Origin of the sequence: Paraburkholderia phytofirmans OLGA172, assembly GCF_001634365.1 — a bacterium.
In the GTDB taxonomy this organism is placed as follows: Bacteria; Pseudomonadota; Gammaproteobacteria; order Burkholderiales; family Burkholderiaceae; genus Paraburkholderia.
Map to the genome: position 1 here is coordinate 223,846 of NZ_CP014580.1, position 47,163 is coordinate 271,008.

The 47,163-nt window shown below is 60.9% G+C and carries 49 protein-coding genes and 4 pseudogenes (1 of these 53 only partly in view); 21 read left to right on the forward strand and 32 right to left on the reverse strand.

Annotated elements, in window-relative coordinates; translation table 11 throughout:
- From acs to AYM40_RS36720, 3 genes are all read left to right on the forward strand, one after another.
- Positions 1-1,353 carry the 3' portion of an acetate--CoA ligase gene (gene acs, locus AYM40_RS36710; protein ID WP_082855556.1) on the forward strand. Its footprint begins 624 nt before the window's first position, so the window shows 1,353 of its 1,977 coding nt (coding positions 625-1,977); the start codon falls outside the window, past its left edge; its stop codon occupies positions 1,351-1,353.
- Positions 1,354-1,476: 123 nt separating this feature from the next.
- The gene (locus tag AYM40_RS36715) at positions 1,477-2,082 is read left to right on the forward strand and encodes an acetate uptake transporter (RefSeq protein ID WP_063501125.1); all 606 of its coding nucleotides are present in this window, start codon (positions 1,477-1,479) and stop codon (positions 2,080-2,082) included.
- A 49-nt stretch (positions 2,083-2,131) separates the two neighbouring features.
- Positions 2,132-2,875, forward strand: a complete 744-nt coding sequence (locus AYM40_RS36720; protein WP_063501066.1) for a YoaK family protein — start codon at positions 2,132-2,134, stop codon at positions 2,873-2,875.
- Between the two features lie 194 nt (positions 2,876-3,069).
- On the opposite strand, the gene AYM40_RS36725 is transcribed toward AYM40_RS36720, so the two are convergent.
- Positions 3,070-3,651: a hemerythrin domain-containing protein gene (locus tag AYM40_RS36725; RefSeq protein ID WP_063501067.1), complete on the reverse strand. Its 582-nt coding sequence runs from the start codon at positions 3,649-3,651 to the stop codon at positions 3,070-3,072.
- Positions 3,652-3,886: 235 nt separating this feature from the next.
- On the opposite strand from AYM40_RS36725, the gene AYM40_RS36730 reads away from it, so the two are divergent.
- The gene (locus AYM40_RS36730; RefSeq protein ID WP_063494418.1) at positions 3,887-4,879 is read left to right on the forward strand and encodes an IS5 family transposase; all 993 of its coding nucleotides are present in this window, start codon (positions 3,887-3,889) and stop codon (positions 4,877-4,879) included.
- A gap of 145 nt (positions 4,880-5,024) precedes the next feature.
- On the opposite strand, the gene AYM40_RS36735 is transcribed toward AYM40_RS36730, so the two are convergent.
- The 5 genes from AYM40_RS36735 to AYM40_RS36755 all read right to left on the reverse strand — a co-directional run bounded on the left by AYM40_RS36735 (position 5,025) and on the right by AYM40_RS36755 (position 8,828).
- The gene (locus AYM40_RS36735; RefSeq protein WP_063501068.1) at positions 5,025-5,690 is read right to left on the reverse strand and encodes an HAD family hydrolase; all 666 of its coding nucleotides are present in this window, start codon (positions 5,688-5,690) and stop codon (positions 5,025-5,027) included.
- A complete protein-coding gene (locus AYM40_RS36740) occupies positions 5,687-6,859 on the reverse strand; it encodes a YncE family protein (protein ID WP_063501069.1) in 1,173 nt (390 codons plus the stop codon). Before AYM40_RS36740 ends, AYM40_RS36735 begins: the two co-directional genes overlap by 4 nt.
- Before the next feature lie 61 nt (positions 6,860-6,920).
- A complete protein-coding gene (locus tag AYM40_RS36745; RefSeq protein ID WP_063501070.1) occupies positions 6,921-7,736 on the reverse strand; it encodes a creatininase family protein in 816 nt (271 codons plus the stop codon).
- Positions 7,737-7,994: 258 nt separating this feature from the next.
- Entirely contained in the window at positions 7,995-8,453 is a 459-nt protein-coding gene (locus AYM40_RS36750; protein ID WP_063501071.1) for a universal stress protein, read from the reverse strand.
- A gap of 60 nt (positions 8,454-8,513) precedes the next feature.
- Positions 8,514-8,828 carry a hypothetical protein gene (locus tag AYM40_RS36755; RefSeq protein WP_335341244.1) on the reverse strand — a complete coding sequence of 105 codons (315 nt, stop codon included), beginning with the start codon at positions 8,826-8,828 and terminating at the stop codon, positions 8,514-8,516.
- An 833-nt stretch (positions 8,829-9,661) separates the two neighbouring features.
- Between AYM40_RS36755 and AYM40_RS36760 the strand changes: the two genes are divergently transcribed.
- Both AYM40_RS36760 and AYM40_RS43980 read left to right on the forward strand, forming a co-directional pair.
- On the forward strand, positions 9,662-11,194 hold the full coding sequence (locus AYM40_RS36760; protein WP_181448480.1) for a sensor domain-containing diguanylate cyclase: 1,533 nt from the start codon (positions 9,662-9,664) through the stop codon (positions 11,192-11,194).
- A gap of 890 nt (positions 11,195-12,084) precedes the next feature.
- Positions 12,085-12,258 (forward strand): H-NS family nucleoid-associated regulatory protein, encoded by a 174-nt coding sequence (locus tag AYM40_RS43980; protein WP_420488535.1) that lies wholly within the window; start codon positions 12,085-12,087, stop codon positions 12,256-12,258.
- Between the two features lie 48 nt (positions 12,259-12,306).
- On the opposite strand, the pseudogene AYM40_RS39715 reads toward AYM40_RS43980, so the two are convergent.
- Together AYM40_RS39715 and AYM40_RS36765 are read right to left on the reverse strand one after the other, a co-directional pair.
- Positions 12,307-12,738 (reverse strand): annotated as a pseudogene (locus tag AYM40_RS39715) (hypothetical protein); the annotation flags it as partial.
- A gap of 175 nt (positions 12,739-12,913) precedes the next feature.
- Entirely contained in the window at positions 12,914-13,330 is a 417-nt protein-coding gene (locus AYM40_RS36765) for a TniB family NTP-binding protein (protein ID WP_236721143.1), read from the reverse strand.
- 20 nt (positions 13,331-13,350) lie between these two features.
- Between AYM40_RS36765 and AYM40_RS36770 the strand changes: the two genes are divergently transcribed.
- The 3 genes from AYM40_RS36770 (at position 13,351) to AYM40_RS36780 (ending at position 14,901) form a co-directional block, all read left to right on the forward strand.
- Positions 13,351-13,932 (forward strand): hemerythrin domain-containing protein, encoded by a 582-nt coding sequence (locus AYM40_RS36770; RefSeq protein ID WP_082855559.1) that lies wholly within the window; start codon positions 13,351-13,353, stop codon positions 13,930-13,932.
- Between the two features lie 124 nt (positions 13,933-14,056).
- Positions 14,057-14,404: a hypothetical protein gene (locus tag AYM40_RS36775; protein WP_063501075.1), complete on the forward strand. Its 348-nt coding sequence runs from the start codon at positions 14,057-14,059 to the stop codon at positions 14,402-14,404.
- A gap of 236 nt (positions 14,405-14,640) precedes the next feature.
- Positions 14,641-14,901: a hypothetical protein gene (locus AYM40_RS36780; RefSeq protein ID WP_063501076.1), complete on the forward strand. Its 261-nt coding sequence runs from the start codon at positions 14,641-14,643 to the stop codon at positions 14,899-14,901.
- Between the two features lie 184 nt (positions 14,902-15,085).
- On the opposite strand, the pseudogene AYM40_RS43140 reads toward AYM40_RS36780, so the two are convergent.
- Positions 15,086-15,253, reverse strand: a pseudogene (locus AYM40_RS43140) (transposase); the annotation flags it as partial.
- Between the two features lie 3 nt (positions 15,254-15,256).
- On the opposite strand from AYM40_RS43140, the pseudogene AYM40_RS39720 reads away from it, so the two are divergent.
- Positions 15,257-15,502, forward strand: a pseudogene (locus AYM40_RS39720) (response regulator transcription factor); the annotation flags it as partial.
- Positions 15,503-15,757: 255 nt separating this feature from the next.
- On the opposite strand, the gene AYM40_RS39725 reads toward AYM40_RS39720, so the two are convergent.
- The 10 genes from AYM40_RS39725 to AYM40_RS36825 form a co-directional block, all read right to left on the reverse strand.
- Positions 15,758-15,955 carry a hypothetical protein gene (locus AYM40_RS39725; RefSeq protein ID WP_082855561.1) on the reverse strand — a complete coding sequence of 66 codons (198 nt, stop codon included), beginning with the start codon at positions 15,953-15,955 and terminating at the stop codon, positions 15,758-15,760.
- Between the two features lie 265 nt (positions 15,956-16,220).
- A complete protein-coding gene (locus AYM40_RS43985) occupies positions 16,221-16,475 on the reverse strand; it encodes a helix-turn-helix domain-containing protein (protein WP_082855562.1) in 255 nt (84 codons plus the stop codon).
- A complete protein-coding gene (locus AYM40_RS36790) occupies positions 16,435-16,749 on the reverse strand; it encodes a hydrogenase/urease maturation nickel metallochaperone HypA (protein ID WP_063501078.1) in 315 nt (104 codons plus the stop codon). The genes AYM40_RS43985 and AYM40_RS36790 overlap by 41 nt, the downstream gene beginning before the upstream one ends.
- Positions 16,742-17,260 carry a hydrogenase maturation protease gene (locus AYM40_RS36795; protein WP_063501079.1) on the reverse strand — a complete coding sequence of 173 codons (519 nt, stop codon included), beginning with the start codon at positions 17,258-17,260 and terminating at the stop codon, positions 16,742-16,744. The genes AYM40_RS36790 and AYM40_RS36795 overlap by 8 nt, the downstream gene beginning before the upstream one ends.
- Positions 17,257-18,546: a Ni/Fe hydrogenase subunit alpha gene (locus AYM40_RS36800; RefSeq protein ID WP_063501080.1), complete on the reverse strand. Its 1,290-nt coding sequence runs from the start codon at positions 18,544-18,546 to the stop codon at positions 17,257-17,259. Before AYM40_RS36800 ends, AYM40_RS36795 begins: the two co-directional genes overlap by 4 nt.
- Positions 18,521-19,327: an oxidoreductase gene (locus AYM40_RS36805; protein ID WP_063501081.1), complete on the reverse strand. Its 807-nt coding sequence runs from the start codon at positions 19,325-19,327 to the stop codon at positions 18,521-18,523. The genes AYM40_RS36800 and AYM40_RS36805 overlap by 26 nt, the downstream gene beginning before the upstream one ends.
- Position 19,328: 1 nt before the next feature.
- Positions 19,329-20,168 carry an FAD/NAD(P)-binding protein gene (locus tag AYM40_RS36810; RefSeq protein WP_148662453.1) on the reverse strand — a complete coding sequence of 280 codons (840 nt, stop codon included), beginning with the start codon at positions 20,166-20,168 and terminating at the stop codon, positions 19,329-19,331.
- Position 20,169: 1 nt separating this feature from the next.
- Entirely contained in the window at positions 20,170-20,628 is a 459-nt protein-coding gene (locus AYM40_RS36815; protein WP_063501083.1) for a cyclic nucleotide-binding domain-containing protein, read from the reverse strand.
- On the reverse strand, positions 20,615-21,778 hold the full coding sequence (locus tag AYM40_RS36820; protein ID WP_063501084.1) for a 4Fe-4S dicluster domain-containing protein: 1,164 nt from the start codon (positions 21,776-21,778) through the stop codon (positions 20,615-20,617). The genes AYM40_RS36815 and AYM40_RS36820 overlap by 14 nt, the downstream gene beginning before the upstream one ends.
- Positions 21,779-22,432: 654 nt before the next feature.
- Entirely contained in the window at positions 22,433-23,347 is a 915-nt protein-coding gene (locus AYM40_RS36825) for a slipin family protein (RefSeq protein ID WP_063501085.1), read from the reverse strand.
- 806 nt (positions 23,348-24,153) lie between these two features.
- Here AYM40_RS36825 and AYM40_RS36830 point away from each other — a divergent pair.
- Complete coding sequence (locus AYM40_RS36830; protein WP_082855563.1) at positions 24,154-25,179, forward strand: universal stress protein; 1,026 nt, start codon at positions 24,154-24,156, stop codon at positions 25,177-25,179.
- A gap of 280 nt (positions 25,180-25,459) precedes the next feature.
- On the opposite strand, the gene AYM40_RS41695 is transcribed toward AYM40_RS36830, so the two are convergent.
- On the reverse strand, positions 25,460-25,627 hold the full coding sequence (locus AYM40_RS41695) for a hypothetical protein (RefSeq protein WP_158515390.1): 168 nt from the start codon (positions 25,625-25,627) through the stop codon (positions 25,460-25,462).
- Between the two features lie 74 nt (positions 25,628-25,701).
- Here AYM40_RS41695 and AYM40_RS36835 point away from each other — a divergent pair.
- Positions 25,702-26,424 (forward strand): annotated as a pseudogene (locus AYM40_RS36835) (IS6 family transposase).
- A gap of 202 nt (positions 26,425-26,626) precedes the next feature.
- On the opposite strand, the gene AYM40_RS36840 reads toward AYM40_RS36835, so the two are convergent.
- Positions 26,627-27,748, reverse strand: a complete 1,122-nt coding sequence (locus AYM40_RS36840) for a winged helix-turn-helix domain-containing protein (protein WP_063501087.1) — start codon at positions 27,746-27,748, stop codon at positions 26,627-26,629.
- Positions 27,749-28,166: 418 nt separating this feature from the next.
- Here AYM40_RS36840 and AYM40_RS36845 point away from each other — a divergent pair, with 418 nt between their 5' ends.
- The 6 genes from AYM40_RS36845 (at position 28,167) to AYM40_RS36870 (ending at position 34,549) form a co-directional block, all read left to right on the forward strand.
- Complete coding sequence (locus AYM40_RS36845; protein ID WP_063501088.1) at positions 28,167-28,781, forward strand: c-type cytochrome; 615 nt, start codon at positions 28,167-28,169, stop codon at positions 28,779-28,781.
- Positions 28,782-28,962: 181 nt separating this feature from the next.
- The gene (locus tag AYM40_RS36850; protein WP_063501089.1) at positions 28,963-30,477 is read left to right on the forward strand and encodes an ArsR/SmtB family transcription factor; all 1,515 of its coding nucleotides are present in this window, start codon (positions 28,963-28,965) and stop codon (positions 30,475-30,477) included.
- 417 nt (positions 30,478-30,894) lie between these two features.
- Complete coding sequence (locus AYM40_RS36855; protein ID WP_236721144.1) at positions 30,895-31,980, forward strand: cytochrome C; 1,086 nt, start codon at positions 30,895-30,897, stop codon at positions 31,978-31,980.
- Between the two features lie 426 nt (positions 31,981-32,406).
- Positions 32,407-32,682, forward strand: a complete 276-nt coding sequence (locus tag AYM40_RS36860) for a hypothetical protein (RefSeq protein ID WP_236721145.1) — start codon at positions 32,407-32,409, stop codon at positions 32,680-32,682.
- Between the two features lie 505 nt (positions 32,683-33,187).
- Positions 33,188-33,772: a hemerythrin domain-containing protein gene (locus AYM40_RS36865; protein WP_063501091.1), complete on the forward strand. Its 585-nt coding sequence runs from the start codon at positions 33,188-33,190 to the stop codon at positions 33,770-33,772.
- Between the two features lie 420 nt (positions 33,773-34,192).
- Positions 34,193-34,549 (forward strand): STAS/SEC14 domain-containing protein, encoded by a 357-nt coding sequence (locus AYM40_RS36870; RefSeq protein ID WP_063501092.1) that lies wholly within the window; start codon positions 34,193-34,195, stop codon positions 34,547-34,549.
- A gap of 100 nt (positions 34,550-34,649) precedes the next feature.
- Here the strand turns inward: AYM40_RS36870 and AYM40_RS41110 are convergent, their stop codons facing one another.
- Positions 34,650-34,859 carry a hypothetical protein gene (locus AYM40_RS41110; RefSeq protein WP_148662454.1) on the reverse strand — a complete coding sequence of 70 codons (210 nt, stop codon included), beginning with the start codon at positions 34,857-34,859 and terminating at the stop codon, positions 34,650-34,652.
- Between the two features lie 64 nt (positions 34,860-34,923).
- Positions 34,924-35,190, reverse strand: a complete 267-nt coding sequence (locus AYM40_RS43145) for a hypothetical protein (RefSeq protein ID WP_236721157.1) — start codon at positions 35,188-35,190, stop codon at positions 34,924-34,926.
- Between AYM40_RS43145 and AYM40_RS36875 the strand changes: the two genes are divergently transcribed.
- A complete protein-coding gene (locus AYM40_RS36875; protein ID WP_236721156.1) occupies positions 35,095-35,736 on the forward strand; it encodes an IS6 family transposase in 642 nt (213 codons plus the stop codon). The genes AYM40_RS43145 and AYM40_RS36875 overlap by 96 nt on opposite strands.
- An 18-nt stretch (positions 35,737-35,754) precedes the next feature.
- Here AYM40_RS36875 and AYM40_RS36880 read toward each other — a convergent pair whose 3' ends face one another.
- The 9 genes from AYM40_RS36880 to AYM40_RS36920 form a co-directional block, all read right to left on the reverse strand.
- On the reverse strand, positions 35,755-36,375 hold the full coding sequence (locus AYM40_RS36880; RefSeq protein ID WP_063501093.1) for a hypothetical protein: 621 nt from the start codon (positions 36,373-36,375) through the stop codon (positions 35,755-35,757).
- 163 nt (positions 36,376-36,538) lie between these two features.
- Entirely contained in the window at positions 36,539-37,513 is a 975-nt protein-coding gene (locus tag AYM40_RS36885) for an AAA family ATPase (protein WP_063501094.1), read from the reverse strand.
- A gap of 48 nt (positions 37,514-37,561) precedes the next feature.
- A complete protein-coding gene (locus AYM40_RS36890) occupies positions 37,562-37,882 on the reverse strand; it encodes a helix-turn-helix domain-containing protein (RefSeq protein WP_063501127.1) in 321 nt (106 codons plus the stop codon).
- A gap of 907 nt (positions 37,883-38,789) precedes the next feature.
- Positions 38,790-39,188 carry a response regulator gene (locus AYM40_RS36895; RefSeq protein ID WP_063501095.1) on the reverse strand — a complete coding sequence of 133 codons (399 nt, stop codon included), beginning with the start codon at positions 39,186-39,188 and terminating at the stop codon, positions 38,790-38,792.
- Between the two features lie 429 nt (positions 39,189-39,617).
- The gene (locus AYM40_RS36900; protein WP_063501096.1) at positions 39,618-39,935 is read right to left on the reverse strand and encodes a hypothetical protein; all 318 of its coding nucleotides are present in this window, start codon (positions 39,933-39,935) and stop codon (positions 39,618-39,620) included.
- A gap of 211 nt (positions 39,936-40,146) precedes the next feature.
- Entirely contained in the window at positions 40,147-42,060 is a 1,914-nt protein-coding gene (locus AYM40_RS36905) for a site-specific integrase (RefSeq protein WP_063501097.1), read from the reverse strand.
- A 3-nt stretch (positions 42,061-42,063) separates the two neighbouring features.
- Positions 42,064-43,257 carry a helix-turn-helix domain-containing protein gene (locus tag AYM40_RS39735; RefSeq protein ID WP_158515391.1) on the reverse strand — a complete coding sequence of 398 codons (1,194 nt, stop codon included), beginning with the start codon at positions 43,255-43,257 and terminating at the stop codon, positions 42,064-42,066.
- 193 nt (positions 43,258-43,450) lie between these two features.
- Entirely contained in the window at positions 43,451-43,771 is a 321-nt protein-coding gene (locus AYM40_RS36915) for a hypothetical protein (RefSeq protein WP_063501098.1), read from the reverse strand.
- A 117-nt stretch (positions 43,772-43,888) separates the two neighbouring features.
- The gene (locus tag AYM40_RS36920) at positions 43,889-44,251 is read right to left on the reverse strand and encodes a hypothetical protein (RefSeq protein ID WP_148662455.1); all 363 of its coding nucleotides are present in this window, start codon (positions 44,249-44,251) and stop codon (positions 43,889-43,891) included.
- 1,408 nt (positions 44,252-45,659) lie between these two features.
- Between AYM40_RS36920 and AYM40_RS36925 the strand changes: the two genes are divergently transcribed.
- Positions 45,660-45,917 carry a hypothetical protein gene (locus AYM40_RS36925; RefSeq protein ID WP_063501100.1) on the forward strand — a complete coding sequence of 86 codons (258 nt, stop codon included), beginning with the start codon at positions 45,660-45,662 and terminating at the stop codon, positions 45,915-45,917.
- A gap of 599 nt (positions 45,918-46,516) precedes the next feature.
- Positions 46,517-46,891, forward strand: a complete 375-nt coding sequence (locus tag AYM40_RS41115; protein WP_148662456.1) for a hypothetical protein — start codon at positions 46,517-46,519, stop codon at positions 46,889-46,891.
- The last annotated feature ends 272 nt before the right edge of the window (positions 46,892-47,163 follow it).

The following is a 47,163-nucleotide window of genomic DNA, read 5'->3' on the forward strand; positions in this document are numbered from 1 at the left end:
GCCCTTGCGATGGGCGGCGCCGAAGCCGTCAAAACGGTCGTCATCTATCGGCGTACCGGCGGCCGGATCCCCTGGATCGCCGGACGCGACACGTGGCTGCACGAGCTCGAACGAAACCAGCCTGATACCTGCGAGCCGGAATGGGTCGGCGCCGAACATCCGCTATTCGTGCTGTACACATCAGGGTCAACTGGCGCGCCTAAAGGCGTTCAGCACAGCACCGGTGGTTATCTGCTGTGGGCCGGCTTGACGATGAAATGGACCTTCGACATCAAGCCGGCCGATGTCTTCTGGTGTACCGCCGATATCGGCTGGATCACCGGTCACACGTATATCTGTTATGGCCCGACCGCAGTAGGTGCAACCCAGGTCATCTTTGAAGGCGTGCCCACCTATCCGAATGCAGGCCGCTTCTGGGACATGATTCAGCGCCATCAGGTCAGCATCTTCTACACCGCACCCACGGCCATCCGGTCTCTCATCAAGAGCGCCGACGCTGACACTACGGTGCATCCTGACAGCTTCGACCTGAGCAGCTTGCGCATTCTCGGCACGGTCGGCGAGCCGATCAACCCAAGCGCATGGAACTGGTACGCCGAACATGTCGGCGGTGGCCGCTGTCCGGTGCTCGACACGTTCTGGCAGACCGAGACAGGCGGCCACATGATCTCGCCGCTGCCCGGCGCTACCCCGCTCGTACCGGGATCGTGCACGCTGCCGCTGCCGGGCATCGATGCGGCGATCGTCGACGAAACCGGCCATGAAGTCGCCAACGGACAAGGCGGCGTGCTTGTCATCCGCAAGCCGTGGCCGTCGATGATCCGCACGATCTGGGGCAATCCTGAGCGCTTTCGCAACGGCTACTACCCCGACGAACTCGGCGGCAAGCTGTACCTCGCCGGCGACGGCGCGATTCGCGACCGGGACACAGGCTACTTTACGATCACCGGTCGTATCGACGACGTGCTGAACGTCTCCGGCCACCGCATGGGCACGATGGAAATCGAGTCGGCGCTGGCGGCCAATCCGCTCGTCGCCGAGGCTGCGGTTGCCGGGCGTCCGGATGAAACGTTCGGCGAAGCCATCGTCGCCTTCATCGTTCTGAAGACGGCACGGCCCACCGGTGCTGAGGCAAAACGCGTAGCGGACGAGTTGCGCGCCTGGGTCGGCAAGGAAATCGGTCCAATCGCGAAACCGAAAGACATCCGTTTCGGCGACGCAATGCCCAAGACCCGCTCCGGCAAGGTCGTGCGCCGCTTGTTGCGTTCAGTTGCAAAAGGCGAAGCGATTTCACAAGACACGTCGACCGTCGAGAATCCCGCCGTGATTTCCCAGTTCGCCGATTCGATCTGAACAGTTCGGCGGTCCGGCGCTCAGACGTTCAAACGTTCGATCGTGTTGTGGCCGATGCGCGGCGCCCGTCTTAAGGACAGCCGCGCAATCGACCTCTACTTCTGTTTGCATGAGGAATTCATCATGAATATCAAAGCCCCTAATCCCGCTTCACTCGGCCTCGCCGGTTTTGCCTTGACGACCTGGTTGCTCAGCATGATCAACGCCGGCTGGTTCAGCGGCGATTCGATGGGCATGGTGCTCGCCGTCGCTTTCGCTTATGGCGGCACCGCGCAGATGCTCGCCGGACTCATGGAAATACCGCGCGGCAATGGTTTCGGCGCGACAGCCTTTCTGAGCTATGGCGCCTTCTGGTGGTCGTTCGCCCTCTTCGTGCTGTTCCTGCACGGCACCGTGCCCGCAGCGTTCGTCGGCTGGTATCTGTTCCTGTGGGGCATGTTCACGCTTTATATGTGGGTCGCGACATGGCATGCGCCGCGCGCATTGCAACTGGTGTTTCTGTCTCTGTGGATCACTTTCTTCGTGCTGGCTGCGAGCGAATGGACCGGCCTCGTGTGGGTGCACCACGCCGGCGGTTACCTCGGTCTGCTGACGGCGCTGCTGGCTTTCTACCTGTCGGCGGCTGAGATCATCAACGAAACGCATGGGCACACAGTGCTGCCGGTGGGAACCGTCGTTCAGAAGATCGACGTGACCGTAACGGTCACCGAGGGACTCCGCGGCGCTTGAAAGCAGGCGGCGGCCACTGCACCGCCGCTCACACTGATAAAATCTCGGCATGCCGATCAACTATCTTCGAGGATTCACGAAACCTGAGCGCAGTGACGCGGCGAATCTGCGCTTGGGTCGATCGCTAGCTTTCGTCGCCGGCGCGGCCAACGCCGGCGGCTTCCTCGCTGTGGGGCAGTACACATCACACATGTCGGGCATTGTGTCGTCGCTCGCCGACAACCTCGCGCTCGGCGAAATCAACGCGATCGTTACGGGATTGAGTTCTTTGTTGTCGTTCCTTTTCGGGGCCGCCACGTCCGCAATCATGATCAACTGGGGGCGTCGCCAGCAATTGCACAGTCTGTATGCAATGCCGTTGATGCTCGAGGCTACGCTGCTCCTCTGCTTTGGCCTGCTTGGAACAAATCTCGAGACCCATCGCGTCCTTTTCGTACCGGCGACCGTCTGTCTTCTGTGCTATGTGATGGGTCTGCAGAACGCCATGATCACAAAGATCTCAAAGGCGGAGATCCGCACGACGCACGTCACCGGTCTTGTGACGGATATCGGCATCGAACTCGGCAAGTTCTTTTACTGGAATGTTGGAGCAATGGATGGGAGTACCGTCCGCGCAGATCGCGAGAAACTGCGCATCCTCGGATCGCTCCTATTGTCGTTCCTCGCAGGTGGCCTGACAGGCGCCGTAGGCTTCAAGCACTTTGGGTTCATCTCGACCATTCCCCTTGCTGTCGTACTTCTTACTCTCGCCGCTGTTCCGGTCCTCGACGATATGCTCGCGCAGCGCCGGTAGAGTACTTTTCGCAATGCCCCCTGTTTCGCGCTGCTCGACCGCTGGTCACGTCACGCCGCGGGATTGGGTGACGGGATACGTCGAACAGAAACGTTACCCCTTCCTTGATTGGAACTGAACGGCATCGAATTCATATTGCGCCTAATGGAGGTGCAATTAACGTGGACTGGCTGCGTATCGAGCGCTGCGAACCGCTAGTTATTCGCGTCCGGAATGGCCTTGACGATCATCGAGAATAGCTTGCCAAGATCCTCTTCGAGCTTGACTCCATCGAACGGATCACGGTTGACCCCAAACACCGCGTCAATCTCGGCCCAGTCATCCGTCGTCAGCAAACGTCTCGCAGCAGGCAGAATCACTTCCTCCTCCAGACTCCGGTGTCTCAGGCAGAACTCTGCGTATTCCTGCACCAGGGCGCGCAGCGCAGCAAATGCGGACTCGCCCTTCAGTTCATACCGGGTCAGCGCGTGCTCCAGATCTCGCACCCGCGCGTCACCTTCAGCGTGCTGGGCCTCCAGTTCGTCAAGTACATCGTCAAATTCATCTGTCCGGGCCCGCAACCGAGCAAACAGGTAACGATCCTCCTTCCGATGATGCACCTGCTCCGGATACTCCCGGATGTAGTAAAGCATCGCCCGAAACACCATGAGACCCGGAGCCTTCGACCCAGTTTCCAGCAGGCGGGTAAAACGCAGCATGCCTTCAATAATCGCAGACAACTGCCGGTGCTCATTAAGGATGACTAGTATGGCACTGCGAGGTCCCAGCGGCTGCATATCAAACTCTCCGACCTTCGAAATACACTGACGATTTGATTGCCTGCCACGCATTGACGGCGAGCACCGACGAGAACGTCCTCACTTTCACTTCACTGTGGACGTCCGGCAACGCCTGCGCGTTGATTGAGATCAACCGGCACACTAGGGAAACGCTGATTTATTCAACTCGGCGGTCATCGATGACGTAGCCGAGGACGTTGTAGAAAGAAGTTCAAGGAGCAGACCCACGACGATGAAGCGGCAGATCGGTTTTGCGGAAGCGGAAAGTGCGGGCAAGAAGCGCGTGACCAAGCGTCAACGCTTTCTGGCCGAGATGGAGAAGGTCGTCCCTTGGTCGCGACTGTTGTCGGTCATTGAGCCGCACTATCCGAAGGGCGAGCGAGGCCGGCCGCCGATTGGCCCGGAGCGGATGCTGCGAATCTACTTCCTGCAGCAGTGGTACGGGTTGTCGGACGAAGGTCTGGAAGACGCGCTGTACGACAGCATTGCGATGCGAGCCTTCGCCGGCATTGATCTGGCGGTCGAGAACGTGCCGGATGCGACCACACTGTTGAAGTTTCGGCGTCTGCTGATCGAGCATGAGCTTACGCGGAAGTTGTTCGACGAGATCGGCATCTCGCTGTGTGAGCGTGGGCTGATGATGAAAGAAGGCACGCTGGTCGACGCGACGATCATCGAAGCGCCGCCGTCGACCAAGAACGCCGCAAAGAGCCGCGACCCGGAGATGCATCAGACGAAGAAGGGAAACGAATGGCACTTCGGTATGAAGGCGCACGTTGGTGTCGACGCCGATTCGGGGCTGGTGCATAGCGTGGTGGGCACGGCGGCCAACGTGTCGGATGTGTCGCAGGCCCATGCCCTGCTGCACGGGCATGAGGAGGAAGCGTTTGGCGATGCGGGCTACATCGGCGTGGACAAACGCGACGAGATGAAGGGCAAACCGGTGAAATGGCGCGTGGCGGCCAAGCGCGGCAAGATCAAGGCGATGCAGGAAGGTCCGCTGAAGGACCTGGTGATCGCGGTCGAGCGAACCAAGGCGCAGATCCGCGCGCGGGTCGAGCATCCGTTTCATGTCGTGAAGAACCTGTTCCGTCATCGCAAGGTTCGCTACAAGGGGCTGGCCAAGAACACGGCACAGCTGTTCAGCCTGTTCGCGCTGGCGAATCTGGTGATCGCGAAAAATCAGCTGCTGTCGGCTCATGGGAGCAATCCGTCATGTGTCTGAAAAACGGGAGAAGTGAGGCTTGTTCCCGAGCTAATTTCACCGAAATCGATGCTCATTCACTTCGTCATCCAGAAAATTCCACGCCATCTCGCCTACGACCTGGGCGATTGGTCTATTGATCAGTGTTTCCCTAGAAGTGCGACGTCTATGCATCGATGGAAGGCATTTCGCCGTGGCCGCGTAGCCACGCATGATTGGCGAGCGCGAGCATTTCCGTGTCGCCTCGACTATCACCATACGCATAGAGCACACGCGGTTGACCGTCGACGAACCAGTGTTGCAGTCGTCGCACTTTTTCTGGTCCCCAACAATTCGGCGAAGCCAGGCGGCCGTAAAAGCGGCCGTCACGAAATTCGAGTTCGGTCGCAAGGACCGCGTCGAATCCCGCGCTCGTAGCCCAGGCCTTCAGGTAGAGCGCGGGCGACGCGCTGACCAGTACCAGTAGGTGACCACGACGCTTATGTTCTCCGATCCGCGCGGCCATTTCCGGTCGAACAAGCGCCGGCAATCTTTGAGCTGCGTATCGCTGCGCCGCGTCCTCCAGTTCACACCGGGTAGCGGCACCGATCGTCTCGGCAAGAAAATGCGCTTTCGCGGTGCCCCGGTCGCACGCGCCAATCAACATGCCAGCCAGCCATGGAGCCGCACGAATCGCGCCATAGATCAACCTTCGACTACCGACTGCGTAACGCACAAAATCGGGCAGGCTGTCCGAGGCGGTGATGGTACCGTCGAAATCGAAGGCGGCAACAACCTGATCGCGCCGCGTTGTTCGATAGAGGGCGCAGTCCGGTTTCCAGTCACTTGTCAACGCATATTCCCCGTGTGGCCGAGTGAATAACGCCCGGGCTGCGGCCAGACGGTGAGCCCATGCGGTTCCGCGCCAACCGGAATGGATTTGACGGAGCCGGTTGTCGTATCGATCGCGTAGACAACGTCATCGAAGCGACCGGATAGCCAAAGCATCTTGCCATCCGCGCTGACATTTCCCATGTCGGGACTGCCGCCACCCGGAATCGGCCAGTTCGCGACGACCTTGCGCGTTGCGAAGTCGATCACCGACACGCTGCCCTTGCCATGTTTCGGTCCGTGCACGAGATTGGAGCCGCGATTGGACACATAGAGCCGGGTCCCGTCGCGGCTCGGGTACAGGCCGTGCGTACCGACGCCGGTCTTGATGAAGCCGATCTTGGTGAAGCTGTCGCCGTCGACCACGTAGACGCCGTCGGCCATCATGTCGGCGACATAGAACACCTTGCCGTCCGGCGAGATGCGGATGTCCTGTGGCATGCCCTTCCTGTCGAGTTCGAGATAGCCCACGACCTTGCGGTTGACGAGATCGATCTTGGCCAGCTTGCCGCCGAATTCACAGGTGAAGAGCGCATACTTGCCGTCGATCGAGAAATCTGCGTGATTGATGCCTTTGCACTGGGGCGCTTCGAGACTCGATTTCAGCGCCATCGTGTGCGCATCCCGAAAGTCCAGTCGCGCGTGAGCTTCGGCCACCACGATCGCCTCTTTGCCGTCCGGTGTGAAGTACATGTTGTAGGGATCGTCGACCATGATCTGCTTGCCGGGTTTGCCGGTCTTCGGATCGATCGGGGTCATGCTGCCGTCGGGGCGGCCTTCGGCGTTGTTTGCCACCCACACCGTCTGCAGATCCCATGCAGGGACGACGTGCTGCGGACTGAAGCCGACGTGAAACCTGTCGACCACCTTCAGCGTGACCGGATCGATCACGTAGACGTCGTTCGAACGCAGGTTCGGCACGTAGACGCGCGGCAACGCGCCGGCGACCGCGGGGCTAAGATGGCCGGCGCCCGCTTCGCTGTACAGGTTATCGGGATTCACCACTGGCGGCATGCCGGCCACCGTGGTGACAGCCGACGCGGCCGATGCAGCGCCGGCGGCGCAGAAACCGGCCAGCGCGATGGCGACGGCCGTTGCAACGTGCGAAAAGCGGGGGAAACACAATTGCATGGTGAATTCCGTTATCGAGTGAATGGCTGATCGGGGCGGAAGCGGGCGTCGTCCGAATGCTTCAACGGCTTGCGGTCTCTTTTTTGATGGCATCGATGGTCCGCGAAACGATCGCGTCAATACCCAGTTGACCGAGTTCGACGCTCGAGTGGCGCGGGTCGCCGCCATAGACGCCGTCGGCCGGTCCCAGTTTAGGGCCGGTTCGCAGATGCTCGAGCCGCACCATCTGCGGTGCCACCGCCAGCAGCAGCGAGGTATCCGCGAGTCCCGCATGCGTGCCGATTTCGGCATCGCTGACACCGTGCTGCCGCAGGATCTGCGCGTAGCCGTCCGAACTGGTGCCGTAGTACTCAGGCGGCACGAATGCGCGGGCGTTCGTGCCGGCCCAGCTCTTGTTGAGCTGGGCTACGACGTGTCTGACATCGTTCTGGTAGCCGCCGTGGTCGCCGAGAAAGACGACGTTGGTAAAGCCGTGAACCTTGAAACTGTTCGCGGCAGATTCCAGCGTCTTTTCGAACACGTCGTCCGGCACGGTGATCGTGCCGGGAAAGCGCATGTGCGAAGTCGGTGGAGCGTAGCCACCCTCCGGGACATAGGCGATGACCGGCGCGACGATCGCATTGGCCAAGCCCTCGGCGATCCGCTGCGACAGCACCCTGACGCGTGCATTGTGTTTGCCGAGTGCGACGTCAGGGCCGCTTTGCTCGGTCCCGCCAATAGGGATGATGATGGTGGTCTTGCCCGTCTGAATCTGGTCACGCAGTTCGGTCCAGGTCAGGTCCTCAAGGAATACTGTTTTCGGGGTTTGAGCAAAAACAGTCTGCGTAGCGATGAGCAAAATGACGGATGCGAAAGCTCGTCTTGGTGGAAAGCGCATGGAGGGGGCCTCGTGGGAAGTGCGTACCTCGTTAACGACTATCTGAATAGTACCGAACTGCCGCTTCGATCTCGAACGGCGTCATCCGGCGAGCAACATTGAGCATCTGCTCGCCGATATCATTGCGACGCGTCCCCGACGCGGAGGCCTGCAGTTGCGTCCGGATGTAGACGGCAGACTGCCACACCGACGATTCGGTATTCCGCGCGAATCATGGCTTCCTCTGCAAGCGCCTGCCCGGCAGCAATGCTACGTCGCTCAGGTTGCAACGTCCGCATCACGAACCAGCAGCACCGGGCAGGTCGAGAATCGAAGAAAGCGCTCAGCGACGCTACCTAGCGTCATGCGTTGCATCCCGCGACGCCCATGGGTACCCATCACGACAAGGTCCACGTCGTGCCCCTGTACGTAACGCAGCAAGCAGCTAGCGACGTTTTCGCTGATGTTATCCGTCTCGGCGATATCGACCTTGCACGCAACGTTGCTCTCAGTCGCCTCCTTATGCGCATCCGCCAATATTCGATCGCCTTCGGCTCGAAGCGCCTCGACCATCGCAAACTGGTCGTAATTGGCCGAATAGGCAAACATCGCGAAACGGTCGAGCACATATACCGCCGTCATCGTTCCGTCAGCCAGCTTCGTCATGCGGATAGCTTCCTTGAGCGCACCCTTCGACGCGTTGCTGCCATCCAGTGCCACCAGGATATCTTTGTACATGGCCACACTCCCTCCTAAGCTGGTTACGAATGCCCCCCGCTCGGCAGGTCTCACGACGGATCAACGGCGCGGTCGGCGCAAGGCCTGTTCGAGCCGTCGCTCTGCCGCGTCGAATGCTGCCCGGAGCGCTATGCCCAGGTTCTCATTGAGGCAGTGCTCAACCGCAATCAGGTCATCTGTGCGGGTGATCAGATCGAGGCGCGCGTCATAGAGAAGGCTAGCTGGCTTGCCATGAAACAGACCGTTGCGTATCGCCTCGACGGTCAGGTGGCAACCGGCAAGGTATTCCCTGAACCGTTCTAGGCGCACTAACTGCATGCCAGCCTCAGCTTCGATGGGCGCAGATCCAGCAAAACCGAGATACGTAATCTGCATGCCGACTCCCATCGGTCACCTCCGCAAGAATGCCGCGCGTCGAGCGACGACTCCGACCTCGTCGGGAACTACGCGAGACCGCGCCCCACCCAGGCTGACGGCAATCATAAACTCATCATCTGCGCTTTCCTCGCGCGCGAATTGACTTGTATCAATGGTGTACACGCCATCTGCCGCATCCGCGATGCCTCACGTTTCGCGGATACGGCAGTGCATTTCGCTCGCATTGATTCAAATCAAGCCACTTAGGCGTATCGGGATGAATATGCGTAATCTCGCATCGCCTGAGCGGCTGCGGTTGGCCGGGTAAATCCACCGCCCCGCCACGGCGCAACGACAAAGGTGATGACACTCCGCCGGCGCGCGAATACCGCTAACCTAGCGTAGGATTTGCTTAATGTTGTACCAGTACGACCCCGCCGAAGCGATCGGGGCTAACCAGCAGGAGGAGACAATGCGCGAGATGTCAGACACGCCGTAACGCCCATGACGGCTCGTGGGGCCGGCTGGCTCACGCCGTCGATTCAGAAATCCCGCGAACGCTCCGAAACTCTCGGCTTGAGCGCCGCGACGGGGCCGGACTATGACGTGCTGCTCCTGCACTTCATACCCTTTTCATGCCGTTGACTTACATCAACGGTGCGGGCCGTCCGGCGTCTATAGTCACCTCAGATACGGATGAAGAACCGGTTAAAGGGAGAGGTCCTCAGTTCAATGCGCTCTAACGAATAGGCGGCATAGAATGCCCGGGACGGGCACTGCTTCCTCCGCAAACACAGGGAGCAGCCGTCACGCGAAGCGGCCTGGCAGAAAATTTCAGATGCGGTCATATCATGCCCGGCAAGACATTCATTCTCGATTCGATTCTTGCGACACCGGGGGCACACAACGGCGACGTCACGGGCGCCGTTCGTACGTCACTGCTGTCGACGTTATTTGAAAACGTATGGCCGCTCGTCATGTCGGGGGGCGCCAGCGGTTTCATTGCGCTCGTAGCCGTCATCCGCCTGCATCAAACGTGGGCCGAGCTATGGCTCGCGACGGATATTGGCCTCCTGGTAACACGGGTCGGGATCGCGCGTGCTTACATCGTGCGCAGCCGTACGGATGCGGTTCACCCTGGCCCATGGGCCGTCCGATACGTGCCGGCTTCGCTACTGGCCTGCCTGCTGTTCGGCCTCGGTACGATGGGCTGCATCATGTCCCATGACAGCGAACTGGCGTCGCTCGCCGTGATGGTGACGGCCGGCATTCTAGGCGGAATAGCTTCAAGAAATGCGGCCTTGCCCCGGTTGGCGATCGCGCAGATTTGCCTGGGGGCGATTCCCATTGGACTGGGCGGCCTGCTCGCGTCCCGTAGCGCAATGTGGATTCTGGTGCCACCGCTTTGCCTGTACGTCGTGGCGATGACTTCGGTGGTCAGGCGCCACTATGCGATGCTTGTTGCCCTGATGACAGCCGAACAGAGGCACGCTGAACTCGGGGCCCAATTCGATGCGGTGTTAACCTATATGCCGCACGGGCTGTGCACCATCGACAGCGCCGCGAAGGTAATCATTGCCAATCGCCGAACCGCAGCGCTTTTCGGCGCCCCTGTCGAGATGCCGAAGCTCAATGTCCCTCTCCCTGAGTTTTTTGGTCAGTTAGGGCTCTCGAAGTATGGCGAAACGCTCCGGAAGCAGCTTGTCGAGCGGTGTACGACATGGCTGTTGGAGAAACACGGTCCGCTTGACCTGAATCTCAATGATGGCCGCCAGCTCGAGATGACTCGCAATCCGGTGCCTGACGGCAGCGCTGTGATCATCATCGAAGACGTGACGCAGCGTAGGAACACCGAGGCCAGAATTCTTCAATGGGCCCGTCACGACGTGCTGACAGGTCTGCCGAACCGACGCTACCTGCGCGAACAACTGGAGTGGAAACTTTCCCGGTGCGCGGACGATCACGATCCGGCATTGGCGGTGATGTATCTCGATCTGGACAGCTTCAAACAGGTGAATGACGGCTTTGGCCACGCGGCGGGCGACGAAGTACTGAAAATGGTGGGGGAGCGCTTGCGACGGACGCTGCGACAAGGGGAGCTGGTGGCACGGCTCGGCGGCGACGAATTCGCCATTGTCCTTGAGACCTCAACCATGTCCTCCACCGCCGGACTTGCGCAGCGCATTATCCAGCAGCTATCCGAACCCTATGCGCTATCAGGAGGCGCGACGGTGAAAATTGGCGTGAGCATTGGCATTGCCTTCGCAACAGAACACGAGCCCCTTGAACTGTTGAAGAAGCGGGCTGATGCGGCCTTGTACGACGCAAAGAAAGCGGGCAAAGGAGTATTTCGTTTTTGGGCCATGGACGCAGTCGCGAAGTAGAGCAGTGCCGCTAGCAAGTCTGATCTCGGCACACGGAAGCATGCCGCGGACGAACGTAATGGTCGCGCGATTGAAGTTGCCTTATTTGGATGTGGGTCAAAGCCAGTGCTCGCGGTCACGATACGTACCTACCATTGTTGGTTTTCTTTCACTCGTCGTCGCGCTCTTCGCCTCTTTCACATTATTGGAATCGTCCGGCCCAATTTTCTCAGTGCCGCAACCACGGCAACGCCGGCGCAGGCTGCTTGGCGGCGCTATCGCACTGAGAATAGGTATCTGGACGATTCACTTTGTGGGCGTGACGGCGCAGCTCACAAAGAGACGTCCACACATCGCAGGTGACGCGGGGACGGCCGGAAACACACACCAGGAACCGCCCTCATGCCTGAAGAATACGATCGTCAATGGCCCGGTCGAGGTGCAACCTTCCAGTCGCACATAGCGGCCGTGCGTTGCGAACACCCGACCAATCTGCGTCACGCGCGCTGGCATGGAAAGCGTAGGCGCAAGCCATTTATCCACGAGAGATCGTAGGGAAACGCAGTTGCTGTTCATGACGTGCTCCTGAAGTCCGGTTGGACTGCGACGGAAAGTCGCTCCACGGGTCCATGAATTTATTATTGGACAGACGCCCCCGAAGTTAAATCAGAGCAGCCCGAGAATGACGTAGCCGAACGTCATGCTCTGTAGGCATTCGCCTACAGAGCGCCTGCCGCGTGGCGCGTGTAACTCAAACAACCTCAAGGGGCGTACCACCCTGAGCGCTTTCGATGTGGCGGGCTATCTGGACACGAAGAATAGCTGCACCTTTCATCTTGACGTGACGGACAGGAGTCGTCGCAGAGCTTCGCGCGCTGGTGCGAGTGTACGGGATCAAGCCGAGCAAACTGGTGGGACTCAAGCGCGGCAGGTCGCCGGCTCCGCCCAGATACTGCCACCCGGAAACCGTGCAGACGTGGACCGGTCGGGGGCCGCGCCCGCGATGGCATGAGGGAAAGGACTCAAAGGAGTTCCTGATCGTTCGCCCCAAGCCTCAGCGAAGCGATGCTGTTGGAGATCGTTAAATTTGCTAGCAGTGTCCATTGAAGCGCTAATGGTGTCCGTTAATTCTGCTAGCGCAGCCGGCCGGTGGCCTGGCACAAGCATCTCTCTCGGTAACGGCTGATTGCTCGATGCGCGGCATCGAAGTTATTTGATAACCGGAACACCGACGCCGGCACCGTTTCCAGGGGCCTGTGGTATAGGCGACAGAATTCGGCTGTCGGATCAAGCCACTCACGTTTCCAGCGTGGAGCCGACACGTCCGCGTCATTCAGCACCAGACATCTGAAGCAGTACGGCATGTAGGGACGGTCCGTGAGCCTGGCCGGTGGCATCTGTATGTGGCTCAACCTGCTGTCATCAAGACGCGCGAGCGTCGCGAATCGCCATAGTGCCGATTGCGAAATCGCCGGGAAAAGTATCCATCCCGCTGTTCCCAATACAGGCGTATCTTCCGAAACGCTGAGTTTCCATAGTGTCCCAACGCTGATCTGATAACGCGTCGCAACCCTGCCTAGCCAGCTTCCGAAAGCTTCTTCATAGAATGGCCTCGGGGCGACCGGCCACGGGCCGCGTTACTGCGTGATTCGGCAGACATGCTCAAGGTGTGTCATGTCGATCAGTTCGTCGCCGTTGCGAATCGCCAGCTCCGCAGCGTTGTTCAGCATCGTAGATATTTCACCGGTTAATCCCCCGCCCGCGCTCAAGACAAACTGCACGATCGCGCGCCAGCACGGGATCTCGAATGGCGTACAACGGGTGGTCGTCTGGGTATGAGGCTTGACCGGGATTCGTAAATATCTGAAGCTTCGGATATTTGCTTTTATCCCGGTCATACCTCGGTATCGGTTTGAAACGCCAATACTGCATCGCGTGTGCTCCGACCAGAGCCATGCTGATCTCCAGATCATTGGCGAGGAGCTTGAGAAGATTCAGGGACCCACGCCGCTCGCGATAGCTGTTGATCTCCATCAAAGCAGTGGCGTAAACGCCCTTTGATGTCGAGTGGCGCATGACTAGCATTAAGGTATCGGCGCAGCGTCTTGCCCGTGCCGTTGGTGTGAAGCAGCAAATCGACTCGCCAATGCCGTTCATAATCTGCTGCGGAGTTTGATATACAGTCTCTGGGACCGCGTAGTGCCATAGCCGTCATCCTTCATGAACACCAGCAGATGTCGACCGTGGTAGAGGGCATGCGGCGCTTCGTGGGTCTGCTGGCAGCAGGTGCGCCCGCTCCGGGCCTCATGGTGTTACGGGCGATGCTCTTTTACATCCGCGAGTACCCTCAGCAGGTGCACCATCCTAAAGAGGATCGTTACCTGTTCACGCCGCTGCGGGATCGGACGGATGAATTTGACCACGTCCTCACGGAACTGGAGTTCCAGCATGCACAAGGTGACGTGCGGTTGAGGAATATCGAGCACGCGCTGACCCGGTATGAATTGAAGAGGGCGCCCGCACTTCGGGAACTTCGAGCCATGGTGGATGCGTATGCCGAGTTCTATGCAGACCATCGGTGTATGGAAGAGACCTTGATTTTGCCAGCCGCCAGACGTCTGCTGACGGAGGAAAACTGGGTGGAAATCGACGCCGCCTTTGGAGCGAATCGCGATCCGTTCGATGGGGTAAAACTTGAAGACGATCTTGGAAAATTATTCTCGATGATCGTCAAAACGATCCCTGAGACGGAAAGTTAGCAGTTCGGCTGTGCGTTGCGATCGGCGGCCGGTCAAGTGATGCAACTGCGGATCAGCAGGATCCGTGGCAGCGTCATTGAACAAAGCGTTTTTTTGAGCACCAAACGCCAGCGCGGGAGGGGATATGCAAGCTGCTCGTCACTTTTACCTGGAACTGCGGCACGCAAGTGTGCCGACCTATGTTGCCAGTTACGTCTTCCCGATCCTGTTGCTGGCGTATGAGATGCATCGGGTGGGCAGGTGGATATTCGATTACGGCATGAACTTCGCGAACTTCAGGTTCATGGGTTACGAGTTTCTGCTGATGCTGGTGTTCGTTGCGCTCCAGGTCGTGTTTGAAGGCCTTTTCCTGATTGGAGCGTGGATGAGCCGGGATCACGATTTCGGACATCGGGTCGCAAATCTCCTCGCGGGTCTCGGCTGTTCGCTAGTCGTCATCGGTTTCGACCTGGCTTTGCAGTACGCGCTGTAGCGTGTGGTCTGCAGAGCCGAACCGGTAGGCTTGTCGGGCACCCGACTGGCGCCGTAGTCGACTCGCGGTTTCGCATAACGGCCAATGCGAAAGGACCTATGCCTCAGCGTCGCCGGAACCCTGATGTCGTATTCTGGATGTCCGCTTCCTGACGGTGCCAGGACAAATTCTCGGTTTCGAAGAGTTTCAGTAAATCGCTCATACTTAGGTTTCCGGGTTAGGCGAAGGAGGGGATCATGTCCGACTACGTCCGTATGTATCGGGGGTTCAAGATTAGCGTTTCGTGCGTGGAACTCTCGCGGGAAAGATATGCGATTGAGTGGGCCGTTACTCCGGATACCAATGAGACGCGCGATCAGATGAAGTATGAGCGAATTCACATTGACACACGCGAGGAACGCAGCGGTCACCAGGAGGAAGTACTTGGCCACGCCCTTGGATTGGCTGAGAGCTTTATCGACGGCGTAATTTCTCGCGGCCATGACGGCAACCGATGACGGCGTGTTGGCGAGCCGTATTCAAAAACATGTCCCAAGGTTCTCGCGTCGAACGGCCGATACCGGGATCACGATTTCGAACATCGGGTTGCGAATCTCCTCGCAGGACGCGGCTGTTCGCTGGTCGTCACCAGTCAACTGGTTCCCCATGCGCCGGCCTATTCGTGATGCGAGCCATTGGCCTCAGTGCGATCAAAACCGCCTGCGAACGGATTGTCCCTGACCCGCATACCTTCTCATAGCGCGCGTCGACGATCAGGCACGGATACGACTCCTCCAGCGGCCGGTGCGCGAACTTCCCCAGCGTTACGTCCAGTCTCTCATTGATCGCGGAACTCGCCGAGGCCGAGAACTGGCTCAGCACGTTGGCGAGGAAAAGGGGGCGCTGCCGCATCAGCGGCTGTCTAAGCGCGAGTTTGATGTATTCATGCGCCTGGCATCCGGTCAGTCGGTAGCAGCCATCGCCGAAGCACTCGGGGTAAGTCCTAAGACGGTCAGCACCCAACGAACGCAAATTCTCGAGAAGATGGAGCTTCCTCACGAAGCAGCGCTGGTCAAATACGCGCTGCTTCACGAACTGGTCGAGGACGACGATATCTGACCGGCAGCACGTTCGCTCTCGCTTCCCCCGCCGCCAACGGACCCGCGCCCCAGTTGGGGCGTCTACCAGTTTCGCACAATCGACCCATGAGGCCGGAAATTAGCAGGTCCGGTAGGACGCCAGTTGCGCGAGACAGTTGATGCACCATCGCCACCTGTGCGCTGCCAGCGGCAGCTTTGACCCATAAGCGAAGATCGGGGTTTTGGCGTCCTGCGGAGTAGCATGCAAAGCTCTGCCGCGGCCCGGCAAAGGAGGCTACCGCGTCTGCGTTACCGCTCGGAGAACAAAATCACCTCGAGCGTTCAGCCGTGCATGCTGACGCTCGCTTTCCTGCCGCTCAAGCGTTATCAGCTGCTGCTTCTGCAAGACGTCCAGTTCGATACGATCGAGATGCAGTGACTCGTTCCCGTTTTTGATAAGCATCAGCGTGGCGAATTCGTGTGGGCTGAGCATGATTCATCTCCGTGGTCGTTCGATTGTCGCAGCAGGCATTCAACATGACGAATAGCCGGTCCGTGCTGGTGGCATGGGGGAACATCGGTGACATCGGCGGTATGGTGGGTGACACGTCCCCGGGACCCGACTGCGTCCATCGCGTCCCTGGAGCGGCAAACCGTCAGGCTAGCGGGGACGACCGTGGGACCATTTGATCCACATCATGTCACCGGTAATGCCAGAAGCCGGTCTTGCTGGTCGCCGCCACGGTTGCACAGGGTGTTCAATCGTCGTCATCCTGGATAAGTTCGTGGAGTACGGTGTAATGCACGAGAGCGTCGTCGGGCAATTGCATCTTCTCACGTGTGTTCGCCCGATGCGTGCTAATCGTCGTTACCGTTACGCCGAGAGTCTGTGCGATCTCCGACAAAGATTGCCCGCATGCGATGCGGAGAAATACATGGAATTCATGGCTGGTCAGGCGCTGGCGGGGGAAATTATGTGTGGCTTCGTCGAACCCCGGCGCTGGGTGTTTCACCCGCCCCGTCCGGGACGGAGAGCTCGATGCCCGTCATCATCACGTCCTGTGGATATGGATGGCGGAGATCCTGCGACACCTCGATACGCAGCGCGGCGCCCTCGGACAACGTGCCGCACGCTTCGTCGGCGAAATGCTCGCGGAAATTTTCCGACGAAAACTGGCTCAGCGCACCACGCCAGACCTCGACCCCGCTGACCCGCACGGCACCGTTCTCCTGCGCGGACATCTCCACCCGAAGCACCAGGTTTCGCACGATGCCTGTTTCACGCATGAGCTTCGATCTCCGTAACGGTCTGCCTGAGCCGCTCCACCTCGGCCACCACGCACCCGGCCACTTCAGCGGCAGCGGACGCAACTTCCGGCGTTATCGGCGCGCCCCGGTCGAAACAGGCGCCTTCAATCGCATAGACGACCATCTCGCGTGGCGCAAGCCGGAGCGCGCGGGCGAGTTCGATCGCCGCGGCAACGCCGAACGCATGGCTCGACGCAAACGACGTCTCCCGCACCAACTGATCCGAGGCGAGGTCGATCCGGTGGATGCAGCCCGGCATCGCCACGGGCGCGGCTGCATCCACGCACACCAGCGCGTCGAAACCGGCCCAGTCCTCGATCAGCGCCAGCGCATCGCCGCTGCGCACGACGAGCGATACATCGGCCGGCAACCGTCCGGCGACGCTGCGCACGACAAGCGCGCCGACGCCGTCATCGCCTCGATCGGGGTTCCCCATGCCCACGACCAGCATCTTGCGTGGCGCGCCGCACGGATTGAGGGTCCGGGTCATGTCCGGTGCACCGAGAGTTTGAGGAAGTGAGCGGAACACGAGATGCAGGGATCGTAATTGCGGATACTCCGTTCGCATCGATCCCGCAGCACGTCGTCAGGTTGATCCAGCGCGGCTGTCGCGACAGCCATCAGGTCAGCCTCGATACTCGGCTGGTTCTGCGAGGTCGGCGGCACGATGCGCGCCTCCACGATCGCCCCGTCTGTATCGAGGCGATATCGATGCCAGCAGATCCCGCGGGGCGCCTCGGTACAGCCGAAGCCCGTGCCCGCGCGCGGCTCGACCGGCACGGCAGCGACCTCCGGCGCCTCATAGGCCGCGATCAGTCTCAGCGCCTCGTCGCACGCGTAGACCAGTTCGAGCGACCGCACGACGATGCTCCGGAACGGATTCCTGCAGACCGGGCCAAGCCCGGCTTCACGGGCCAGTGCCTGCACGGGCTGGGGAAAACGATCGAAATTGACGGCGTAGCGGGCGAGCGGCCCGACCAGATACGCGCCGCGCTGCTTCACCACAGCATGCAGTGCAGTCGAGTGGGCAACGTGCCGCTCCTCGAATTCGGTGTCAAAGTCAGCTATGTCGATATCGATGCCGCGGGTGGAGACGAGCCGCCCATCGTTGAATGGATATTCGTCCGCGTGCCGCAACGCCACGAACTCGTAGTCACGCTCGAATTCCGGAAAGTCGAAGCCCGCCACCCAACGGACCAGATCCACTGCATGGTCGCGGGCACGCTGGAGGCTTTCGGCGACCGGCGCGAGTTCGTCGCGGCCCGGTACACGGTAGAAGCCACCCACCTTCACGTTGACGGGATGAATCTCGCGTCCGCCCAGCAGCCGCATCAATTCGTTGCCGGCTTTCTTCAAGGCAAGGCCCCGGCGGACCGCGTCGCCGTGCTCGCGAGCCATCTGGATCGCGTCCGGGAAACCCAGGAAGTCTGGTGCATGCAGCATCACGACGTGCAGTGCATGGCTCCCGATCCATTCGCCGCAGTAGATCAGCCGGCGCAGCGCACGCAGCTGTCCGTCGACCTTGATGCCAAAGGCGTTCTCGAGCGTATGGGCCGCACTCATCTGATAGGCGACCGGGCAGATCCCGCAGATGCGCGCCACAATGTCGGGCGTTTCTGCGAAACCCCGCCCGCGCAGCAATGCTTCGAACAGGCGCGGCGGCTCGAAGATATTGAGCTGCGCCGAGGTCACCTGCCCGTCCTTGAGATGCAGATCAAGCGCGCTCTCCCCCTCGACGCGGGTGAGATAGTCAACCCGGATCGTCTTCGTCGCCATGAGCCTCGCTCTCCTTCAGAAACTCGGGTGCCGTCGCATTGAAGGTGCGTAACGCGTGCCGGATATCCAGCGGTCTCGCGCCGAGCGCCTGCCATTCGCGTGTCAACGCACCCATATTCGGCGTCTCCATCGGGCCATAGCAACCGTAGCAGCCACGCCGGAAAGCCGGGCAGATCGCGCCGCACCCGGCATGCGTCACCGGCCCGAGACACGGCGTGCCCTGCACCATTACGCACACCGTGCCGCGCTGCTTGCACTCCACGCAGACACTGTGACTCGCGATCGCCGGCTTGCGGCCGGCGAGAAATGCCGAGATGACCTCGATGAGCTGCATCTTGTTGATCGGGCAGCCACGCAACTCGTAGTCGACCGGCACGTGTGCGGAGATCGGTGTCGAGGTAGCAAGCGTCGTGATGTATTCCGGTGACGCGTAGACTGCGGCCACGAACTCGCGTACGTCCGCAAAATTGCGCAACGCCTGGATCCCACCGGCTGTCGCACAGGCGCCGATCGTGACGAGATGTTTCGACTGGCGCCGCACCGCCTGAATGCGCTCGGCGTCGTGCGGTGTGGTGATCGATCCTTCAACCAGCGAGAGATCGTACGGGCCGGCCCCGATAGCGCTGGACGCTTCCGGGAAGCTGGCGATCTCGATGGCATCGGCAAGCGCGAGGAGTTCGTCCTCGCAATCCAGCAAGGAGAGCTGGCATCCGTCGCAGGATGCGAACTTCCAGACCGCGAGCCGCGGCCGCTTGCGCTGGTTCGTTGCAGGTGCGCCCATCTCAGATCTCCGGAACCGCGAAGATGCCAGCGATTGTATCGAAGCGCATCACCGGCCCATCCTTGCAGATGAATGCAGGGCCGAGCTGACAGTGGCCACACAGGCCGACCGCGCATTTCATGTTGCGCTCCATCGACAGGTAGATACGCTCGGGCGAAACGCCGGCATCGCGCAGCGCATTGATTGTGAAGCGCATCATGAGCTCGGGTCCGCAGACCAGCGCGACGGTCTCGCGCGGATCGAAGGCCGCACGCGCAACCAGCGCCGGCACGACACCGACGTGGCCATGCCAGCCCGCGTCCGCGTGATCGACGGTCACCTCGATCTGGACATCCATCCGCTGTCGCCACCGTTCCAGTTCTTGGCGGTAAAGCAGGTCCTTCGGATTGCGGCTTCCGACCAGAATGACGACACGCCCATAATGGCTCCGGTTGGCCAGCACGTCATAGATTGCCGGGCGCAGCGGCGCGAGGCCGAGGCCGCCGGCTACGATGACGATGTCCGAACCCTCGGCAGCGACGACCGGCCAACCCGTTCCAAACGGGCCGCGCAGCCCGATCGTCGCGCCCGCTTCCAGCCTCGCGAGCGCCGCGCTGACAGCGCCGACGTTGCGAACAGTATGCACGAAAGAGCGCTCATCGCTCCGGTCGCCGCTCATGCTGATCGCCGCTTCGCCAACACCGAACACGTAGAGCATGTTGAACTGCCCCGGCTCAAAAGCAGGTCGTTCCCCGGCGAGTGGTACAAACTCCAGCGTTGTCGTGTCGGCGAGCTCGCGGCGCGCCCGGGCGACGCGATAGACCTGTGGGACGAACGGATCAGGGGCCCGGGCGGCAGCCATCTCAGCGTTTCCCGTAGACATCGAGCAGTTGCAGCCTCGTTGCGTCCAGCCGTTTCACGAAGATCGGCAGAAAGCGCTTCATCAACGCATAGCCCAGATCGTGATCGGCCTCACACTTGTCGCGTAGGCACCGGGCGTCCATGCCGATCGCACGCGTGAGCTCGACGGCCCTGGCATCGAAATTCCAGCGATAAGGCGGAACCAGCCACGATGCTCCCACGATCTCGCCGGCGCCGAGGGTCGCGACCACGATGGGCGCCTGCCCGGGCGCGACGATTTCGAGCGCGACCTTGCCGTGACGAATCAGGAAGAACTCATTCGCGGGCTCGCCTTCCCTGAACAGATAATGCCCCGCATCGAAGCGGTGGTTTCTGGCACAGCCGGAGATCAACCGGCTATGCGCAGAATCGAAACCCGCAAAGAAGGGGTGTTCGCCCAGAATATGCTCAAGCCCCTCCATGTTCATTCTCCTTTGCCGCGGTATGCGTCGCGCGAATCGCGGCGGCTTCCTCCGTGATGTCGATACCGACCGGACACCAGGTGATACAGCGGCCGCACCCGACACAGCCGGATGTTCCAAACTGGTCGATCCAGCTCGCGAGCTTGTGGGTCATCCATTGCCGGTAACGCGAGCGGGCTGTCTTCCGGATGCTGCCGCCATGGATGTAGGAGAAGTCCATGGTGAAACAGGAGTCCCACTTGCGAACGCGCCCGGCGGACCGTCCGGCCAGATCGCTGTGATCCTCGACCGTCGTACAGAAGCAGGTCGGGCAGACCATCGTGCAGTTGCCGCAACTCAGGCACCGTTCGGCCACCTCGTCCCAGCGCGAATGGTTCGGATTGCCTTGCAGCAACTGCTTGATTCCGTCCGTTTCCAGAGTGCGTCCCATCTGGGTCGCCGTGTGTGCGACGACCGCGTCAGCAGCCGCACGGTGCGCGTCCGACGCCGGTCGATGAGGAATCTGCGCCAGAACCTCCGCACCGTTGGTGGTGCCGACCTCGACCAGGAATTCATGGGCGTTTTCGTCAAGCAGTTCCGTTAGCGCCAGATCAAAGCCGGACTCCGCCTTCGGCCCCGTCTGCATCGAAACGCAGAAGCAGGTTCCACCGGCCTGTGCACAATTCACCGCAACAATGAACGCATCCTGACGACGAATGCTGTAAACCGGATCCGGGTAAGGCCCCTCGCAAAAGACCCGGTCCTGGATCGCGATGGCATGGATCTCACAAGAGCGCACACCAATGAACGCGAACTTCGGCGAGGGTTCGTCCGCTGTGGTGATCGCTAGCCCATCTGCTCCGGTTCGCGCTTCCCAGAGCGTCTGGACCGGTGGATGCAAGAAGCGCTTCCACGAATGCGGACCGACGGCGAAACCAAACAGCGCAGCATCATCGCGTCGCGCGAGGCTATAACGCCCCGCCTCCTGACGATCGGTCCACCCTACAGGCAAATCCGGTACGCTCGAGATCCTGTCGTACACGATAGCGCCGTCCCGCACCGTTGGCCCCATCACCTGATACCGGCTGGCGACAAGAACATCGATGAGAGACTGGAGGGCCTCACGGGTAATGACCGCCTTGTCGCCCTTCGACACTGGATGCTCTACCATCGCAGCTCCTTCGAAACTGGACCGTAACCGTGCCCATTGTCTGACTTTAGCAAAGGCCAGAGCGCGTCAGGTGTAACGGTACGCGCAGTCACCCCTTCATCGGCATCATCGTTTCCCCATGCTCTTGAACCCTGGTTCGTGGCGCATCGGGGTGAAGCACTCGCAGCAACAAGATGTTCGGGGCGGTCCTGTTCCACGAAAGTATAAGTTCCCACTGAGGGCAGTGTTACAACAGATTGTTGTGCGCCAATGCCGACATTCTCAGCCGATCTGGGAGTTATCGAATGACGCCTCGTAGGGGCACCATATCCTGCCGCGCAGCCAGAAAACCAGCGACGAACGAGGTGCGCCAGGCATTCCGGACAATCCCCTGGGTAACACGCCCGACGCGATCCTCAAGAAACCCGTAAGGCCAACTGGTACGCAGTGCCACCGACATCGAGTGAAGCCACGACCCTGGCCACGCGTGGGGCCGATCTTCAACGGATAGTCTTCTGCAAGGGCGCAACGCAGCCTCGATCCGGGCAAGGACGTTTCACCAGATCAACCAGAGCGAGTTAGCAGTCTGAATAAAACTACGGCTCCATCAGGGTTTGCCCTATCACTACTTGACCCCGACCAGGCCACTTCGATCGCGTTCTCGCCGGATGAGGTTCAGGGCGACGTTCCTTCTTTTCCCTGACCTGCGTGTTCCTTACCTAACCCCATAGTCAGCGCGGTGAGTCCGGCCAGGCCGCCGAGCTGCATGGTTTCCACCGCTGAACTCGGGACAATCACAATCGTGGAGTTTTCCTTCAACCCCTCGTACAACATGTTCATCGCCCTGAGATGCAACGCAACGGGATTCTCGACATAGCTCTTCGCCGCATCCGCAAATTTTTCCGCTACCTGTCTCTCCGAATCCCCGAGAATGACGCGCGCCTGACGTTCTCTCTCCGCCTGAGCCTGCATCGACATCGCATCCTCAAGAGCCGATGGAATAAGAACGTCCTTGATCTCCACCGAAATGACATTGATGCCCCATGGCTCGGTGCGTAGATCGATGATCTTCTGAAGTTCGTTACTGATTTTGTCCCTGCCCTCAAGCATGTCGGAAAGCATCGTCTTGCCGATAACGTCACGCAAGGCCGTTTGGGACGCCCAGCCGATGGCGCTGTTATAGTCGGCGACGTCTAGCGCCGCCTTCTTCGGGTCCAGCACTTTCCAGAACAGGACTGCATCGACATCGACCGGCACTGTATCTTTCGTGAGCGTCTTTTCTGCCTTGAAGGAACTGGTAATCACGCGAGTGTCGATCAAATAGGGCACGGTTTCGACAATCGGGATAATGAAAAACAATCCGGGCCCCTTCAGCGCGCGAAAGCGCCCCAACCGCAAAACCACCGCCCTGTCCCACTGATCCGCGATCCTGATCGAGGCAGAAGCGACGAAAGCAACAACGAACGCGACGACAGCCAACGACAGGCTTTCACCATAAGCGCCAAGCGCATACTCGAAGTACGCGAATGCCAGCCCAATGCCAAAAATTACAAGAAAGATCAATCCCGGTAGTGCGTTGGATCTTCTCATTTTTCATTCTCCAAGGATGCACTGGCGTTCGACGCAGGTTCGACGTCTTATCGAGCGGCAACGTCCTGGCGGAGACGAGCATGCTGTCCCTTTCAGGGACGTGCGATAGCAGTCCCAGTCTCCTGCTTCCAGCCTATAGTCACCCGGATTCGTCCCGCGGCTGATTTCCTTCGTCCGTTTGTTAAACATACAGTAGCGCCCAAAATGCTCTGCAGGTTCCATTCTCCGTCGGGCCGTTTTTCCGCGGGCACCCCAATTCGCCACTCCAGGACCGGGTCGGGTGCCAGGAAAGGCGGGGGAGCCAGCGCGCCGTCACTCAATCGCCTGCCAGCACCTGTGTTGCCGCAACGTCGGTAGCTAACGTAGTTGCCACGTGCGTCGCGATCCGCTCACGCGGCTCGCCAGATGAAACGGGTGCGCTTCGGCCTGACGACCTGCAGTAACCGATGACAACTCAATCTAGCTGTTCAGGAAGCGCTGCCCTTGATCCATATCAGGTTTTATCAGGGTCGTAGCCTGAGGCGCACTGCACAGTGGGCAACCCTGCCGCGACGCTACAGAGAGGCAGAGCTGATCGACTCTTTTCGCTTCAGTAACTCGGGCGACGCCGATTGCGCCCGTTTCCCGGTAAGCGCCGGCGAGGCCGCCCGGGTGATCGGCCCGGCGGATAGCGTGCTGTCCCGTTGACACAAATCAACTGGCACACCCCTCCACGGCACATCATTAAAAACAGGTCCTTCGACGGTTAGGGGTGAAGCGCCCCTGACTGTGGCGACTGACTGATCCTTTTGGAAAGAGGCGATCTGATGAACAGTCCTGTGGGCGCCCAGTTAGGGCATCGTCCGTTCAATCGGCTAATGATCGCTGTGGCCGGCGGAATGGGGCTGACATCGCTTGCGCGTTATGCGATGAGGTTTGCGGGGCCGGGCGCAACCGTCAGACTCGTGAGCATCGTTGGAAATCCCCGCGTGCTGTTTCCGACTCTGCCTTTGAGCTATTCTGGGTGGCACGATGCGCACGTCGAGTTGATTCGAGTGAGCGAGGCAGCGCTAGCCGAAGCGAAGAGAGAAATTGAAGGCCCCAGCCTCGCACCGGAGACAGAACTTCTCGACCTCTCGATTCACGGCAGTCACATCGCACAGGCGCTGAGCGAAGCGGCGCAGCACTGGGACGCGACATTGGTCGCCATAGCTGCGCATCCGCGGGCCACGGCGCGAGGCTGGGGCGACCACCTCGATCCGGAAGATGTCGCGGCGATGATTCGGGTTCCGGTGCTGTATGTGCCATCCGCGCGCCTTGAATCGGGCGTGCTCGAGACCTCCCGCGTCCTCGTTGCAGTTGACGGCAGCGAAACCGCGCTGCAAGCGCTGTGCGCCGCGCTGGCGGCGTTACCGCAGGTAGCGCTGTGGCGGGTTGTGTATGTCGTGGATAGCGTGCTACATGTGCCTGGTTGGCCAGGCGACATCCTGAGCAGGAATGGCACGCGGGCGCTCGACCGCGCGGCGGACCTGCTGAAAGCATACGGCCGAACTGGCGGCACCGCATTGATCGATACGTCCGCAGATGCGCGCGATATCCATGCGGCGATTGCGTTCGAAGCCGATCGCTGGGGCGCTCAGCTCGTAGTGATGGGGACGCGGGGCCGGCGAACTGCGACGCGATGGCTGCTCGGAAGCGTCGCTGAGCGCACATTGCGCAGCATGTCACGCCCGTTGTTGGTATGCCCGCCTGTCGATGTGTCTGCACGCGGCGCCAAACAGGCTGCTGGGTCGGGCATGGAAACCGCTCGAGGCGTTGGCCCGGAAGAAACGGAACCGCCGATCCTCCCGTAGTGGGCGAGGCAGCGCGACTCGCGCTGATTGCCCTTTGTCGACCTCACTGTGTCGGACATTGCTCGCACGGTTGGTACGACAACATGTGGAAACGAGCAAAGCTATTGGCCCGGTCGCGTGCGCTCGCGTCAGCCCGCTCCCGAGTCATTTCTATGGGAGCATTTGTACATATATTGTCAGCAGTCCAAGCTCATCGTATGCGATGGGAATGAAAATCGCCGTCGGCCCACGTCAGCAGATTGGCCATTTCGACACGTACGTCAAAGATGCCGGACCCTCGTCACGGGAGCGTTTGCAATCCGCAATCAAGCGCAAGCACGTTCACTGAAAGGAACAAGCCGAGCGCCAGGCTGGCGAGCCGGTGTTCCAGATCGGGATAGCAGCTCGCCCAGAGCGACAGCATAATCACGATTTCGACAATACCCTGCAGAGCAAACAACGCCAACATCGACGCGAACGGTTTTGTCGCATTAGCAATGCTGCGTTAAAGTTCGGGATGCACAAACTTTGCTTCGGGTCACGATGAAGAAGACCGCGACACCACGAACCGGCCTTGCTGCAGGCATTGCGAAGGTTTTGAAGCGGCTTCATTATCCGCTGGACGTGATGTTGTTGTGCGTGCGGCGGTATGTGGCCTATTCGCTAAGTCTTCGGAATCTTGAGGAGATGATGGCTGAGCGCGCCATCGGCGTGGATCATTCAACAGTGCATCGGTGGATCATAAAGTTGGTGCCCTTGTTCGAAAAGACGTTTCGCAAGCACAAACGCCCGGTGGGCAAGAGTTGACGCATGGATGAAAGCTATATCAAGGTCAAAGGCTCGTGGAAATATCTTTATCGCGCCGTGGACAAGGCGGGCAACACCATCGACTTTCTGTTTAGAGCCAAGCGCGACAGGGCTGCTGCCCAGCGGTTTTTTGAAAAGGCAATCGGTCAGAACGGCTCGCCCGAGACGGTGACCATCGACAAGAGCGGTTCCAATCTGGCCGCGCTTCATGCGGTGAATGCCGAGCGCGAGACACCCATCAAGATTCGTCAAGTTAAGTATTTGAACAACGTGGTCGAACAGGACCATCGGGCCATCAAACGCATCACTCGGCCGATGCAGGGGTTCAAGGACTTTGACTGCGCACGCGTTATTCTCCGTGGCATCGAGACTATGCACATGATCAAGAAAGGGCAGATGAAATGCTTGGGTAAAACCCCGCTGTCCGCTGCCCAGCAGTTCCACGCGCTCTTTTCATAAGGTATCCTTGTGATATCGCATTTACTCGCCCGTCCCGTCTTACTGCGACAAAACCGCCATGGCTGCGTGCGTCGACATGATCAACGCTGTTTCGGCCATCGGCGTAAGAAACGAGCCGCACGCTGTTCGCGATGCACTGCAGCGCCTCCACGCTGCCGCTACGGCCACACATGACGAGGCGGCCAGGGCCAGAATGAATTGATCAGCTACGGAGTTTTGTAAGCAGGTCCGCCACGCCGGCACGGGTGGCAATTTCCCAGATATATCCTCGGGAATAATCGACACCCGCCCGCCGATGAAGCACGGTGCGCAATCGGCCGTTCGTCCAGTGATCAGCGTCTATGCCGTGCACTCTCGGCGACTCCTTAACCGTTGCGGCAACCCACGCCAGCGTTTCATCATTGATCGTCAGGCGCTTATTCTCCGTGCGCAGCTTCGGTGGTCGCATCCTGTGGTCCAGTCCAAGCTTCCCGACGAGGGTCCTGACATGTCCGCTGGAATGGTAGACACCGAATCTCTCCTTGATCAGCTTTTGAACATCCCCGTTTCTCCAGAGTTCGGTTTCATACCCGTGGGCCATGGGGCTGCCCTCCAATGTCGCCCGTAACCACTTAAGGGCCTCGGGACCAAGCGTGGCACTGCGCCCGGATGCCTTGAGCTGCTCAACAGCCTCAACGCCATTGGCAACTACCATTGATCTGTATTTTGTAATGGTGCGTACGCTGATGTTGAGCGCTTTCGAGACGTGCCCGACACTGTCCCCATCCAGCAGCATTTTGGCAGCAATCTTTCGGCGCGCGGCATAGCCGTCGCTCTGTGGTTTATGAGCGGTAGCAGATGACGCCTTTTCTGAAGTCGAATAGGTAAGTCGATAGGCGAGGCCGTAACCCCGAACGAGGTAGCCAACATGCGAAGGTGAAAACCGGACGCCGAAACGCCGCAAGATCAACTCGCGCAGTTGGCTTATGGTCCAGGTCGGCCCCGGATAGCCGTGAAGCTCCGGCGAGTGCTTGATCGTGCTAACGAGCCAGCTTTGCGACGCATCATCCAGTCGCGAGGGCCCCCCGTGGATGCGAAGACGAGCAAGGGCGTCAGCCCCGCCCCTCTCAACCAGATCCTTGTACTTGCTCACGGTCGGAAGACTCAGTCGAGCCTTCCTGGACACTTCGCTAATACCCTCACCATTCAACAGGAACTCAGCGGCGAGAGCCCGACGGCGCGCGAGCGGAGCATCATCTAAGTATTTGCTCATTGTAAATTTCGGAAGTGCTTTGGCGGCTATATCGGCCTGATTTTGGCAATATTTATACACGATTTTCGACATCTTTCGTGGAGAAGCGCCCGTCTTCGTTTCGCGTAGCGCTTCGTAATTTTTCCCTTCAGTTTTCCTTAAGCATACCAAAGCGATATTCAGGTAACATGCGCGCGTCCATTCGCGTCAGATCTTCACTGACGCGCTCACTGCCGCTGCGAAGTTCGCGGCGGTGCCTCACCTCCTCGGAGGTTCTAGGTCGCTCGGATGCCAGACTTTTCGAGTCGGTCTCGCGCGGTTTTTTTGACACCACGTACGCTCCCAACCTTAGGCGCCGCTGTTTGTGGCAGCGTACTCGCACCGTTCGCGTGTTCGAAACAACACGTCCGCCTTCAAATTTCCCTACGCGTTGAGTTTGAAAATATTCTATGCTTGCCTCGACTGGTTGACATCATCAATCCGTTCGACTTGAAGACAACGCTGATAAAAAATGATCCTCGGTCCACGAATGCCCGTGATTGCGTTGCTTGCCGCCGCTGGCCTCACCTTGACGCCAGCCCTCGCACAAAGTGAGGATGGTGCCCGCATTGCCATGCAGATTTGTTCCGGCTGCCACGGTGTAGGCGGGCGTAGCGAATCGCCGATGTTTCCGAAGCTCAATGCGCAGACCCCCGAATACATCGAAGCCCAGTTGAAGGGATTCCGCGAGCACGCGCGCGGTGAAAACACTGCCCGCGATTACATGTGGGGCATGGCCGCCCTGCTGGACGCCGCCGCCGTCAAGTCGCTGGCCGACTATTTCTCGCACCAGCCGGCAACGCGAGGCGCGACTGGAGATGCCGCCTTGACGGCCAAGGGACAGGAAATCTTCGAAGGCGGCCTGCCGGATAAGGGCGTGCCGGCTTGCGCAACATGTCACGGCGCGGAGGCCCAGGGAGCCGGCACATTCCCACGGCTGGCCGGGCAACACAAGGAGTATCTATTGCATCAGATCGAGGTTTTCAAAAACGGTACGCGTGGCAATGCACCTGTGATGAGCGCAGTGGCGCATACCTTGAATGACGAACAGGCCAGGGCCGTGGCGGTCTATCTGCAATCCAAATAAGGTATTCCCCGCATGGCGCGGTCGGCAGACTCTGAACAAGCTATTCCGTAGGCCAGTTGATCTTGATCGATGCGACGCTGCCAAGGCACAGCGAGATTCACTTATGCCTAAGCCGGACGAGCCGGAACCAAACAGGTAGTACGATGCGTAGCCATATAGCCAGCCGATGCCGAAGTGAACCATGAAGGCAGATCTGATTGAGCGTTACGCGGCGAATCTGCACGGCGTGCTGTCGTGCTTTGACCGGATCCTGATCACGGGCACGCTGCCCGGTGCGTGCTACGCGCTGGGCATGACGGGTTTTCTGAACGCCCACCGGATTCGCATATTCGACTACGCCGGGTTCGCCGAGCCCCTGCGCGAACGCATCCGTGAGCGCGCGCAAGAGGTTTGCGCCGCCGCCGGCATCGAGATCGAGCACGTCAGCAAGAGCCACATCCGCAAGGAAGACCTGGTGGCGCGCGTGCTGCAGGCGCGTGGTGATGCGCCCGGGTTGGTGCATGTCATCTCGGCAATGGAGGCCTGCCCGAGCTACAAGCCGTGGCACGACAAGAACAGCGGCAAGACCTACCTGCGCCCCGAGACGGGCAAGTGCCTGCACTACTACTTCTACTTCATCGATGACGAACTCGGGCTGTGCTACCTCAGGGTCCCGACCTGGGCACCGTTCGGCTTGCAGTTCTACTGCAATGGCCACGGCGCCGTGGCCCGTGCGCTCAGGCGCGAGGGCATCGGGTTCGTGCAGGCCGACAACGCCTTTTTACGCATTGCCGATGTGGACCGTGCACAGGCCATAGCCGATGCGCTGAGACCCGACATGCTGCATGAACGGCTGGACCGCTACGCGCAGTGGCTGTGCCCGGTGCTCGACGTGTTTGGCCAGACCTACCACTGGAGCCTGCGGCAGGCCGAGTATTCCACTGACCTGATGTTCCGCAGCCAACAGACGCTGGTGCCGCTGTACGACGTGCTGTCGCGTCAAGCGGTGCTGGCCGCGCACGCCGCGAAAGTAGCCAGCTTCCTGGGCAAGAAGATCTCGCCGCAACTGGCGCAGGAGATCGGCTCGCGGCTGTCCACCCGCATCGAGGGGCGCTGCATCAAGCACCACATGGGCGTTGCCAGCGTCAAGGTCTACGACAAGTTCTCCCATGTGTTGCGCATCGAGACCACCATCAACGACGTGAGCTTCTTCAAACACCACCGCAAGGTGGAACACAGGAACGGCCGAAGCACCTACGAACTCGCAGCGTTGAGGAAAACCATCTACAGCCTGATCGACCTGCGTGAGATCATGCTGGGCTGCAACCAGCGCTACCTCGCGTTTCTGTCGAGTCTCGAGGACCCCAGCGCAGGTGAGCGCGACCTTCAACGTTTGAGCCAGTCCCGCGTGGGCAGTGATGAGCGCAAGGTCAAAGGCCTGAACTTCTTCGACGGCTGCGAGCAGGCACTGCTGCGTGCCTTGCAGCGCGGCGAGTTCAACGTGCATGGCCTGCGCCGTGCCGATCTGGCCAGGCATGTGGACATGAGCGCCCCGGCGCTGTCCCGACAGCTCTCGCGACTGCGCACACTCGGTTTGATCAAGAAGGTGGCTCATACCTACCGCTACTACCTCACACGTCTGGGCCGTGCCGCCATCGCTGCTGCCTGTTCTCTCACCCGTTTCAGCATCGTTCCCGTTCTGGCCGCAGCACACTGAAGTCTTCTCACAAATCGCGAAGACTTAACTCCTTAGCGACTAAATGACTCGCCTTCGCTACCGATTCCTTAAAGGAAGAGTGCGACGCGGTGCGATACTGCAGAGGGAGAAACGATCATGACGTCCGCTCTAGCCCGCGACCGAACATCCTGCTGCCTGCTTCGCCTCGCCTGGACTGCTGTACTGGCGGCGTTTTGCCTCCTCCAGGCCTCCGCAGCCCATGCATTGCCCATATTCGCACGACAGACGGGGCAAAGTTGCGTGGCGTGTCACGCCGGCGGGCAATTTCCTGAACTGACACCCTATGGGCGCTGGTTCAAGTTAAATGGCTATACCATCGGCGAGCGCACGATTCCGCTAGCCGCAATGGCCACTGTCGATTTGAGTAAGACTAGGAACAACCTTGACTCCAACGGGATGCCCATCAATCCCAAAGACGGCCTTCCGATGTTCGATTCGGCCAGCATTTTCCTCGCAGGGAAAATTACCGATCACATTGGCGGATTCGCCCAGTTCACGTACTCGAATTACGATCACCAGAACGGTGACGGCCAGTGGCAGGGTCGTTGGGGGTCGGACAACACCGACTTCCGTTTTGTGGACAGTATCATCGGGGACACCAGCGACCTGATACTCGGTCTGACCCTGCACAACAATCCCACTGTGCAGGACGTGTGGAATAGCGCGCCGGCATGGAGCTATCCCTACATTTCGTCGACGATTAGCCCCGTCGCCCGCATTCAGAACCTGCCGATCATCGATGGGGCATTAGCCCAACAGGTCGTAGGCACGGGTGGCTACCTGTACTGGAACAAGACGATTTACGCGGAATTGACGGCGTACAGCACGGCCGATGGCATCTGGTCGTTCCTGAGCCATGGCAACAGCGCGGGTGACCCCGCTCACCCGCAGATCTATCTGCGCGGGTACAACCCGTACGCGCGAATCGCCTTTACCCGCGACTGGGGTCCACATAGTGTCATGCTAGGCACGTTCGGGTTAAACGTGAACGTCTATCCCAACGACGCAAACGCTTTCCCGATATTCGTGCAAGGCGTAACCCGCTATCGGGATATTGGCGCGGATGCCCAGTATGAGTACATCCTCGACCCGCATACGATCACCGCACAGGCCCTCTATGTCAAAGAGAACATCCATGACCCGAACAATTTCGTTCTGGGCGACAGCACGTCGGGGAATCTGAACAGCCTGCGGCTTAAGGCATCGTACGTCTACCAGAACAAATACGGTATAAGTCTTTCGTTCTTCAATACGACGGACAGTTCCGATAGCATCGCTTACGCCGGCAGCGCGAATTTCTCCCCTAATACGCAAGGCTGGACACCTGAGATTTTTTGGATCCCGGTGCAATACCTTCGCATTGGCTTGCAGTACACGCACTTCACCAAATACCTTGGCGCGAGCACCAACTACGACGGTAACGGGCGCAACGCAAGTTCCAACGACACGCTGTTTCTATATTTGTGGGCTGCGTCCTACTGATACAGGTTTCGCTCCGGCAGGCCGCGCGGCCCGAAACAACATGGCTTTGACGACAGCGGGACAAGCGTCAGCGTCAAGCAGCACTTGCATGAGGTGAACTATGCCCCTGCATAGCCCTCCACGCTGATTTGCGCACCGACGTCCGCCATCCGGTGCGGAATCGGCGTTCGAATGTCCGTTGGAAAGGCAGGGGCAATGGCGGGAGTTGGCCGCCTACTGCCCGATGCCGACGGCAGAGGCCGCATCGTTCCTACCTCAGTTGGTTTCCGCGCACGTCACCACCGCTGTCCAAATCGGCCGTTCCGCCGCACGCCGGGAATTTCATTTCTCAATAATTGGGCGCGCGGCGAAAACCGGCCTATAGTATTCATAATATGAATCGTCAATGGCCGTACGCGAAAACGAAAACAGGAAGCCGGGGGGCTTATGGAAACGTTGATCGACGAGGAGATAGCGCACATCGCGCGGGTGATGAGGCCGTCGCTGGTTGGCGGCCCTTTCGGTCCTATACTGCCTGCGCAATACTGGCGCTGGCGACTACACGGGCTCCTGGACGCACCGCACCTGACGCGAATCCAGCTTTGCGCGCTCGACAGCCTGTTGCTGCAGCTGGGTGCATTTGAAGTCAGCTTCAAGAGCCGGCCGTCAGTAACGGGTGAACCGCCATCGGGGCGATTCCGCGCCAGAAGCACCTCCATGTAATCATCAACCGCACCTGAAGTTAGCGAGGATCTGAGTTATCTCCAGGACCAGCGGACCATCCGAACGTGCTTTCAGCGCCCCGCTGTATGCGCTGAACCCCGCATCAGAAAACGGATCTCGCCGTTGCGGAATTATCGGCAGGGCGAGAAAACCCTGCAAACTGATTTTAACGGCCCAGTTCGACCCTCTCCGGCCATACGCGACTGCGCCAACAAGACGACCGCTGCCATGGGACAGCCGCCATCCGTGCTGTCATGTCGGCTGCCTTGTACCCGGCCGAAGTGCGTGTGGCGCGCAAGTCAGGCCCCAGCCGTCTGGTCCAGCAGGATCTCCGCGCACCGATGCCGCAGTGGATTGATCTGTGTCAGTTCTTCCCGGGTTGCAACCAGTAGTATTTCAATTGCACTGATCGTGCTGGGTGCTGTCGACCGCGCCATAAGGAATGCATGTGCGCTTTGGTCCAGACGGTCTATTGTGTACCTGATCCATTTCAATGGAGCACGCCATGGCCGACCCGCTTGCCGTATGGCACACCGAGCACATTAATTTCGCCCGACTACTCGACATTCTGGAAGAACAGGTAGCTGAGCTCCGCCGGGGTGAGAGCCCAAATTACACTCTCATGGGCGATATCCTTTACTACATGCGGAATTTTTCCGATCGTGTTCATCATCCGCGGGAAGATGTTGCGTACGCGCGGCTTGCAAAAGAGGATCCCGGGACTCAAATTGTGGTGAACCGCCTTCTGCAGGAGCATCGCGTGATCGCCACGGCCGGCGACGAACTCCTGATTCGCATCAATGAAGCCGCGGGAGATGTTGTAATCCCGCGCGCGGCTCTGGAGGCGGCCACGGCGACGTATCTTGTGTACTATCGTCACCACCTTTCCACTGAGGAGCGAGACGTGATGCCTCGTGCTGCGCAGGTGCTGACAGAACACGACTGGGCTGCAGTCGATGCGGCCGTACCGGCTAGCCCCGATCCGCTTTTCGGAGACAATGTACTAGAGCGCTTCGAGGCGCTTCGCAGGCAGATCGCTTTAGACGCGCAGGTGTCAAAGGATTTGAGCCAACCACCAGACACCCATTGATTGACGCCGGCTAAGGGTACTGTTCACACGCATCAGCGATGCAACAGCACCGGGCTCACCCATCCGTGGAACAATGTTTTGGTGCAGGTCGTCGACTTACTTGGAAGAGAGTATCAGGTCCGCTGTCAGGGCGTAACGACGCTCGAATGTCCGCAAGCGGGTTTGGGTGAACGACCCGAGCTGGCCGCGAGGCGCCGCACGTCCCTGCTCTTACTCCAACCGAATGGCAGGCTATGCAGCGACACGTGTCGCACGGGCGGGAAGATGGTAACGGGGCGGGGCCGCCAGCGTACTCTAAACGGCGTTAAACCTGGCTAACCGAGCCGTGTGAAAAGGGGTATCGTGAAGAAATTATCGAACGCTAGGCTCATCCGCGCCGCGCCTGAGCGTGTAACGTCTCCCTAGTCAGGCGGTCTTGCCATGATCCTGTATCACACCGAGCCCGATTCCCCTGTCATCGAAATTTCCGTCGCAGGCAAAATCACCGACCACGATCTGCGCGAAGCCATTGAGCGCATGCGGGGTGATCTCGAACTGAACGGCAAGACCCGCGTGCTCGAACGCATCGAGCATTTCACCGGCATCGAGCCGAAGGCGCTGTGGACCGATATAACGCTCGGCGTTTCCGTGGCCCGCAAGGTCACGCGCGCCGCCGTGGTGGCCGATGCGGGCTGGATCCGTGCCTCGACGCATCTGGCGCGGTTCTTTACGAAGGCCGAAGTCAAGGCGTTCCACGTCAACGAGCTGGAGCAGGCGCGCGTCTGGATCAACACCTGAGGGCCGCGTGGCGAATTTCGTAGGTCTGGCTTGGCAATGTAGTTTTTGGGGGCACTCGGCGGGATTGCTGCTCAGGCGGTATGGCCGAGATTGAATGACCCTAGCCCACTTTCAATTTGGTTTCGCAGGCTGCACAGATCGTTCGGACAACTGTATATCGGTAGTCAATACGCCAGCCATCGGTGAACAGTTGCGCCAGCGAATTCAAATCTTCAGCCCACGGCAACACAGCAAAATCCAGTGCTACGTTTTCCGATAGGGCGCCAAGATACATACGGTCCAGCCAGTTGGCGTGGGCTCCGTTGGGCATTGTCAGGTTGTTGAGTCGGTCCGTAAGATGGCGCGATGAAGAAATCGAAATCGCTCTATCACGGTCACCGCTTCCCAGCCGGCGTCATCAGTGGTTCTGTCGCGATAAGGCGGTAGGGTAAAATTGGGGCATGAAAAATGTGTCCGAAGCGCCGGTGAAGAAAGAACGCATTTGCCGGAAAGCGTTGCCGCCGGGCGTCGCGAAAGTTCTGAAGCGGCTGCATTTCCCTGTGGACGTGATCCTGCTGTGCGTTCGGTGGTACGTGGCGTATTCGCTGAGTCTGCGTGATCTCGAAGAGATGATTGCGGAACACGGTATCGAGGTCGATCATTCGACCGTGCACCGATGGGTGATCACGCTGGTGCCGCTGTTCGAAAAAGCCTTCCGCAAGCACAAGCGCCCGGTGGGCAAGAGCTGGCGGATGGACGAGACGTACATCAAGGTGCGCGGCCAGTGGAAATACTTGTATCGCGCTTTGGACAAGGCCGGAGACACGGTCGACTTTTTGTTTCGGGCCCGTCGGGACAAGGTTGCTGCGCGACGATATTTCGAAAAGGCAATCGACCAGAACGGCGCGCCGGAGACTGTGACGATTGACAAAAGCGGCGCGAATCTGGCCGCTCTTCAGGCGATCAATGCCGAGCGGGAAACACCGATCAGGATTCGGCTATGCAAGTACCTGAACAACATTGTGGAGCAGGATCACCGGGCCATCAAACGTATCGTCAAACCGATGCTGGGCTTCAAGGATTTTCGGTGCGCGCGCATCATTCTGTCTGGCATCGAGGTCATGCACATGATTCGCAAAGGACAAATGCGGGCGGAAAAAGACACCCATCCATCAGCCGCCGAGCAGTTCTACTCGCTGGTTATGTAAGCAGTCCTACGATATCGATCAGAATTGTCCGTCCGCCGTTATCGCGACAGAACCTGCAATTTCGGGGACCAACGCACGGCTTAGAACACGACCATTCAGCCGCTGGACCAGTGCTTCCACCTCGACGCTCGCTGTCTCATTCTTCTGCGGTACGCTGAAGTGCCAAGCTTCAATCTCGAACCGTATGGCAGCCATTCCATTGTCGATGCCATCCTGCCAGTATCGGCGCATATCGGCATCGACGCGATCGGCGATGCTCCAATGACGAATTGTGCGCAACTGCTCAAAGACGTGCTTGAATGGTGCCAAGCCTCGCGCGAACGACTCATCGGGATTCTGTTGGTGGCGATTCCACAGCGCCAACAGTTGTGTCAGCGCTTCCTGATTGGTTCCGAGCAGGAAAAGTCGCCCTGTGTAAGGCTTATGTTGTTGATCCCTGTTTTCGGCATAGAAATCTTCGTCGGGTTCGATCTGCTCCTCGGCCCATTCGAGCAGCCAATCCAGACCAGGCACCTTGCTGACGGCATTGGCGAAGTTCTGTACCGTGCCTGCAACTTCCAGCACGAGGATCAGCTCGGGGTTCTCCATCGGCGCGGCCTGCTGCAGCCTGAGGCGTTTGGCCTCGAAGGCTTGTTGCAATACTGCGAGTTGTGGCGCTATACGCGCTCTCTGACGTCCGATTCCAGGGAAGTGAACTGGACCACTACGCCCCGTTAGCGAGTCCCGACCGGCTTCAGTCGGCACGGAGAAACAAAGAAGAGGATAGTTTTCATTCGCCATTAGTCAGCGTTGCCCGTTCTTGTTATTGGTCGATCGTGAATCGCGTCTGCCACTGTTTGAGGCGTTCAACAATGATGCGTTTAAGATTGGCGGCAGGAAGCGCCAGAACGTAGCGGCGCTGTATGTCTTCGCAGAACTGCTCCAGGTCGGAGAAGCTTGACGCCTTGAGCTTCGATGCCAAGGTCTTCGGCGTTATGCCCAGCGGGGCGTCCAGTCGCTTTTGCAGCCGCACGAACCATTCTTCTTTTTGCGCCACGGTGGGCTCCGGCAGCGCGAGGCGCAACTGGAAACGGCGCCACACGGCACGATCCAGCAGTTCAGCGTGGTTCGTGGCGGTCACCACGACTACATGGCTGGGCAGTGCATCGATCTGCAGCAGCAGAGAGCTGACCACACGCTTGATCTCGCCGGTTTCGTGCGTATCCCCTCGCTCCTTGCCAAGGGTATCGAACTCGTCGAAGAACAGCACACATTGGTGCGTGCGCACGAAGTCAAAGAGCCGCTTCAAGCGGCCGCTAGTCTCGCCAAGGAAGCTGCCGATCACCGCCTCGTAGCGCACGACGAACAACGGCACCATCAGTTCGGCGGCAAGCGCTTCAGCCAACGAAGTTTTGCCGTTACCTGGCGCGCCGGACAACAGTACTCGATGCCGCGGCTCTACTCCGTAGGAGCGCAGCAAGTCCTTCCGATGCTGCTCCTCGGCCAGCTCGCGACATGCAGTGAGTACGGTTTCATTGAGCAATAGCGAATCCAAGGTTCTCCTTGGCTCAACTTCATACAGCAGGCCACCGTGTCCGCCATCGAAAGAGCGCACAACCTCGACCGAGCGCGGGCCCGACTTGGCCGATCCCAAGTTCTCGACTAGCTTGTCGGCCAGTTGATGGTGATGCTTGGCGCGCTCTTCAGCCGCCATGGCTTCGACGGTCGTGCGCAGCAGTTGCTGGTCGCCCTGGCTTCCTGCCTTGACTAGGCTTACGAGTAGGTCTGCTCGCGACATATGCTTACCTTGCCTAATATCAGTTTCATGTGTGTACTGCGGGTCCGTCTAAGCTGCGACAGTGATCGAAGCGCGGCTGGTCTTCCTTGCAGGCCTGACGACGATCTCAACATGCTGACCGAGCGATACCAGCGCCTGCATCAGGCGTTCGAGCGAAATGTTCTGCAGCTTATAACGACGAACCAGCGATATCTTCGGTTGCGTCATCCCAGTAATTTCGGCAACTTGCATCTGGCTGAGGCCGCGTTGTTCAATCAACGCGTTCAACTTGACAGCAAGGATGGTCTTTGCCGACAGATCCCCCACATCGCTAAAGCCGAGGGTAGTTAGCACATTGTCTGTGCCGCCGTGCGTCTCTCCGCGTCGCATCGTCATCTCCCGCCTAGTCGTACCCCGCCGTCAACGACATTTTGCGCTCCCGAATTTCGGGAGCATCGCTAGCGGCATTTGTGCGGATTATATCCGTTCATGTATAGAAGACAACCGCCAACATTGGCAGCGCCTGTGGTCTGGCACCACAGGGGGACTGGTAACCGAGCTCAGCGTCGATGAGTTGCCTGTGATCGATTCCGTTGAATCGGAATCGCCGTCGTGGTTGACGGCCAGGACGAGTGCCTCCTCGGACACAGCCATGCTGCGCTGAAAAAAACGGGCCAAGGCGCCGACCACACAGTAGACGGTTCAAGTAATGGCCCGGGCCGCCCACGCCGATTCAAAATTTGACCAACCGCGCCAGCCCTTGGGAGTCGTACTCTACGGCACCCCGGCGGTCCGATTCAAACCGGTAGACAGCGCCGCGAAGCCCGGGCTCCCACTCCGAATTCTTCGTCCTCTAGACAATTCGTTCCTGACGCTCACATCGTAGTCGGCATGCTTGATCTCAAGCAGCAATTTGCGACTCCAATCTGTAAACCCACGATCGCCCTGCCCTACGAGCACCTCCCCAGCGCAGGTATTCTTTCCTTCGCCAAACGCAAAAAATCGCCACATCTCATAATTGGAGTTAGCCGCGCGATCGACGTGCTGCGGAGTCTCGGATTGACAACTTTCTAGTTGCAAAGTTGACATCTCTAATGCGTTCTACGTTAATGCCGGGACCAGAACCGGCAGGCATGCGTCGGCGGCACCCGTTCCAGGTCGGCTTCCCGTGACACTCGACGCGATCCACGCACGTGCGCGGGCAATGTCCTCGCTGCCCGTCGGGCGTCTCCCAGGCCCAGTCTGCTGTTTCCCGGGCACCGGCCGGGATCGGATGGATACCTTGCGCGTCCCGGCATCAGTGACGCGGCGCAGTGTGCCCGTGCGAGGCGGCACAGTCGGCCGCGTGCTCCGCGAGCAGGCGCCGCATCGTCGCCAGCAGCTCGGGCACATCGACGGGCTTGCGCAGAAAGCCGTCGTACTGCACGAAGGCGGGCGGAGTTGACTCGGCAGACACCAGGATAAAAACCGTCCCCGCCAGACCGGATGTGTTCCGGATGTGATGGCAGAGCGTGCTGCCGGACATTTTCGGCATCCGCCAGTCGGCCACGACCACGTCAACCGGGCTCGTCGTCAGTACGGCCAGCGCCGCCTGGCCATCGCCTGCGGCTTTCACTTCGTATCCGTCGTGCTCGCAGCACAGTTCCCAGGCCGCCAGCGTCTCCGGCTCATCGTCCACCAGCAGCACCGTCGTCATGCGTCACTCCTACCCCCCGGCAATGTTCAGCGGGCGCCCGGGAACCCGCCGCACATCGGAGTCTGACTCGCAGCCGGACGCCACGCCCGCTTTTCGCGCAGCCCGGTGCCGGGTTCCGCCGGATTGCCGGAACGTCTCGAGTCCCATCCGCGTCACCCGTCTCCGCACGGCCGCCGCGTTGTCGTCGACGCGGGCATGCGCCGATCGGGCGGAGGCTGCCAGGAGGCGTAAGGCATAACGTACAGGGGAGCCGGGTATCCTCATACATACTAGCCAATCCTTCATACTTTTTAAGCTGACTTTCAGTCGAAGGGGCTCGGCTCCGCACGTGGCAGCAACGTGCCCCAGCTCCCGGATCGGGAATCCGGATCGGCTGATTTCGCGACAGTTCCCACCAGGCTGTCTGTCGGCGCGAACGCGGTGACCCGTCTACTCATGGTCAAGCCGCGGCAGGTCCGCCAGCGTCTGGCCGGGACCGGAATCCACGTCCACCGTTTCGATCCCTTCGCGACCCACCTCATCCACGACGCGCCGGACCTCCGGACCCGCGACGCGTTGTCCCTCCACCGGAAAAACGGTCACCACGGTGTCGCCCCTGGCCAGCGCGTCGACCACCTCGATCACCGGCGATTCGTGCGGTACGACCTCAAACTGTTCGCCGCTCATGGAAACCTGTCCCCACAGTACGTGGGTGACCCTGTGCGAATCCGGCTCGAGCCGGACCGCGGTAATCGCGTGGACTGTCATTGCACTTCCTCACTGGCTGGAAAATCCTGATAGGTAGGGACGCCCGCCGCTTTCCGGCGGCGCCGTTGCGACGCCGCGATACGCGCCGGGCGCCGGTGTGTAGCCGATGCGTGGCCGATGGCACCGCCGTCCCGCCTGCGCGGGCTGGCAGGCACGGACCCGGCGCGCGCGGCATCCGCCTCGGGCGAGGCCGGTGCCCGGGCTGCCGGCATTACCCCGGCCCGTCATCCGCAGCGTAATACTGCGCGGCCGCCTCCAGCATGCGCTGCTGCTCGGCGCGCACATAGATCGACGTCGTCTGCAGCGACGCGTGACCGAGAATCGCCTGCACCACGTCGACCGGCATCTCGCGTGCGACCGCGCGCGTGCCGAAGGTGTGCCGGAACGCGTGCGCGGAGGTGTTCGCGAGCTGGACCAGATGTGCTTTCGGGACGTCCGGCCACGCCGCAAATTCGACGGTCACACGCTGGATGGTCTGACGGACCAGATGCCCGAATGCATCGGCCGAATACGGCGCCTCGACGGCGCCACCGTGTTTGTCCAGCGCCGTGCCGGTCGCCGGAATCACCAGCGGCACGATCAGCGGCGCGGAGTCGAGCGGCGCATCGAAATCGCGCGCGCGATCGGCCCAGTGTTCGCGGAGCGCGCGCACCGTGGCCGCACTGACAGGGACTGTGCGCTGTTTGCGGCGCTTGCCGGTCACCGTCAGCGCCCAGACCGGGGCGCCGCCCGAAGGAAGCGGCGACAGGCGAAGGTTTTCGCGACGGGCGTGCGCCGCTTCATCACGCCGCAGCCCCGAATCGCCCATCAGCAGGATCGCCGCGCGCGCGGTGCGCCACTGCCGGGCTCCGGCGTCCTGTCCCTCCGCCTCGTCCCCGGCACAGCGGGCGTCGAGCGCGGCCCGCAGGCCCGTCCACAGGTCCGCCGGCAGCGCGCGCCCGACCTGCACCGCGACCTCGCGCGTGACGGTCACCGGATCGGTCACGGCGGCCCACGGATTGCCCGCCAGATACCGCACCTCGGTGAGCCATGTGAAGGCCGCCCGCAGCACCCGCACCGCATACGCCTGACTGTCGGGCGACAGGCCGCCAGGGGCAAAGGGTCGCCAGCGTCCGCCCGCGCGTGAGCGCTTCGGGCCGGTAAAGGCCGGCGACGGGGCCGCGAGGAAATCCTTGTACGCCTCACAGTCCTCGACCGTCATTGACGACACCGCGGTGCCGCGCACGATCACGGCCCACAGCACCAGCCGCTCGAGCTCACGGGTGTACGCGCGACAGGTCGCCGGCCGGTCGCGGTACCGGTGCAGGTACGCATGGATCGCCGCCAGGTCGTGTGGCGCCCGGATGAACGCAAACGCGGTCGCCCGGTTGGTGCCGCGGCTCGCGGTTCCATGCGGCCCCTCCCCGCCGGACAACTCGGCTGGCACCGCGAGCCGCTCGAACGGCGCGAGGCGCGGCGCGTCCGGCGGACCGCCGATCACGACGACGGTCCCCTGCCCGCTGCCCGGTCTTTCGCCCTGCCCTGCGCCGGGTTCGGGTACCAGCAGACGGACGTCGACGTCAGCGTCCACGCGTGCGCCCAGCGTCGCCTCGTGCCGACGCAGCCACGCGACGATCGTCCGCGCGCGCAGCGGGCCGATGCGCGGCACCGATCGCCACCAGCTGCCGCCGTGCCGGTTGCACCAGTCGATGAGTTCCTGCAGCGTCGAGATGCCCTCGGCCGTCAGGCGCCGCGCGACTAGCGGCCGGAACCACAGGCCGACGCCGTGCGCCGGAGACGGCGTTGCCGCCGCCAGCTGCGCGGCCTGCTCGACCATGCGCAGCGTAACCGCGGTGAGTTTCGCGCTGCCGTGCTTGCGGATCGAGGTTTTCAGATGATCGGCGAGCACACTGGAGCCGTTGAGCAGCGCGAGGCGCACCAGCTCGTCGCGCATCGCACCCAGGTAGCGCGCCATCGCCTCGGGCGTGGCCACATGCGGGGCGAGCTCAGGATCGTCGGCGTCGTAGTAGCGCCGCGCGATCGCCGCCGGCTCGATGCGCTGCACGAACGCGCGCAGCGCCGCGAAGTCGGTGCGGGTATAGGTGCGCGGCGGCGCCACGGTGAGCGATTGCGGCTGGTTGGCCATCGGTCAGTCCGCCGCCGCAAAATCCGTCCGCGTGTGCGCGACCCCGACGGCATTCCACAGCACGTCGAACGCGGGTCGCAGCACGGTCAGCGGATCAACGCTGAAGTCCTCGAGGTAGACCGGCGGCGCCACCAGTTGCGTGAGATGCGCCGGCAGTGCCGGATAGGCTGCACCGCCCCGCGGGAGTTCGTAACCGATCTGGGTACCCGGCGCGAACAGCCAGTTCAGCAGCAGGTAGGCCGGCGCCGGCACCTCCAGCGCGGCCAGCGTGTCGGCGACGGCCCGGAAACCGTAACGGACCAGCGGCACCTCGTAGAGTTCGGGGTACACCACCCACAACTCTTCGTCATCCCGCTGCCCCCAGCCCCGTCGCAGCAATGCGCCGGCGACGAGTTCCACGCAACCATCCCGGTAGAGCTGGGCGTAGGCGGTCTGCTCTTCGTCCTCGTTACGGTCGCCCATGCAGAGCACGCCGTGCAGATTGACTCGGGGTTGCCCCAGCGCACGTCCGCCGGGCGACGCCGTCTGCAGCTTCGCGGCCACCGCGCGCAGTGCGTCGACATCGTGCCCATCCGGCCGCGTGACCGCGGACACCGGGACCACATGACAGACGCAGGCGGGCAGCGCGAGATCCGGCACCGGACCCTCATGCCGGACGATCCGCGCAAGCGCGTCATTCCGAACGGCCAGCACCTGCTGGGCCAAGGAGGCACTTATTGCGAACGCATTGCGGATACCGTGGATGTCCATGGGTTCCTTGCCAACCGAGGTGCGGGCATAGAAGTGATTGTCGCGGGTGACGCGGTGTGGCGCGGCCGGACTCGGAGCGACGCGCAGCACGACCACGTGGCCGCCACTGGCGAACGGCACTGGGTGCGCGTGCAGGCCGCCGCTGACGCGCGGCTCGAGCAGGTCGCGCAGCGCATTGGTCAGCGTCAGCAACTCGGCGTCGAGGTTAGCGAGCCGCAGCGGCACGATCGCGGCTGCGGCGCCGCCCTCCTCCCGCATGCCGAACACGAGGTCGCCGCCCAGCGAGTTCGCGAACGCGCACACGTCCTTGGCCAGCTCGGCGCGCGCGTCGCGGTCGGCCGGCCAGTCGCGCTTGTAGTCGAGCGTGCGGCTTTCGCGCACGCCGTGGTCGATCAGGGCCTGGAGGTCGGCTTCGGTGACGGCGTCGAGGCGGGCACGTGGGATCACGCGATGGTTCCTTTGCGAGGGCAAAGCCTTATAACAGGGTGCGCGTCCCGCGGGGTCAACGTGAGCACCGGGACTTCCGGCTGATTCCGGCGATCGGCTACTCCGACAAACTGTCGGGCGATCAGATGGTCGGTTGTCGTCGACGTTTGCTCGCGACCGCAGTCCGCACACGTCTTGCCGCGATCTTTCTTACTCATGGCTGTCGCGTCGCGAGTTGGAGCATGCCGGCGTCGACCAGAACATCGCGCACGGCATGCACAAATTCCGCAAATGGCCGGTCGCCCTCGTAAAGCTCTGGCGCGTCAAAAGCTGCTTCGACCTTCTTAATAGTCAACGCCTTCTCGAAGCCATCCCGCTCGCCTTCAAGTTCCTCGATCAAGGCATCGAGCTCCCGAATGATCACATCATAGGCATCAAAAGAAGGGTCGACGTCCGCCCGGGCATTGAGCAGTGTTTCTCGGGCGCCACGTAGCGCATCGATCTCCCGCTGCGCGCGATCAGACAGCCGCTTCATTCCCTCGCTCCTTCGATTGGGCTTGATCGCGCACCGGCGCCCCGGGCGCCCCATACCAGATGACCGACCCATTGCCGCACCTGTGTGGTGGTGTGGAAGGCCAGTTCGTAGTGACCTTCATGGCAGGAGTACTTGTTTTGTCAGCAACGCGTCCCAGTCCTTGACGGCCTCGTGGACGAGCGATGTTGCCGATCTTGGCGAGCCGTCGGCGAGCGTGACGATGTAGTCGACGTCAATTGGGCGGGGTTGGCCGAGATGGACGGTGACGTTCGTGGACGTTACAAAGGCGCGTGCGCCGTTTCCGCGGCGGCGCAGGTGCTTGGACGCATTGGCGAGGTCCGCGACGATGCGAAGGGACGGGTAACCATCAACCAGCCCCTCTATCAACATGCCGACGCCCGCGCCCGGATCGTTCTGGATCCAGTCCTTCAGGTGCCAGCAGTCTTGCATGAAGTGGTGAAGGTCGTCGTCATATGCCACGGAGCTCGTATACGGACTCGTCACGCGGGCGTATGACCGTTGCATGCGGTCATATTGGGCACGCCAGCCGGTGAGCGACGGTGTGAGCATGGTCAGGCTTCTCCGAACGGCTAACAGTGCCGGCTGTGGTGGTATGCGCACCCCTTCGTCTTTCCATGGCGGCCAAAACAAGGGGAAACCCTAATCATTGATGTGACGTAACGGGGTTTCCCGCTATTCTAGCCATTAAACGCTTATCTGCTAATAACAATTAGCAGACAATGCCCCCACCGGAAAAACGGCCCAGCCGCACCGGAAACCGATCATACGACCGTCCAGGCGCCACGCCCTGCCCGTCTCTCAACGCACCGGCCGACCGATTCCACCTGCCCGTGCCCCGGCAAGCCGCCATACCGCTAACAGGAGTTAGCGGTATGGAACCGCGACAGAAAAAACAGGCCGTCGATGGCCGATCGCGCGGACCGCTTCGCGATGCGGGGCGGAGCCGCGACGGGCGGCCAGTCTTGCCCTCCCGCCGCTGCGTCGTGGGTTGTCCCGTGCCGTGAGCACCGACCACCTTTACATGAGAGCCACCCTCCACCGCCCTGCCGGGCCTGTCTGCCAATCCCGATTCGCAGACAAGCCACCATCGGAAAACGGCCAACTGGCGCCGGAAACCCCGCCACATGACCGTGCGGACACCGCGCCCTGCTGATGTCAACCTGCTGCCCGGCGCGGCCCCGCCGGGCTCGGCGATGCACTGCGCCGGCGCGACGTCACCGCGCTGCTCGTGCAGGCCTTGGCCGGAGCCCTAGAGTGAACCCGCTGGCCCCAAACGGTGCCGGCCGGTGAGCCGTTCGACAGTCTCGCCGCTGCGCTTCTAACCCGCCAGGACAACGCCAAACCGGCGGGAGACTGGCTCGCCGGCTGGAAACCCGCGCGCGACGAATGCCACGACAATTTCGACCACTAGGTCGCCGTGCAGCCGGAGGCCGGCGCCGGGCACGGCTGGCTGCACGACGGGTTCAACGGCGTCATCCACCGGTTTGTCGCGCACTCTGTGATCCTCATCACCGGCAGGCTCGTGGACCTGACGGCGCCGTCCAGCGGACCCGCGCGGCTGTTCATCGAGCACCCGCGTAGCGTGCGTTTTTTTGCGGTGCGATGCCCGCCCCAGTTGGCTCACGAGGGGTCCGGATCGTCCTTCCCGCAGCGGCCGACGCGCTCGGGCTCACCCCGGATTTCCACGCCCGACGGTCCGTCTGAGGGAGCCTGCCTGTGAACGGCCTCGCGTCGCCCTTGCCCGCAACCGTGACAACCACCGCCACTATGGCGTTCCAGTCCTGCGCGCGCGGGCCGGCACGGGCGGATTGCACTCAGACCGTTAGTTGCGTTATCGGCTTTACCGCAGTCAAGTCAGGGTACCGTGATGACGCCACTCGGTCGTTCTGAACCGGAAACCGCCGTCGCCTCTGCGGCACCGCGGACGATTGTCCGTCCGCCCGACCGGCGTGAGAGTCCGATCCTGCCGGCGGAACTGTCCGACGAGGACGTGGTTGGTCGCTGGCTTGCGGCCAAGGCTATCGGCGGCGGGCGCCTAGCCACCGCCACGCTCGCGCAGTACCGCACCGAGGCCGAGCGGATGCTCTGGTACGCGCGGCAAGTGAATACACCGATCTCGGCGTGAGGTTGGACGAGTTTCCCGCATACATCGGCTTCCTGCAAGCGCTGGCGCCGTGGGCGATTCGCAAACCAGGCGTACGGCGCGGCTCGCCCGACTGGCGACCGTTCATCGGACCGCTGACCGACCGCTCGGCCTGCCAGACTCGGAAAATCGTCACGTCGCTGTTCGATTGGCTGCGTGACGTCGGCTATCTGCAGCTGAATCCGGACGCCGCGACCCGGAGAAGCTCCTGTCACCGGACGACACGGCGCTGCTGCCTGAAGCGATTGGTGCCCGCCCGGGCGCCAAATCGGGCCGTGAGGCGCGTCTCGCGAAGGCGCGCGGCCAGTCCGCGGTGAACTTGTTTGAACGGACCGGCCTGCGCATTACCGAGGTGGTGCAGTGCTGGATGGGCCATATGAGCATCGAACCGGTGCTGCAGGCCCTCCGCTGCGAGTTTCCGGACGTCCCACGGTTCCAGTGGCTGCTGCGGGTCAAGCGCGGCAACGCCCGTTGGGCTGGATGCCGTGCGACGAAATTGCGCTATCGTTGCAGGCCTGCCGGATCGCGTTTGGCCTGGCAGCGCTGCCGCTGCCGGACGAAGACCTGCCGTTGCGCTGTCGGTGCGACGCTCCGGCTGCGGCGAACTCAAGGGCATCCGTAGCCGCACGGCGATCTGGAAACCGGTCACCGGGCTGTGCAGCGAGGCGCTCGCCTACGCCCGCGCCCATGGCAGGCTCGACGATGCCGACCGGTTTGGACGAGCGTCCACGCACTGGCTGCGTCACACCTGCGCCAAAGGGCTCGCGCATGCGGTCCGTGACGGCCCGAACGCCCCTGCGGCGCTTGAAAGCATCAACCACAGCGATCTGCGGACCTGCGGCCAGTACGTTCGACGGCGAACCCGTGAAACGCGCGCTGGCGAGGCAGCTGCCCCGTTCACGTGCGACACGGTAACAGTCGGCGTCGCACGACTGCTGGAAGCCGCCGCACATTAAGATCTCCTCGTCCTCATGATCGGCGCGGCGAGTGTGGCAGGCAGGGTGGCGACGAAGGCCGCTTGCCAGTGCTCGGCGCGCAACGCGCGGCGTACCTACGCACCAGTCATGATCTGTCATTGACGCGGTGTTTTTTGCCGATCACAATCCGGCGCACACGGTTTCTGTCGAAGGAACCGTCGCCCGCGCAACTGGCCATGGCGTCGTAAACCTCGGAGGTCTTGCGTCGCAGGAGTCGGCCTGTTGGACCGCCGTCTGCCCGGCCCGGGCCT

What these genes read in the sequence shown, in the direction of transcription:
- AYM40_RS36715 (WP_063501125.1), top strand. Translation starts at nt 1,477, where the DNA reads ATGAATATCAAAGCCCCTAATCCCGCTTCACTCGGCCTCGCCGGTTTT.
- AYM40_RS36720 (WP_063501066.1), top strand. Translation starts at nt 2,132, where the DNA reads ATGCCGATCAACTATCTTCGAGGATTCACGAAACCTGAGCGCAGTGAC.
- AYM40_RS36725 (WP_063501067.1), bottom strand. Translation starts at nt 3,651, where the DNA reads ATGCAGCCGCTGGGACCTCGCAGTGCCATACTAGTCATCCTTAATGAG.
- AYM40_RS36730 (WP_063494418.1), top strand. Translation starts at nt 3,887, where the DNA reads ATGAAGCGGCAGATCGGTTTTGCGGAAGCGGAAAGTGCGGGCAAGAAG.
- AYM40_RS36740 (WP_063501069.1), bottom strand. Translation starts at nt 6,859, where the DNA reads ATGCAATTGTGTTTCCCCCGCTTTTCGCACGTTGCAACGGCCGTCGCC.
- AYM40_RS36745 (WP_063501070.1), bottom strand. Translation starts at nt 7,736, where the DNA reads ATGCGCTTTCCACCAAGACGAGCTTTCGCATCCGTCATTTTGCTCATC.
- AYM40_RS36750 (WP_063501071.1), bottom strand. Translation starts at nt 8,453, where the DNA reads ATGTACAAAGATATCCTGGTGGCACTGGATGGCAGCAACGCGTCGAAG.
- AYM40_RS36755 (WP_335341244.1), bottom strand. Translation starts at nt 8,828, where the DNA reads ATGCAGATTACGTATCTCGGTTTTGCTGGATCTGCGCCCATCGAAGCT.
- AYM40_RS36760 (WP_181448480.1), top strand. Translation starts at nt 9,662, where the DNA reads ATGCCCGGCAAGACATTCATTCTCGATTCGATTCTTGCGACACCGGGG.
- AYM40_RS36765 (WP_236721143.1), bottom strand. Translation starts at nt 13,330, where the DNA reads ATGAACGGCATTGGCGAGTCGATTTGCTGCTTCACACCAACGGCACGG.
- AYM40_RS36775 (WP_063501075.1), top strand. Translation starts at nt 14,057, where the DNA reads ATGCAAGCTGCTCGTCACTTTTACCTGGAACTGCGGCACGCAAGTGTG.
- AYM40_RS36780 (WP_063501076.1), top strand. Translation starts at nt 14,641, where the DNA reads ATGTCCGACTACGTCCGTATGTATCGGGGGTTCAAGATTAGCGTTTCG.
- AYM40_RS39725 (WP_082855561.1), bottom strand. Translation starts at nt 15,955, where the DNA reads ATGCTCAGCCCACACGAATTCGCCACGCTGATGCTTATCAAAAACGGG.
- AYM40_RS36790 (WP_063501078.1), bottom strand. Translation starts at nt 16,749, where the DNA reads ATGCGTGAAACAGGCATCGTGCGAAACCTGGTGCTTCGGGTGGAGATG.
- AYM40_RS36795 (WP_063501079.1), bottom strand. Translation starts at nt 17,260, where the DNA reads ATGACCCGGACCCTCAATCCGTGCGGCGCGCCACGCAAGATGCTGGTC.
- AYM40_RS36800 (WP_063501080.1), bottom strand. Translation starts at nt 18,546, where the DNA reads ATGGCGACGAAGACGATCCGGGTTGACTATCTCACCCGCGTCGAGGGG.
- AYM40_RS36805 (WP_063501081.1), bottom strand. Translation starts at nt 19,327, where the DNA reads ATGGGCGCACCTGCAACGAACCAGCGCAAGCGGCCGCGGCTCGCGGTC.
- AYM40_RS36810 (WP_148662453.1), bottom strand. Translation starts at nt 20,168, where the DNA reads ATGGCTGCCGCCCGGGCCCCTGATCCGTTCGTCCCACAGGTCTATCGC.
- AYM40_RS36815 (WP_063501083.1), bottom strand. Translation starts at nt 20,628, where the DNA reads ATGGAGGGGCTTGAGCATATTCTGGGCGAACACCCCTTCTTTGCGGGT.
- AYM40_RS36820 (WP_063501084.1), bottom strand. Translation starts at nt 21,778, where the DNA reads ATGGTAGAGCATCCAGTGTCGAAGGGCGACAAGGCGGTCATTACCCGT.
- AYM40_RS36825 (WP_063501085.1), bottom strand. Translation starts at nt 23,347, where the DNA reads ATGAGAAGATCCAACGCACTACCGGGATTGATCTTTCTTGTAATTTTT.
- AYM40_RS36830 (WP_082855563.1), top strand. Translation starts at nt 24,154, where the DNA reads ATGAACAGTCCTGTGGGCGCCCAGTTAGGGCATCGTCCGTTCAATCGG.
- AYM40_RS41695 (WP_158515390.1), bottom strand. Translation starts at nt 25,627, where the DNA reads ATGTTGGCGTTGTTTGCTCTGCAGGGTATTGTCGAAATCGTGATTATG.
- AYM40_RS36840 (WP_063501087.1), bottom strand. Translation starts at nt 27,748, where the DNA reads ATGTCGAAAATCGTGTATAAATATTGCCAAAATCAGGCCGATATAGCC.
- AYM40_RS36845 (WP_063501088.1), top strand. Translation starts at nt 28,167, where the DNA reads ATGATCCTCGGTCCACGAATGCCCGTGATTGCGTTGCTTGCCGCCGCT.
- AYM40_RS36850 (WP_063501089.1), top strand. Translation starts at nt 28,963, where the DNA reads ATGAAGGCAGATCTGATTGAGCGTTACGCGGCGAATCTGCACGGCGTG.
- AYM40_RS36855 (WP_236721144.1), top strand. Translation starts at nt 30,895, where the DNA reads ATGCCCATCAATCCCAAAGACGGCCTTCCGATGTTCGATTCGGCCAGC.
- AYM40_RS36860 (WP_236721145.1), top strand. Translation starts at nt 32,407, where the DNA reads ATGGAAACGTTGATCGACGAGGAGATAGCGCACATCGCGCGGGTGATG.
- AYM40_RS36865 (WP_063501091.1), top strand. Translation starts at nt 33,188, where the DNA reads ATGGCCGACCCGCTTGCCGTATGGCACACCGAGCACATTAATTTCGCC.
- AYM40_RS36870 (WP_063501092.1), top strand. Translation starts at nt 34,193, where the DNA reads ATGATCCTGTATCACACCGAGCCCGATTCCCCTGTCATCGAAATTTCC.
- AYM40_RS41110 (WP_148662454.1), bottom strand. Translation starts at nt 34,859, where the DNA reads ATGCCCAACGGAGCCCACGCCAACTGGCTGGACCGTATGTATCTTGGC.
- AYM40_RS43145 (WP_236721157.1), bottom strand. Translation starts at nt 35,190, where the DNA reads ATGATCGACCTCGATACCGTGTTCCGCAATCATCTCTTCGAGATCACG.
- AYM40_RS36885 (WP_063501094.1), bottom strand. Translation starts at nt 37,513, where the DNA reads ATGTCGCGAGCAGACCTACTCGTAAGCCTAGTCAAGGCAGGAAGCCAG.
- AYM40_RS36890 (WP_063501127.1), bottom strand. Translation starts at nt 37,882, where the DNA reads ATGCGACGCGGAGAGACGCACGGCGGCACAGACAATGTGCTAACTACC.
- AYM40_RS36895 (WP_063501095.1), bottom strand. Translation starts at nt 39,188, where the DNA reads ATGACGACGGTGCTGCTGGTGGACGATGAGCCGGAGACGCTGGCGGCC.
- AYM40_RS36900 (WP_063501096.1), bottom strand. Translation starts at nt 39,935, where the DNA reads ATGACAGTCCACGCGATTACCGCGGTCCGGCTCGAGCCGGATTCGCAC.
- AYM40_RS36905 (WP_063501097.1), bottom strand. Translation starts at nt 42,060, where the DNA reads ATGGCCAACCAGCCGCAATCGCTCACCGTGGCGCCGCCGCGCACCTAT.
- AYM40_RS36915 (WP_063501098.1), bottom strand. Translation starts at nt 43,771, where the DNA reads ATGAAGCGGCTGTCTGATCGCGCGCAGCGGGAGATCGATGCGCTACGT.
- AYM40_RS36925 (WP_063501100.1), top strand. Translation starts at nt 45,660, where the DNA reads ATGACGCCACTCGGTCGTTCTGAACCGGAAACCGCCGTCGCCTCTGCG.